Below are 57,671 nucleotides of genomic sequence, written 5' to 3'. Positions count from 1 at the left end.
ATCCACTTGATTGGTCATAGTATGGGAGGTCAAACGATTCGTTTAATGGAGCAATTTTTGAGAAATGGGAACCAAGAAGAAATTGCTTATCATAAGCAACATGGTGGAGAAATTTCACCATTGTTTCTTGGGGGTCAGGATAATATGATTGCCTCTATTACGACTTTGGGAACACCACATAATGGGTCACAAGCTGCTGATAAGATTGGTAATAAAGATATCGTAAGAAATATTATGTATGCCTTAAACAGGTTAGCTGGTAATAAAAATTCAACAGTAGACTTTGGTTTGAGGCAGTGGGGGTTTCAACAACAGCCGGGTGAAACACGTCTTGAATATATTAATCGTGTCAGTAATAGTCGCATTTGGACAACAACGGATAATGCTGCTTATGATTTAACCCTTGAAGGAGCGGCAAAGTTGAATGAAATGACCAGTCTAAATCCAAACATCACGTATACAACATATACAGGACTAGCTTCTCATACTGGTCCGCTAGGTAATGAAAACCCAAGCATTGGTCAATTTCCACTTATGGATTTAACAAGTAGAATTATTGGGCATGATGCTAATATCGCATGGCGTAAAAATGATGGTATTGTACCTGTGATTTCTTCTTTGCACCCATTTAACCAGGCATTTATAGATATTACAGCAGAAGATTCTGGTACAAGAAAAGGGATTTGGCAAGTGAGGCCTATCTTGCAAGGCTGGGATCATGTAGACTTTATTGGTATTGATGCGACTGATTTAAAACATACGGGTGCAGAATTGGCGAATTTCTATATGGGAATCGTAAATCATCTTTTAGGTGTTGAAGCATTAGAGACCCATGCATCGGAAAGGTATCAAAGTTAATCAGATGGATACCTATAGATTGTCTTCTTAAATATTAGATGCAGTGTGAAATTGACATCTCTATAAGAGGGAAGGTTGTCTCACTTCTCGATGAAAGTATGTAAGTCAAAGTGGACAGTTAAAGAGTAACGATAGGCGAGCTGTTTATTTATGGGTAACACAAAAAAGACAAAAATTTGGAGGCGAATTTCTATTTCAATAGAGGTCGCCTCCAATCTCGTTTGTTTGATTAAAATGAGGCGTTATTTAAATCTTCAAAATGCGTCTCGATAAAAGCTGTTTTTGATAGTTTATTTTGCCATTCATCGACTAAATAGCCTTCTAAATGACCACAAAATTGACCATCGACCTCGAGGTAAGCGCCATCTTCAGATTCTTGACCATATACACCTACATCATGATGGGCTTGTTCAAAATAATCAATAAGATAAGCTTTCATTTCTTCAAATGCGTTAATATAAGACTCTACCTCATCATTATCGATAACATATGCACCCACTCTCGTTTGTCCTGATACACGACCGTGGACATCTGATATGACTTCTATTGGGTTCCACACAGCTACAATGTCACCCTCATCGGATGTGAAAGTATATCGACTGAGAACATATTGACTTTCTTGCCAATACACTTCTTGATATTTAGGAAGGTCATTGTAGTCTAAATAGTAATTTTCAAAAGTGACATCATCTAAAACTTCTTTATCCACTTTGATACCTTCTACTGCATGAAGCCACGATTTAACATCCGCTTCAGTTTCAAACAATCCGACTACTTGCTTAGTATTAAATTGATGTAATTCTAATAAATACATAAACATGTCTCCTTTATCCATTATTGTCATCATACAGAAAAGAAATGAGTGTGTGCGATTTGTCTTATTTCAGAGAAATTTTTACATAAAAGTGGTTTATATATTGATGATATTTTATTTATTTTAAAGATACATGCCCTCGATACGATTGTCCAATAAAGTGATAAGAAGTATGTAGGGGGGAAAGGAAGTATGTACATAGAATAACGTGGTGACATTTTAAGAATACAATTAAAAATAGGGAGACTCATGCGTGTTTATAGGGTGTGTAAAGTGGCTTTCATATTGAAGGCGTATGGCTTTAGTCATAGACTTAAAGTAATGAAAGAAAAACAATTGAAGAAGGTATGAATATGTACAATGAAGTTCGTAGTCAATTACGCTTAAGTATCGCGTGGTTGACGCTCTTTTTAGTGGGTACAGATTTATTCGTGGTATCACCGCTACTCCCGAATATGATTCGTGAATTTAATATATCTGCACAACAAGCAAGTTGGATTGTTACCTCGTTCGCAGTCATGTATGCGGTTATGGCACCGCTGTTTGGTGTTTTAGCCGATCGATGGGGCAAAAAGAAAAATATTGTTATCGGGCTTATTTTATTCTCTTTTGCGAATGGGCTTACTTTTATCGCAAGCTCGTATTTTGTGCTCGTTTTAAGTCGTGTATGGGCAGGTGGGGCTGCAGCCATGATTACTTCTTCTGTTTTTGCACTTACAGGTGATTTAGCGCCTAAAAATAAAAATGGCTTATACCTTTCTATAGCGACTTCTGGTTTTCTAACAGCGATATGGGTGGGTGCACCTTTAGGGAATTTAATTGGCAACATTACGAACTGGCGAACGGTATTTATTATTTTAGCAATAGGGACATTGGCATTAAGTGCTTTAAATAGCTTTGTTTTACCAGAGCATATGCATTCGCAATCACATCGGTCACCAGATTTCGAGAAATTTAAAGGTATGATTCGTGATGTACTTGTTACTACGTTATGGGCTTTAGCTGTCTATGGTGTCTATACATTTCTTGGTGAAATTTTTAAAAGTGTGACAGGTTTATCTAGCCTCATGACGAGTGTTGCATTTACCTTTTACGGAATGGGTGCCCTAATTGGAAGTGTTTCTGGGGGATGGTTTTCAGATCATCTGGGTAATGATCGCGTTATCAAAATAGGTATGACCGGTTTAGCTGTACTACTCATTGTTGTGGGATTGACTGTTACACATCCTTTATTATTATTTCCATCTCTCACGTTATGGGCTTTCAGTGGTTATTTATTTTTCTCAGCGTATCAATCTTTCATTTCGAAACGGAATGCTACTTTTTCGGGGAGTATTATGGCGTGGAATCAGACTGCGATGTATGTAGGGATTACTATAGGGTCATGGCTTGGCGGAGGATTAATAGCTCATCATCTTATTCTCTTATTGTTTGTCTCTTGCGCAGCTTCTGCTTTAATCGGATTAATATGGTATCGCTTCAAAGTTGTGTCATAAGTACAAAAACCAATCTTGTAGAGGATAATCTCTAAGATTGGTTTTTATTTTTAAGAGTTTGGGGTGGATGATTGATCCAGTTTTGTAGAAGAATAGCATGATTATGCTCAGTATCTTTGGCTGCATAAAGTAAGACTACATGTTCATTTTGACCTACAATTTCCTGTAATTCTGCAAATGCGGCGCGTTGTTCATCCAGTGTTTGTAGTTCTTTTAAATATTGATTTTTAAATGCGGCAAAACGTTCAGGATCATGATGAAACCATTTTCTTAATTGAGAGGTCGGACCGATCTCTTTTAACCAATAATCTAAATTTGCCTCTGCTTTAGAAATGCCTCTTGGCCACACTCGGTCGACCAACACACGAACAACATTATTTTCTTGCGCTTTTGTATAGATACGTTCAATCTTAACAGTCACGAGAATCTCCCCTTTGAAATGTTGAATGGGCACGGGTAGAAAGCAAGACACATTCTTCCCGAAGCCCTTCTTGAGTACATTAGAATATTTGGCGAGTGTTATACAATAATTTCGTTTGTTTCATATGGTGTTTTGAGTAATACGAGGACACCTTCAATAAAACCAATTAGGCTGGGTATGCCTGTCCAAGAAAATAGAGCGTATAAGATGCCGAGTCCGATTTTATGCGAATAGAATTTGTGAACGCCTCCCCCCTAGAACAATCGCGAGTATAGCGGAAATCCATTTATTGACTTTCATTGTTTCATCATCTAATTGTAATTATACAACAAAATGTGAATAGATTTGAGAGATGACTATCTCGTACAATATAAAATGGCAATAGATAATGCATTATTTTAAATAGTTGATTTAAAGAATAAAATTGTTTTCCATTGCTATTATACATATTTAAGTTCTAGTTAATATTCAGTTAATATGATTTACCTCTTTAGTATATTAAAGTTAAGCAGTAATGATTTTTTCTAGTAGAGAGGTTAAAGATGTTAAAGGAAAATTATAAATTAAGAAAAATGAAGATCGGTTTAGTTTCTACAGCAGCGGCAGCAATTTTTGTGATTTCAAATGGTACAGCGGAAGCTTCAGAAGATACAACGGCTCAAGAAGCATCAGCCGTGTCTGTTGATGAGAAACAAGTGAATGAAAATCAACAAGTGGAAGACAATACGGCATCAGAACAAGCGGAAAATGAAAGTTTTATACATTTAGATGAAGTGCGCCCAGGCGATACACAAGTTTCAGGCTACACACAGCCTAACAAAGCTATTTCACTTAAAATTGATAATAAAGATGTCGTTAATCTTGAAGATGACTTTCAAGAAGTGGTGTCTGATGAGAACGGGAAATTTACGTATGATTTGAATGGGCGAAAAATCGTTTATAACCAAAAAGTAGATGTTGAAGCAACGGAACCTCTAGACTTAGATGCTTTAGAAGATGATGAAAAAGCGTTGGAAACTTCTGATGAAGAAACAACAGTGGCGCCACATGAAGTAGAGCAAGATACTGCGACGCATGCGGTAGATTCAGAAGAAAAAGAAGAAGTAACAGCAGGAGACCATGAAGAAAGTGATTTATCGTTAGAAGGATTACTACTAGACGCTGAAGGCGAAGGTCCTAAAGCTTCGTATACAACGCCTAGATATGAAAAAGCATACGAAATTCCAGAAACACGTATTCCTCAAATTAACGGTCGACACCAAGTATGGATTGAACCTATTTTAGAAGGTACAGGTGTGGTTAAAGGTCATACATCAGTTAAAGGCAAGGTTGCACTTGCGATTAACGGTAAGTTTATTAATTTAGGGGATTCAACTTCAACGCTTGAACAATTGAGTAAAGAAGCATATGAAACACGTTATGATGGCGTTTGGAAATTTATTGATCCTAAAGGCTTTTTTGAATTCGAATTCAACCGTCTTTTCGATAAATCTTATGCATTGAAAAAAGGGGACCTCGTGTCACTTTCTTTTAAATCAGACAATGAACAAGATACAATGCCTTCATTTGTATTTAATGTTTTAACAGAACCATTTGAAGCGGTTGAAAAAGCCCATACATTATTTGATCATAATGCGATTGAACCTGTAAAAGAATTAAAAGATGTAGATGAAGCGATTCAAATTAATGACATTTTTGGAGATGTTATTGAAACAGCGATTCGTGGTGAAGACAAGTTAATCTTAGAAGGTACAAAAGAGATGACAGGTCGTACGAAATATGCAAATGCACTTATTCGAATTGATTCAAACTTAGGCGAGTATAGACACTTCCCAACGCTTCAAGCAGATCAAGAGGGTAACTTTACTTTCAATATTAAAGAAGCTGGCTATCGTATGTACAATGGTGAAACGTTAACGTTAACTGTAGTAGATCCGACGACTCAAAAAGCGTTAGCGCAAATTCAAAAATATATTGAACCTGTTGATATTGATGAAATCATGGATGATGAAGTATTTGACGACTATTCAGATGAAGACGACGATTTATTTGAAATACGCAGTTTTAAACCTGCTAACGAAGTCGTAGCACCTAAAGTAGAAGAAGCAACAAAGCAGCACGACGAAGCACAACAAGAAGAAGTGAAACAAGATACGCAAGCTGCAGTGCAACATGAAACGGCAAAAGAAACTGATAAAAATGACGCAAGCCCAGCTGTCAAAGCGGAGCAAAAGCGTGATGCGTCTGAACATCATCAAGCAAGCGCTGAAACACCCAAAATGACGCAACCCACTTCAGTCACAAAAACAACAATGCCTGAACACGTGACACCTGCGTCTGTACCAAGTCAAGGTGAGAACGAACAAGCGGCAGATGCATCGGTATCTGTAGAGTCTGATTTTACGCAAGATATGGAAGACATGGTTCCATACAGACAGCATTTAGCAACATTAAAGTTAGTACATCATGAAAAAGGAAGTATAGGCCATGTGAACGGGTTTCAACTTCAATCTACAATGCCAACAACACCCGTTGATTATTTAGTTAAACCACATATAGCCAAGGCTGAGCCAAAATCTGTATCTGTATTACCAGAGACAGGTCAAGAGAAGGCATCAACGTTATGGTCTCTATTATTAATGGTTTCAGGCGTATCATTATTGGCATACAAACGACGCAAGCAACAAAAACAAACACGTTAATCACAGAATAACAATTTAATTGAAAGATAGAAGTCTTTATTAAAGCTTTGTGTATGAAAGCGGGACAATGGAATCAAATTGATTTCTGTCTCGCTTTCGTCGTTTTTTGGGGAGAAGCGTTAAAAAAGATAACAGCATATTGTATGTTTAATTTTATTTGATATATTTATAAGTGTATAGTGCAACGCTTATAAAGTGAGGTATCAGAATGAAAAAATTAATTACAACATGTATATCATTATTAGTCATTTTAACGGGATGCAGTGAGGACAATCATCAAAAGGAAGAAAAAGTAAACAAAGCCGAGCCTCAAACTTCTGAACCGGCTACTCAAGAAAAAGAAACGACAACAGATCAACAACAATCGAGTAAGAAAGCAGCACCAAAAGATAAGAAAGATGAAGCACAATCATCAAGCGAAAGTCACAAGGAACATCATGAAAAAGTTCAACAAGAAAAGAAAGGTGAAACGAAGCCCCAATCGGAGCCGAACCCGTCTGACATAGACCGGATTGATCTTAAAAAGAAAATTGCGCTCGCATTCTTTGTGGAAGATGCGGCCCATTATACAATCACAGCAACAGAAATCGATCAAGGAATGTATGAATATGTGGGAGCAGCTGGAACAGAATCAAGAACTGTAAATCATTTACAGGTGACGTCTGCCAGTCAAGTTCCCAATGCACCTGAAGGCATGCAGTTTTATATGGTGTCGCCACCTAAAGGGAATTTTGTGACGATTGTTGGTGTGAGTCCGAATACTTTATTTATTGGTGGCACACAAAGTGCACTGATTGATTATCAAATGTTATTAAGTTCAGGTAAAGAAATGCCGTTGCTTCCATTATATGAAGCGCATCACAATGACCCACGTTTACACAACATTACGGCAAAGATGTCAATCAGCCAGTGAGGGATTAGATGAGCCGTTTTGCGTTAAAAATCAAGACGTCTGCACGATGATGTGACGCCTTACTTCCTTATTATAATAAGTTCATCTTATTCGATGACGCATAAGTTAAATTTAATTTTAAAAAAATAAATTAAATATTATTAAGGGAAATCATAAAATGTCAAGCAATTGTCATTTTATGGTTCTTTTTTTATAAGCATTTAAATCGATAATGATTATCATTGTTGACAATTTAAAAAGAAGAGAGTAGGATATTTTTAAATCGTTATGATTACGATTTGTAACAAAGCATATTTATTTAAAAAGGAGATTGAATACATTTGGAAATCGTTCATTTTTCGAAATTTAATCCATCTGGAAATATGACAGTCTTAGTAGATTCTACTCATGATCCTTCAGAATATGCGGGTATAGCGCAGCAATTAATGCAAACATCACACGTGGGGTGTGAACAAGTTGGGTTTATTGTTGATGCCAAAGGTGATATTCCACATCAACTTGTTATGAGCGGACAAGAATTTTGTGGTAATGGCACTTTGTCATTTATTCATTATTTGAAAACGCGAGATCTATTACCTTCTTCTTCATTTGAACTTCAAGTTTCAGGTTTGAGCGAACCGACGCAGTGTGCTTTTTATGAAGAAACAGGAGAATATGAAGTTGCGTTACCTGGACCGACGGAAATACTTGAGAAACAATATACAATTGATGATGTTATTTTTGATGGTTTAGAAATTCAATATGATACATATCAACATTTTGTCTGTCCGATTTCAGTATGGTCAGATCGTTTGGCAATATCAGTTGAAAAATTCGTGCGTCAACATCAATGGCCGGAGCATTTCACTGCGATTGGTATCATGCTATATGAAGCACATCAACGACGTTTGCATCCACTGATATACATACCTCAAGTTGACAGTATCATTTGGGAGCAGAGCTGTGGTTCTGGAACAGGTTCAGTGGGCGTTTATGAAGCATATCGCCGACACAGTTCACATATTGAAGAGGAGATTTTGCAGCCAGGTGGCGCATTATCTGTTTCAACTCGTCGACAAGATGAGGGCTATGAAATTTCCATAAAGGGTCATGTTTCTACAGTTGCAACGGGATTAGCATACTTAGAATAAGGAGAGAACCATGATCGACATGCGACAAGAGATTAAACAATTTGAAGCGCAGTTAGAAAACTATGCGCAACAATTCGAGCAATTATACGAAAAAGCACAGGCAAGCGAACAGGCAGTACGCGATTTAGAACAATTGGTAGATGATTACAGTGCTTATATTCTTGATGAGCAACAAGCACAAGTATACCAACAGTGGTATACACATCCAGTATCTAATACACAGTTGATTCACGTATTAGCTGAGATTACTTCACGTTGCGTGAAATTAATGGAATCGACACGTGCACGTCGATTAATATCAGGAAATGCAGGTTCATCAGGTTATTTTGAAAATATAGAGCACTGCATTGTGGAAGAATTTGGCCAGTTTGAAATAACACCGGAAGATACGGTATTACTCGTAGGTTCTGGTGCGTATCCCATGACACTCGTTCAGATTGCACAAGAAACAGGTGCTCATGTGATTGGTATTGATATTGATGAAGATGCCGTAAACTATGGCCAAAAAGTGATTGAAATCTTAGCACCGAATGAAACCATTGAGATTCATCGTAAAAATGTGAATGAGTTAGAGGCGATTCGAGATGTGACGCATATCATTTTCAGCTCTACAGTTAAAATGAAATATGATATTCTCGCAGAGCTCTATGAGTTAACAAATCGAGACGTTGTTGTTTCTATGCGTTATGGAAATGACTTAAAATCTATCTTTAACTATCCAAAACAGGACACATATCCACATCATTGGACATGTGTGGCTGATATTACGCAACCCGATCAGATTTTTGATATTGCACTTTATCAAAAAGCAGATGAAAGGGGCGCATCGTAATGTCAAAGTCAGTATTGATAGCAGGAACAGGCCCTGTGGCCATTCAACTGGCGGTATTGTTTGATCAATACTCAGATAATCAGATTGCGATGGCAAGCCGAAGTTTACAATCAGAGAAATCACGCAAATTTATTGAGGCTTATCAACAAACGCAAAAAGTTGAAGTTTCTGTTCAAAATGAAGCACATCAACAATTAGCTGGAGAAGCAATGTTAGCCGAGGTCTATGAAAGTTATCATGACATTCAAAAGCAATATGATGTGCTCGTCCTTGCTTGTACAGCGGATGCGTATAGTGAAGTGTTATCTCAGATTTCGGAACGTGTTTTAACGCAATTGAAAAGCGTTGTGCTTATTTCACCAACATTTGGATCGCATATGATTGTGAAACAGCAATTGCAAGCGTACCAACCGAATATAGAAGTCATTTCATTTTCAACTTATTTAGGAGATACGGGTGTGATGGATGTAGATCAACCGCACCGTGTAATCACTAAAGGGGTGAAGAAACGTCTTTATATCGGCTCGACTCAATCAAATACTCAAACTTTCCAGGAAATGGTTGCATTAATGACTCAAATTGGCGTGCCAGTGACAGTGGTGGAACATCCACTTCAAGCGGAGTCACGCAATAGCTCGCTCTATGTCCACCCAGCATTATTTATGAATATGCACGCACTTAAAGCGGTGTTTCAAGGTACCGATGTGCCGTTTTTTGTTTACAAATTGTTCCCAGAAGGACCAATAACGATGAAATGTATCACGGAAATGCGCCTAATGTGGCAAGAAGTGATGCATATTTTGCAGGAAATGAATATTGAAACTTTGAATTTATTGAAATTTATGGTGAAAGAAAATTACCCACTCCGTGAAGAAACAATCGATGCTTCCAAAATCGAAGCATTTGAAACATTATCGCCAGTGGAGCAAGAGTATCTTTTATATGTACGTTATACAGGTATTCTGATTGATCCATTTTCAAAACCAGATGCGACGGGTAAATATTTTGATTTTTCTGCCGTTCCATTTAAGCATGTCTTTCAAAATGAATCAGGGGAATGGCAAATTCCACGTATGCCGAGTGAAGATTACTATCGAACACAGATTATGCGCGGAATTGCACGTGTGCTCAAAATTAACACACCTATGATGGACACCTTTATGCATCGATATGAAGCACAGTTAGAAGCATTTCAAGCCAGTCATCGGAATGATAGTTTTTCATCACAATTTAAAGTGCAAGATTTTGCGCATGATATTGCATGCATTGAATCGCAATTAATGTCGCACTAAAAAAGGCTTTCTTATTATGCGTCTCGAATGGTCACATAGAGAGATGTCTAAATTGAATCACTGCGTGCCTGTTTAATGATATGACTAAATATAAACTTCATATACCCCAAAAAAGGGTCAAGGAGAAAAGAGAGGAAAAAGATTATGAAAAAGACTTTGAAGTGGCTGACTTTATGTATGGCCTTGTTACTTGTTTTATCAGCTTGTGGGAGTTCAAAGGCATTAGATGAGAAAAAAGAAGAGAAAAATCTTACATATGCAACATCTAAAGACATTGGAGATATGAATCCACACGTCTATGGTGGTTCTATGTCCGCGCAAGGTATGGTTTATGAATCGTTAGTTGATCATACACAAAAGGGGATTGAACCTTTATTAGCCAAATCATGGGATGTCTCTAAAGATGGTAAAACTTATACATTCCATTTACGTGAAGGTGTAAAATTCCATGATGGGACAAAATTTGATGCAGAAGCCGTTAAAAAGAATTTTGATGCTGTTCAAGCCAATAAAAAGTTACACTCATGGATTAAAGTTTCTACTTTAATTGATAAAACAGAAGTCAAAGATGATTATACATTCGTATTGAAACTTAAAGAACCTTACAATGCAACTTTAGAAGAATTAGCGATGACACGCCCATTTGTATTTGTGTCACCAAAAGCTTTTAAAGATGGCGGTACGAAAGATGGTTTGAAATCTTATGTAGGTACAGGTCCTTATAAGTTGAAATCACATGAAAAAGACGAACAAGCTAAATTCGAACGTAATGATGATTATTGGGGTGGACAACCTAAATTAAAATCAATCGTTGCGAAAGTATTACCAGCAGGTGAAACATCATTCTTAGCCCTTCAAAAAGGTGAAGTTAACTTTGCATTTACAGATGACCGTGGAACTGACAACGTAGATAATGAAGCAATGAAAAAATTAGTTGACGAAGGCGACTACCAGTTGAAGCGTAGTAAACCAATGAACACTAAAATGATTGTTGCGAACTCTGGTAAAAAAGATAGTCCTGCGCAAGACAAAGCGGTTCGTGAAGCATTATGGCATAGTGTAGACCAAAAACGAATTTCAGAAAAAATCTTAGATAAAACTGAAAAACCTGCATCACAATTATTCTCAAAAAACGTGCCACATGCGAATATCGATTTACCAAAACGTGAATTTGATTTGAAAAAAGCTGAAAGTCTTTTAGACGATGCGGGTTGGAAACAATCTAAAAAAGGCGAAGTTCGTGAAAAAGATGGTAAAAAACTAGAAATGAAGTTATATTATGACAACCACTCAAATTCACAAAAACAAGAAGCTGAATTTATACAAGCGAAAGCAAAAGATATCGGTATGCAATTGAAAATTGTAGGCGAAACTTCTGATAAAGTTGCTGAACGCCGTACTTCAGGTGATTATGACTTATTATTCAACCAAACTTGGGGCTTACAATATGACCCACAAAGTACAATTTCTGCATTTAAAGCAGATACAGGATATAAATCAGCAGTTTCTGGTATTAAAGAAAAATCAAAATTATTCGATGATATTGATACAGCATTATCAACACAAGATGCTACAACTCAAAAAGAAAAATATAAAGATATTTTAACAACTGTTCATGACGAAGCGATTTTCATTCCGATTTCTCATGGTGGTATGACAGTTGTTGCACCTAAAGATTTAAAAGATATCTCATTCAAACAATCACAATATGAATTACCATTTGAGCAAATGGAATATAAATAAGGATGCCTAACGTATGGTATACAGTGTAATCAAACGTTTGTTACTGACCGTACCATTGTTAATTGTGATTAGCTTTCTCACATTTGCTTTAACACATTTGTCGAATGAAGATCCAGCTGTAGTTATTTTACATGCACAAGAAGTTCCAAATATTTCTCAAAGTTTGATTGAACAAACACGTGAAAAATATGGACTGAATGATCCCTTTATTGTTCAATACTGGGAGTGGTTCAAATCGGCAGTACAGTTAAAGTTTGGTCATAGTTTTGTGACTGGCGAAGATGTGAGTTTAAGATTATGGCCAGCATTTTTTAACACGCTTAAATTAACACTCGTATCAAGTGTAGTCATTATTTTATTGTCTATGTTACTTGGTATTGTGACTGCTTTATTTCGTGGGACATGGTTTGACCGTGTCACACGAAGTACAGCATTTGTTTTAACTGCAATCCCTTCATATTGGCTTGCAGCGATTTTAATTATTTTTGTTTCGGTCAAACTGAACCTGCTTCCAACATCAGGATTGACAGGACCAGAAAGTTATATCCTACCCGTACTTGTTATTACGTTAGGGTATACAGGGATATATTTTAGAAATGTGCGTAGTGCTGTTATTCAGCAATTGGATCAAGATTATGTCTTATATATGCGTGCAATGGGTGTCCCGACGTCTAAACTTTTGCTTTATGTTGCACGTAATGCGATGCAAGTCGTTGTCTCTATCTTTTGTATGTCTATACCATTGATTTTAGGTGGTTCGGTCGTGATAGAGAATGTCTTTGCATGGCCGGGTATGGGGCAGTTAAGCGTGAAAGCCGTACTTGAACAAGACTTTCCAATTATCCAAGCTTATGTGCTTGTTGTTTCTGTCTTATTTATACTTTTTAATACACTTGCAGATGTCATCAATATGTGGCTGAATCCAAGGTTAAGGGAGGAAGGCTAATATGATTGTCTTTCAAAGGTTATTAAAAGATACAGGCGCAAAATGGGCATTGGCAATTATCGCTATGTATTTATTGCTTGGCGTTTTTGCACCTTTTGTCACACCTTATCAGCCGAATGAAGTTGATATTGATCATAAATTTGCAGGAATGTCATTCGCACATTGGCTCGGTACAGATCATTTAGGTCGTGATATCTTAACGCGTATTATTTTTGCGATTCGACCGAGCTTTATTTTAGTTTTATTTGCGCTTATATGTTCAGTATTCATAGGCACGGTTTTAGGCTTCATTTCTGGTTACTTCGGTAAGTGGGTTGATGCGATCATTATGCGTGCTTGCGACATCATGTTATCGTTTCCCACTTATGTCATGACGTTAGCACTCATCGGCGTACTGGGCATCGGTTTGAAAAGTATTATCGTAGCGCTCATTATCACACGTTGGGCATGGTTTTGCCGTATCATTCGGACGAGTGTCATGCAATATAGAGACTCAGATGATGTGAAGTTTGCACGAACAATTGGTTTATCACACAGTCGTATTATTGCGACCCATATTTTGCCACGAACTTTAGCAGATATTGCGATTATTTCAACAAGTTCAATGGTATCCATGATATTACAAATTTCCGGATTTTCATTTTTAGGATTAGGTGTCAAGGCGCCTACTGCAGAATGGGGCATGATGATGAATGAAGCACGAAAAGTCATGTTCAGTCACCCAGAGCTTATGTTTGCGCCAGGCATTACGATTATTATTATCGTATTAGCTGTCAACTTTTTATCTGATGCATTACAAATTGCAATCGATCCTAAGTTGTCTAAACAACAAATGAAGCAACGGATTAAGAAAGGGTGGATATAATGCAAGATACTGTGATGCATGTAGAAGACTTAACATTAATTGATGGCAACACAAACGATGTCTTAGTCCACCACTGTAATTTTACGCTACATCGCGGCGAGGTCATCGCGATTATCGGTGAAAGCGGGAGTGGAAAATCGGTTACGTGTAAAGCCTTATTAGGTATCAATGATCGAAATATACGAATGAGCGGCCAAGTCACTTTCCAAGATCAAAATCTTCATCAAGCCTCAGAACAGGAACTTCGAAAAATAAGAGGGCGACGTATTGCGATGATTATGCAACAGGGCGGTACGGCATTTAATCCGACTTTCACGGTTGGGACACAAATGAAAATGATGTTGCAACAGCATCGAAAAATGTCTAAAAAAGAGCAGACAGCAACGTTAAAACATTATTTTGACATGTTGGGGTTAAGAGATTTTAACCGTATTTTAAAATCTTATCCCCATCAATTGTCTGGTGGGATGTTGCAACGGTTGATGATTATTCTTGCCCTTGCACTCAAACCGGATATGATTATTGCTGATGAGCCTACAACAGCTTTAGATGCAATTACGCAGTATGAAGTCATTGAAGAACTACGTGAAATTAAAGAAAAAATTGGCTGTGCCATGCTTTTTGTTTCGCATGACTTAGCAGTGGTTAAAAGTATTGCCGATACGGTTCTCGTTATGCGTCATGGAGATGTCGTTGAGTCTGGACCAGCGGAACAAATTTTTAATCAACCGCAGCATGAATATACGCAATTTTTAATTGCGGCACGTGATCGCGTTTCAAAGCATTTTAAGGCGCTAAGAGGTGATATGACATGTTAGAAGTTCAAAATGTAACGAAATCATATCGCAGTGGTGAAAGACGACGTAAGCGTCAAATTGTAAAATCTGTTAGCCTTAAATGCGATAAAGGCCAAAGTATTGCAATCATTGGTGAAAGTGGGAGTGGGAAATCCACTTTAGCACGTATGATTTTAGGCATTGAAAAACCAGATAGTGGAAAGGTATTACTCAATGGCCGTGATGTCTGTCATCGCCAAGTTAGATTGGGGAAAATGAGTGTCGTTTTCCAAGATTATAAATCTTCTTTACACCCATACTTCAATGTGAGGCAAATTTTAAGAGAAGCGTTACGGCAATGTGAATCACCTGTGAACGATAAAGAGGCGTATATGGTTGATTTATTAAAAAGTGTTGGTTTAGATGCGCAATATCTTGATAAATACCCACAAATGATGTCTGGAGGAGAGGCACAACGCGTTGCCATTGCGAGAGCGATTAGCACAAAGCCCGATTATATTGTTTTGGACGAAGCCATCAGTGCATTAGATATGTCAATTCAATCACAGATTTTAGATTTGTTGATTCATTTAAGGGATGTTCATCAATTGAGTTTTATTTTTATCACACATGATATACAAGCAGCTGTATATTTATGTGAAGATTTAGTGATTTTTAACGATGGACAGATTCAAGAGCGATTGAATCGTGATACATTAAACAATGTGCAACACGCGTATACACGCGAACTTTTTGCAAAACAATTTATGAACTAGGAGGCAATTGTATGAAAGGTGCATTGGCATGGCCTTTTCTAAGATTATATATACTCGCACTCTTCTTCTTTAGTGCGAATGCGATCCTTAACGTTATGATTCCTTTACGCGGTCATGACTTAGGCGCAACAAACGCAACAATTGGTATCGTGATGGGGGCTTACATGCTCACTGCGATGCTCTTTAGACCATGGGCGGGACAAGTAATAGCTAAAATTGGACCTATCAAAATATTGAGATGGATTTTAGTGATCAATGGATTTGCACTTATCCTGTATGGCTTCACAGGACTTGAAGGTTATTTCGTAGCACGTGTGATGCAAGGGGTATGTACAGCCTTTTTCTCAATGTCATTACAAATTGGTATTATTGATGCATTACCTGAAGAAGACCGTTCACAAGGGATTTCATTATATTCTCTATTCTCTTACATACCAGGAATTATTGGACCCATCATAGCGGTAGGTATTTGGAATTTAGATAACCTCAGTTACTTTGCACTCGCGATGATTATCATTGCAGTGACAACAGGTGTAGTCGGCTTCAGTGCAACGTTAAATCAAGATCACGAACCACAAGCCGAACAACCTGAGAAACCACCTTATGGACCTGTAACGGTATTTTTACAACTGTTTAAAAACCCATTTTTATTCAAATCAGGTATGATTATGCTCATTGCCTCTATTGGATTTGGTGCAGTTTCTACATTTATTGTATTGTATGTGAATACATATCAAGTTGGGCATGCCAGTGTCTTTTTAGCAATTCAAGCGATTACAGTCGTATTTTCGAGATTCTTTTTAAGAAAGTATATTCCTTCAGACGGGAAATGGCACGTTGGATTTATGCTGAAAGTACTCGGATTGCTCACGATTGCTTTATTCTTGATTGCGATGGGACCTTATCTAGGTGCACTGATTCTTTATGTGAGTGCAATCATGATAGGTATTACACAAGCGATGGTTTATCCAACGCTCACGTCTTTCTTGAGTTTCAAGTTACCGAAGCAAGGGCGTAACATGCTTCTCGGACTATTTATTGCAACTGCAGATTTAGGCGTATCATTAGGTGCTGCCTTAATGGGACCTATCGCCGATTTAACAGGTTATGCAAATATGTATCTCATATGCGGTATTTTAATGGCCATCATTACTGTGATGAGCATTGACCGTAGACCACAATTTATAGAACGTTAAAAAATGAGTAACGCTTCCTTCATTAAGCTGATTGATATACACTGCTTAATAAGGGAGCGTTTTTGTGATTCAATCATATGCATATATTTAATCCTAAACCCATATATAGCGTTATATGTGTGTTGTTGTAAGAATGACACCTTTTGCATACTGGCGTTAATAAATGTCGAATTTAATGAGGTATGAAGCATTTAAATCTATAACCTCTTGATCGAGACCTTTAAGTTGATGATGTTCTTTGTGTATACTTTCATAATGTGAAGACGTTTGCCACGCTTCAAAACTGTCGCGGTCATCCCATAAGGATAAAATAATGTAGTGATTTTGTGGGTCATAGGGTCTCAATACTCTCAAAGCGACGAACCCCGGCGTTTCATCTAAGTAGGACGTTCGATTAAGAAAACGTTCCTCAAAAATAGCTTCACTGTAGCGAGTAACTTTAATATAATTCATCACACAGAAATGGTCAGGTGAAAGCATACCAATGTTTTCAATGGCCGTATATGTTTTTGCATCATTATTTTTATAAATCGTGGTTTCTAAATCATTTTCTTCAATCTGATAAAGGTGATCTTTATGAGAGAGTATCATTTTTATACCTCCTCCTTATCCTTTATAACTTATACCCGTTATTACAAGTTTTAATTGCATAAATTAAATTTTGTAACTATAAATTTTGTTGTATTAAACTATAAATTCTCATTATAATAGTGAAACGTTAAAGTTGTTTTTAACAGATTTAAATAGACAGAGAATGAATAATAAAGGGGAGATAAAACAATGCTGCATCAATGTACAGATTTAACAAAGGATATTCAAACATTAATGCTTACGGCTGATCCAAATCTTGAAAAAGTGAAAGCAGTATTTGAAGCGGGGAAATGTTATGGATGGATTGAAAGGAAGACGTTGGTAGGTATTGCTGTGGTGCATGAAAGAGACACAAAAGCGGAGATTATGAATTTGAGTGTGTCCTCACAATTTGAAGGGCAAGGCTATGCGCGTAAAATCCTCGATACTTTGACAAAAATATACGCCGATGAAGGTTATCACTACTTAAGCATAGGTACAGGAAATTCAAGTTTAAGACAATTGAAAATCTATCAAAAAAATGGATTCCGAATTGTTGCTATACAACATGATTATTTTATCAGACAAGGTTATGCCCCTATTTATGAAGAAGGCATTCAATGCCGAGATATGCTAGTGTTAGAAAAAGAGCTTATACCATCGAGTAACATATCTTAAATATAAAAAGCATGTGGTTGGGTAGGACAGTGATGCTTCTAACATTAAGTTAGAACAATTGATAGAAGTATAGGCTATGTCCTGACCTCAGCCACAGTGGTTCTTGAATAGGATGAACAGAAGAGTTACTTTTTAGACGTATGAGTTTTTTGTTGTAACGATTGATTAATTTGTTGAATTTCTTTCTTAATTATTAAGTAGTTGATACCCCAAATGATGAAATATATAAAGCTATAAATAATGGCAAAAAATACAAAGGCAGTGATTTTCAAAGGGAACCATCCTGCTAAGCAAGCGAGCGGAAGAAAAAGTAAAAACATAAAGGAAAAGTGACATAATGTCCGTTTTCTTAATGAAGTATCGTCGTATTCGAATATTTTTGCACCCCATTGAAACAAGATGCCAATAATACCCCATAGAATCATCATAATGAGCATGATTTGCGCTTCAGTAAAAGTTTGATAATACCACTCGCCAATTGTAGAAATAGGATTTGTAGGATGGTATTCATGATTGCTAAAAATCATCGAAATGAAAATTGAAATTAACACACCGATTGTCACTCCGATACAAAAACTATTTTTAATTGTTTTCATAGACCTAACCTCTCTTTAATAGATTTCACATAACGGCGCGAGGAATAAGTTAAATAGTCGTGCTTGAAAATCAGTTTTAAACTACCACTAGATGTGATTTCAATGTGATTTAAATAGTTGAGATTAATCAACTCACTTTTAGAAATCTGAATAAATGATGCAGGCAATTTAACTTTAATTTTGTAGAGTCGTTCTACCATTGTAAATGTCCTAATTACTGTTATGATTTTAAGTTTTTGTTGCTCCGTATAAATAGCAATAATATCTGTTGTGTCTACAAAGTAAATGGCGTTATCTTCTGTTTTTACACTCAAATAGGGCGTATCTTCTTGAATTTCTGTAACTATTTTTTGTAAATCAGGAGTCATAGACTTTGTAGTGATATGGATGTGATCCTCTGCCATCGCTGGATCAAGCGTAATGCTAACTTTCATAGGCGCTAACCTCCTTGTATTAAGTAAACCAAAGAAAACCCAAAAATACTATCTGCTCTTGCTATATGGTAGTGGATTCTTGTTAAACGGCATCGTAAAGAAAATGAACGGTGGGGATAGAAAAGCGTCAATAATTTTTAATATATTCATCCATTATATTGTCCGCAAGGTGTAGTAAGGTTTAAAGTGGTCTCAAATGTGGAAATTACGAACCACTATTTTAAACTTTTGTCGAAAGGAGTATGTGATGATCAATTTAATCTCTGCAATTGGTTCCATTGGGACGTTTATTATGGCGTTATTTTATTTTGTATCTGTAAGTATCCAACTCTATCAAATGAAAATGAGTTTTTTACCTGCACTAGGATTCAATCAGATTTTGATGACACGAGATGGCGAGAGATTAAAATTAAAAAATACGGCTTCAACAACTTCTACAGATATAGGAGACGATTTTTTGAAGTTATTTAATCTTGGTGCGGGTGCAGCAAAACAAATTAAAATAGAAGTGTTTATCGACGAAGGCCAAGTTTTACAAAGAAAGTACGTTAGTATTTTGCCAAGTAAAGAGAGTTATTTATTACCTATTAATAAAGCTGTATTCGATGAGTTAAATCGCACTATTGAAAATAATGGGTATGAATCAAATTTACAAATTAAAATGACATATCAACATAATGTGAGTCGGAAAACGCAAACGTTATATTTAAAAGGGAATATCGATAGTTTTAATCGTTACGATGACCGTTCAGTTTATGAATTGCAGTTTATAGAGGTAGATGGATAATCAAAGTATATGCGGAAATCAATCGATACAAATTATATATTTTCTAAAACGAGTAATAGAGAGGACATACTTATCTGATAATAGAATAGGTATAATTAGGGTTATAAAACATAGAAGCCTATTAGTCATGTGTTAATCATTCTCAGCTATTAAATATGTAATGATTTGAGGTGATAACAGATGACAATAATAATCAACTTGGATATTTATTTAACAATATCTATAAGTATTATTGGTACTTTGTATGCAGTGACCTTATTGTTTAAAATTACAAAAAAATAGGCTCTCGTTATTGGGGTAACGAGAGCACCTATATAATAGGCTGTAATGATTAACATATTTGAGTCTGGAAGCTCACTAATATGTTGCTATGTTTTTTCACCTAGTTCACGGTTGGTAGCCTAGGCTAGGTGTTTTTCTTATCATTATAGTATCACTAAATGTTACCGAAGTCAAAAAGTGTTGCTGACGAAAGTTAACAACATACAACAAATTACAACCAATTCTTTTATATATTCTAACCTAAGTTCTATAGTGTAGATGAGATAATAGTGATGATTGATAAGAACTTAACGCAGAAATATTAAAATGAGCCAGATTACAGAAAAATCCTTAGAGAATATTTAAACCTTTAAAGATTATTGGCCTGTATTAGTATAAAAAATGAAAGAGGGTTGAGTTCGGCTTGCAAGTAAGCTGTAACGCAATCTTCTTAATTATATTTGTGATTAATATGCGACGGTTGTTACATTTGATTTCAGCGCAGTAATTTTACTCAATAATAAATAGAGTAGGAAATAATTCATCCTTACTTAGCGTTTTGATAAGCAAGTAGTGTATAAACGGTTTCAAGATGAGGAACGGCTATTTGATGTGCTTGAGCACGTTGATAAATATAACCTTGAATGGCGTCGACTTCTAAAGGTTGACCTTGCATGATGTCGTAATACATACTTGTTCCCATTTCATCAGGATACCCGGCATAAATCTTCATAATGGCGTCTACGATATTGTCATCCAACTGAATGCCTTCAGCTTGCGCAACGGCTGTGCCTTCTTCTAATAAGTGTCGACAAAGTTGAACCATCGCATCATCATGTAATACACGTGCGGTATCACGGCCTAGTGCGGTTATAGTATTAATTCCTAAATTTACGATGAGTTTATACCATATCGCATTTTCAATATGATCTTCGAGTACAAGTTCTAACGGGGCGTCTTTTAGTTGTTGAGCAAGTTGTTTTGTATGAGCATCTGCCTGGATATGAAGTTTATAGTCTCTAAAGTGTGTCACGCGTTGCTCTTGTTTTTGACCACTAATGTAAACAACAGCTTGATAAGCATGATGATCTGCTAATTGTTTGAGTTGACCATAGCCGTTTTGTGCCAAAATCACCAATGTGTTTGCATGTGTCAAATGGACGAGTTCTGGAATGACAGCGGATAATTGATGCGTTTTCACAGCAATAAAAATCACATCAAACGGTTCTTGTACCGCTTCAATAGCACGAACAGTCAGTTCCTGTTGGACTTGCGCATTCGATTCTTGAAAATGAATGGTTTGATTTTTACGGCCTATTAAAGTGACATCAAATGTGTGCGAAAGTGCAAAGGTAAGAGATGCGCCCACAGCGCCAGGCCCTATTACTGCAATTTTAGTCATGTTTGCCCTCTTTTCTTTATAAATATAGGATGATTTACTGATATGCTTTAATGTATTACGATTAAAATACATTGTAAAGGCCGTTTTGATAATAAACGAATGATTTATCACTTTCGAAAATATGTCTGTTCAAATATTTTTCAAAAATGTGGTTTGCATTCTTGTGATATATTAAATATAAATGGAAAAATAAGGCGATATGTTTTACGATTGATATATTAAAAATTAAAGGGTGAATGAATTGAAAACTTTAAATAATATCCAACAAATGAAGCGTGACGGTGAAAAAATTTCAATGGTAACTGCTTATGATTATCCGAGCGCCAAACAAGTGGAAGCTGCTCAAATCGATATGATTTTAGTCGGTGATTCATTAGGAATGACAGTCCTCGGATATGAAAGTACAGTAGATGTCACTTTAGAAGATATGCTACACCATAGTCGTGCTGTTCGTCGTGGTGCACCCAATACATTTGTTGTAGTAGATATGCCTTTTGGTTCAGTAGGTATTGATGCTTCAACAGATATTCAAAATGCCATTCGATTATACCAAGAAAGTCATGGAAATGCTTTGAAAGTAGAGGGTGCGCATCTAACACCTTTTATGAAACAAGCGACACAAATGGGTATTCCGATTGTGGCACATTTAGGCTTAACACCACAAAGTGTCGGTGTTTTAGGTTACAAAATGCAAGGGACAACAAAAGAAGCAGCACAGCAATTAATTGAAGATGCACAAGCTGTAGAACAAGCAGGAGCAGTCGCACTCGTATTAGAAGCGATTCCGAGTGATCTTGCAAAAGTGATTTCAGAAAAACTTACGATCCCAGTTATTGGTATAGGTGCAGGTAAAGATACAGATGGTCAAGTGCTGGTTTATCACGATATGCTTAATTATGGCGTAGAAAGACAAGCGAAATTTGTAAAACAATACGAAGATTTCTCGATTGGTATGGCTGCGCTTGAAAAATATAATGAAGAAGTGAAAACAGGTGTCTTTCCTTCTGAAGCATACACTTATAAAAAACAAATTATGGATGAGGTAGAAGCATGACACAGGTCATTACAACAGTTAAAGAAATGCAACAATTGATGAAACAACATCAATTAAAAGGTCAGAAAATTGGTTTTGTACCAACAATGGGCGCTTTACATGATGGACACTTAACAATGATGCGTCAATCCATAACGGAAAATGATGTGACAGCAATCAGTGTTTTTGTGAACCCTTTACAATTTGGACCTAATGAAGATTTTGATGCCTATCCTCGCCAAATTGATCAAGATGTGGCGATGGTAGAAGCAATTGGTGTGGACTATGTCTTTTATCCAACAGTCGAAGAAATGTATCCAGGAGAAATTGGTATCCATGTTACAGTGGGAAGACTGGCAGAAGTTCTAGAAGGGGCACAACGTCCAGGCCATTTTGATGGCGTTGTGACAGTTGTAAACAAGTTATTTAATATCGTCCATCCTGATGTAGCTTATTTTGGTAAAAAAGATGCGCAACAATTGGCGATCGTAGAACAAATGGTATTAGATTTTAACCATGATGTTCGAATCGTTGGTGTAGATATCGTGCGAGAGTCTGATGGATTGGCTAAAAGTTCAAGAAATGTTTATCTCACACTGGAAGAACGTGAAGAAGCGGTTCATTTACACAAAAGTTTAGAACGCGCGAAATCGCTATATCAGTCGGGTGAGCGCAATAGTAGCGTTATTATAGATAAAGTGACACAATATCTTCAGATGCATACGAGTGGTCGTGTTGAAGAAGTTGCAATTTATAGCTACCCAGAATTGCGTGAACAGGTTATGATAGAAGGACGTATTTTTATATCATTAGCTGTGAAGTTTACACAAGCACGGCTAATCGATAATATCATTATTGGAGATGAACAAGAGAAATGATTAGAACTATGATGAACGCAAAAATTCATCGTGCACGTGTTACAGAATCAAATTTAAACTATGTCGGTAGCATTACAATTGATGCTGATATTCTTGATGCTGTAGATATTTTACCGAATGAAAAAGTCGCGATTGTAAATAATAATAATGGTGCACGTTTTGAGACATATGTCATCGCAGGAGAACGTGGGAGTGGCAAAATATGCTTGAATGGTGCCGCATCTCGATTGGTCGAAGTAGATGATGTGGTCATTATTATGACGTATGCGCAACTTAACGAAACGGAATTACAAACACATGCACCAAAAGTTGCAGTGATGAATGAAAAAAATGAAATCGTGCAAATGATTCATGAAAAAGAAAATACAATTGTCATGTAAGGACTTTCTCCTTAGCACAACATGATGTTTTCAATAGAAAAAGTTGTTAATATGAACGGTTGGTGAAACATTCACTGACCGTTTTTAATTTTTGATAATAAAAAAACAGATAACTCTATGATTGTCAGAGCGAAGATAATTATAGAAGTATTGAACTGAATTTGAATATTTAAAAATGATTCAATGATTATTGTTGTATTCATAAAAAATGATTTTAATTATACAAAGTCATTTGATTTACAGGTGTATTTTTATTTGTGACTTGAAAAAAATCGACAGTTGTAATCGGTAATTTATAAAGTAATAACACTCCGTTTTCAGAATTGTGTTACAATTATCATTATCAATAGGGGGGTGAATGATTTTGGAAGGGTTATATAAAAATAGGTCTTTTTCTAATTTGATTGCGGGAAGAATTATGATAAATGCGGGCGACAGTCTTTATTTTGTAGCTACAACATGGGTGGTCTTACAATGGACGCATAACCCATTGTTAGTAGGTTTAACCAATACTTTGTTAATGATTCCTATATGTATGTCATTTTTATTTGGACCTCTAGTTGATGCGATGCCTTTAAAGAAAATGCTCAGGTTCACGCCGTTTATACAATGTATAATATTATCATTAATTGCATTTTTATACTTGATTGATTATTTGAACGTATATGGCTTGATGGCTTTAGTAACAATTGCAATGTTTTTTACACAACTAGGATATCCTGCGCAATCTAAAGCGATACCTTTGTTAGTGAAAAAAGAAAAGTTGATTAATGCTAATTCAGCTATGAGCGTTGCTTATCAAGGTACAGACGTGATTATGAATTCGATAAGTGGTATCGTTGTGGCAATGGTTGCTTTTGTTCCATTATACTTCACTAACGCGTTTATATTTTTAGTAGCTTGTTTTTTTATGTTTAATGTAAAAATACCTAAATTAAATAATGAAGTGAAAAGCAATTTTACATATTTACAAAATTTGAAAGAAGGACTCATAGAAATTAAGTCCTCTTTATTACTGATAGTAGCGTTAGTGAGTGGTGTTATCAATTTTGGACTCGGTCTTATCTATACATGGATTCCTTTCAAAGCAAATTATTTAGGGGGATCATATTATTACGGTTTATTAATGGCATTATTTTCAATTGGTTTAATTATAGGTTCTTTAGTTACACCAATTATAAAAAAATTGAATATTGGATATGGGAAGTTGCTCATACTTTTAAATGTTATATCTGGTTTATTGCTAGTTATTATAAATTATATGCCTAATATCGCTTTTATCATCTTGTTCCCAATAGTCTTTTTAACGATTAGCGTAAGCAATATATCTCTAGCTTCTATTCAACAAAAAGTTATTCCTGAATATATGCTTGCTAGATTAACTACGATTATAACAAGTATTTCAGCAATATCTTTACCAATCGGTAGTTTTATAGGCGGCTTACTTATAAAGAGTATAGGAACTAATTTTACATTAGTAATAGGTGGAGGATTGTTTATTATAGCAAGTTTAATTTTCTCTATGTCAAAATCGTATAGATTATTACCGCAAATCCAAAATATTGAATATAAACATATATTTAAAAATCAGAAAATTCAAAATTAAAACCGTTAAGGTATAAGGTCAAAGAAAGTATAACTAATCATGAAGATAAAAGATTGTTTTTAATAAAAAAACACAAACACCTCTATGATTGTCATAATGCAGACAATCGTAGAGGTGTTGGATTGAATTTGAATATTTTTCGTGATGTAATTGCCTTTGTGAATCAACATTTGCAAATAGCGAACATCTTTCAAGTAAAATTAGTTTTCATCCATGACCATGCCATCACGACAAGAAGGATAACGAAGTGCCCCTTGGTTTGCTTTATATTTTTGATTGCTTGCACCACGTTCGAAAGGTTGAGCAGGGGAGAATTCAATTTCTGATGAAACTTGAAGCTGTTGGGCATACCATTTTACCCATTCTTCCCCGCCAACGGGTTCATCATCAGTAATATTATAAACACCAGGCTCCAACGTAAGTGCGGCAACTGCTGCTTCTACAGTATCCTCAATATGTACAAAAGAGGTAATACCTTTTGAAACCTGAGCTTTCCCTGCTTTAAATTGATTATAAATCATACCGCCTTTTCCATAACAAGTCCCTTCACCATACATCATTCCGTATCTAAGAATGACCGCATGTGATAAACGCTGACTTTCTCTTTCTAAACCGATAACACCGTCGACGGTTATTTTTCTATCTCCTGAAGATTCGGTATCCAATGTAGTCTGCTCATCTGCTAATGAGGTGCCAGGTGCGTACATAGAGGCTAAACTTTGTGAAATGATATGCTGAATATTATATTTCAATGTCAGATCCACTAAATTTCGAGTGCCTTCAATGCGAACTTTTGTATTTACTGACATATCGACATTTTTTAAATCTGTAATTTGATGCATGATAACGTCAGGTTTGAAATCTCTCAATGCAGGTTCTATTGTTTTTGGCTCGAGACTATTACCTATCCAGGCTTTTGCGCCGAGTTGTTCCAAATGTGCTTTACCGTTTTGCGAAGTTGTAAAACCAGCAACCTCATACCCTTCTTAAATTAAGTGTTGGTATAACTTCATACCCATAAGGCTAGTTGCACCTGTGACGAATATCTTTTTCATTTCTTTACGCCTTTGTATTAAATGGAATCAGGTTAAAAATTTAATGATGGTTCCTTTTTAATTTGTTAATCATCCGTATTTATATTAAATGGCTGGTTTTGAAACGTTAAAACAAAGTTGATAGTGAATATTAGGTCTAGTAAAAATAATTATTTCTCGAATTTATGACAAAAAATAAAAATATCAAATGATTCTTATATTTTTGATTGTGTTTTTAGTTTTAATATGACATACTTTTATTAATTAGTATGACATATTAAACGTTAATGAGGTGGTAAAGTATGACAAAATACGTCTATGCTTTTGATGAAGGGCAAAAAGATATGAAAGATTTATTAGGTGGCAAAGGTGCGAATTTATCTGAAATGAAGCGCTTAGGATTGCCTGTTCCTGATGGTTTTACCATTACAACTGAAGCTTGTATTGAATACTTAAAAAATGGAGAAAAACTTGCTGATGAGGTTCAAAATCAATTAGAAACCCAACTCGCAGCTTTTTCAGAGAGAACGGGCAAGGCTTTTTCATCAAATGATCATTTGTTACTTGTTTCGGTTCGGAGTGGCGCGAAAATTTCAATGCCCGGTATGATGGATACAATTTTAAATTTAGGATTAAATGATGAAAATGTTGAAAAACTGGCAGCTAAAACTGGAGATGCCCGTTTTTCATACGATTGTTATAGACGTCTATTACAAATGTTTGGTGAAGTTGTATATCACATTCCGATGTCTGCTTTCGATACATATTTTAATGCGTATAAACAGTCACATGGCTACGAAAATGATGCAGATATCCCAGCAGAAGGTTTGAAAGAGATATGTGAGCATTATAAAACTGTTTATATTGAAGAAGTTTACAAACCATTCCCACAAGCCCCTATAGACCAACTACGAGAAGCAATTGAAGCTGTATTTAAATCATGGGATAACGATCGTGCCCGTGTGTATCGTGATTTGAATGAGATTCCACATGATATCGGTACGGCGGTTAATGTTCAAGAAATGGTTTTTGGTAATAGTGGTCCTAAAAGTGGAACAGGGGTGGCGTTTACACGTAATCCTGTGACAGGAGAGGCGCAATTATTTGGTGAATACTTATTAAATGCGCAAGGAGAAGATGTGGTAGCGGGGATACGGACGCCGAAAGATATTGCAACATTACAAGCGCAAATGCCACACGTACATCAAGCTTTCGTCGAAGTTTCAGAACAACTTGAAGCCCATTATAAAGATATGCAAGATATTGAATTTACAATAGAAAATGAAAAACTGTATATTTTACAAACGCGTAACGGTAAGCGCACAGCTAAAGCGGCAATTCAAATTGCAGTGGATCTTGTAGAAGAAGGCGTCATCTCAAAAGAAGAAGCAATGCATAAAGTAGATGTGAAATCGATTGATACATTGTTACATCCTACTTTTAAAGATGAAGCACTTGAAGTCGCTGAAGTGATATCTAAAGCGGGATTACCTGCAAGCCCGGGTGCTGCAACAGGTAAGATTGTTTTCTCAGCCGAAGCAGCGCAATTGCAAGCGGAGCAAGGAGAAAAAGTCATTTTAATGCGTCCCGAAACATCTCCTGAAGATATTGAAGGGATGATCGCAAGTGAAGCCATTGTTACAACACACGGAGGAATGACATCTCACGCCGCTGTTGTTGCGCGCGGTATGGGGAAATGTTGTGTGACAGGTTGTTCAGATCTTGAAATCAATACAAAAGAAAAAATCGTATCGTATGCGGGAAAAACACTGCAAGAAGGCGATATGGTATCTGTTGATGGTGCAAAAGGTGACCTTTATGTTGGTGAAATTGAAACAACAAGTGCTGAACATAGTGAAGCTTTTGAACAATTTATGCAATGGGCAGAAGACGTGGCCCGCCTCAATGTCCGTATGAATGCTGAAACAACGCCAGACATTGAAGCTGGTTATCAATTTAATGCTAAAGGAATTGGTTTAGTTCGCACTGAGCATATGTTTTTTGGTGCAGAGCGTCTTGTAGAAATGCGTCGCTTTATTTTATCTTCAGATGATGCAACAAGAAAGGCGGCTTTAAATAAAATACGTGCTTATCAAACAGAAGATTTCGAACAGATTTTCCGCTTATCAGGCGAGCGTCCTACGATTGTTCGCTTATTGGATCCACCTTTACATGAGTTTTTACCAAAATCAGAAGATGAAATTCAAAATGTAGCACAACAATTGGCGATTCCAGTAGAAAAATTAAACAAACGTATATTAGAGTTACATGAAACGAACCCTATGTTGGGGCATCGCGGTTGTCGATTAGCTATCACTTATCCAGAGCTTTATGTGATGCAAGCAAAAGCGATTATGAATAGTGTGGCACAATTACAGCAAGAGGGAATCCATTGCCAACCAGAAATTATGATTCCGCTTGTATCTACAGTAGAAGAATTTAAAATTTTACAGACACAAATTGTGGAAGCCATCCAACGTATTGAAACAACAACAGATCAGACATTGCACTTTTTAATGGGAACAATGATTGAAACACCGCGTGCATGTATGATTGCAAATGAACTTGCTGAAGTGTGTGATTTCTTTAGTTTTGGTACGAATGATTTAACACAGTTAACGTATGGTTTTTCTCGTGATGACGCTGGAAAATTCATCAATGAATACTTAAATCAACAAATTTTAGAAGTTGATCCATTCCAAACTTTAGATGTTAATGGGGTAGGTGCATTGATTAAAATGGCTGTTGAGCAAGCAAAACAGGTCAATGAATCAATCAAAATTGGCGTATGTGGAGAGTTAGGAGGCGATCCTAAATCAATTCATCACTTTAACAAAATGGCGATTGATTATGTATCATGTTCACCTTTCCGCGTACCAGGAGCCATTTTAGCTACCGCACAAAGTGTCGTTGAGAGCGAGCGATAAGGCTATGGAGAAAAGGCAATTGACGATTTTTATCGTATCTGATTCACTAGGTGAAACGGCACAACGTATGGTACATGCCGGTGTCAGTCAATTTCCAGATTTGACGCAAATTGAAATTAAAAAGTTTTCGTTTATCAAAAGCGAGGAAGAGTTAGTTCATGTGTTAAAGTTAGCAAAAGAAAGAGATGCGATTGTCGTTACGACGCTAGTGACAGAAGAATATAATGTCATGGGACAAGCGTATGCAAACCAATATCAAATTCCATATATTGACTATATGTCGTCGCTCCTTCACCATATTCAAGCGCAAACGGGTCATATTCCTACGAAAGAAACAGGGATGATTCGAAAATTAGATGATGACTACTTCAAGCGTATTGATGCGATTGAATATTCGGTTAAATATGATGATGGCAAGCATTTTACGGATATAGGTGAAGCGGACGCACTCATTGTAGGTGTTTCACGTACATCTAAGACGCCATTAAGCATGTACTTAGCAAATAAAGGCTATAAAATTGCGAATATACCACTAGTTCCAGAAGTGACAATCCCATACGAGACGATTAAAAAGAAACAAATTAAAGTATTTGGCTTAACAGCGAGCCCACAATATATTATGAACATTCGAACAGAGCGAATGAAAATATTAGGCATCGACGGCCAAGCCAATTATAACGATTTAAAACGGATCAAAGTTGAGTTGGCTTATGCGGAAGAAGTATTCAAAAAGTTGAATGCAACCGTGATTAACACAGAATATCGCTCGATTGAAGAGTCGGCATTCTATATCGAAAAATATTTACAGTCCTCTTTTTAAATATACTCAAAAAATAAAAAAACAAAGTCTAGGACGTAACCTAGCCAAAATAAAAAAACACCTCAAAATCGTTTGAATGAATTTTGGGGTGTTTTTTAGGAAATTGAAACCTTATCTCCCAGTCCTTCTGCATGCATAGCGGTTAAATTATTTTAAATTACGTGTATTTTGATTTTTAGTTGGTACAACAAAATACAATATTGCAAATATAATGATAGAAATAAAAGTGACTGCTGCAGTAATGGCAGGACTTAGGCTAAATAACACAGAAGAAATAACACATAAAGTACTAATAATAATCGCGATTAAATAAATGCGTTCTTTCAATTTTTCTGACATGATTTCTCACCCCTTTTATTCACTTTAATCATATCAAATTAAAGTGATGAATCAATCGCTATTTGAAATTTCATTGACCATTTCAATAAATAGTCGCAGAAGATTGTTCTTGAGCAATGAATATGTTATATTTTCAAAGTATGCTTAAACGATTCAACGCATTAAAGTGAAAGGGTGAAAGGTATTGTCACAAAAGTCACAGTGGAAATCGTCGACGGGATTTATTTTAGCGAGTGCAGGCTCCGCAATTGGTTTAGGCGCATTGTGGAAGTTTCCATATATGGCAGGGATGTATGGCGGCGGCGCTTTTTTATTCATGTTTGTTTTATTCACTATTTTAATAGGTCTCCCTTTTCTGATTATGGAATTTGCGGTGGGTAAATTAGGTAGAACCTATACAACACGATTATTTGGAAAGTTAACGGGCCAAAAATGGCTTAATAGTATCGGTTGGATTGGCAATCTAACAGTATTTTTGTTGTTCGGTTTTTACAGTGTAATTGGGGGTTGGATTGTAGTCTATATTGGAATCGTAGGACTTCAATGGATCCATCTTGGCCCCGCGCATTTGAGCGATATACGTTTTGAATCAATCATTAGCCAACCTGCTTATACATTGATAGGACAGCTTATATTTATAGGACTGACTTGTTTAATCGTGATGCTAGGCGTTGAAAAAGGTTTAGAAAAGGCATCTAAAGTGATGATGCCGCTGCTGTTTGTCTTTTTAATTGTCATTGTTGCCCAATCGCTTTCTTTAAAAGGTGCTATGGAAGGGGTGCGCTTTTTATTTGAACCACGCGTGACAGATATAACGATGGATTCTATTTTATTTGCGTTAGGCCAATCCTTTTTCGCACTATCATTAGGTACGACGGGTATGATGACATATGCAAGTTACGCACCTAAAGAAATGCCAATTAAGCGGTCTGCAATTACGATTGTTGCTATGAATATTGTTATCGCCATTTTAGCGGGGCTAGCTATATTTCCGGCATTACAGGCTTTTGGCTATCAGCCTAAAGAGGGTCCTGGTTTATTATTCAAAGTGTTACCCCTTGTTTTTGAAAAAATTCAATTTGGTACGTTATTTTATATTATTTTCCTTGTCCTCTTTTTGTTTGCAGCACTGACCTCTTCAATTTCATTGCTAGAGTTAAATATCTCTAATTTGACACGCAATGATAATCGAAAACGCCTCAAAATGACGACGCTTGTAGGTGCAGGTGTGGTCATGATAAGTATACCGGCAATGTTGTCATTCAGTAGCTTAAGCGGATTAACATTTGGTGCAGGTACACTTTTTGATAATATGGATTTTCTTGTTTCAAATATTTTGCTCCCTATTGGCGCACTTGCTTCAACATTAGCAATTGGTCATAAGGTTAAAAAAGAGACATTAAGAGAGGCATTTGGTGATTACCGTCTTAAACTATTTTATCCATGGTATATATTAGTAAAATGGATATTGCCATGTATTATTTTAGCAGTATTTATTTTACAATTCGTTTGAACAGATTAATTTCGACATTTTTGTCTTATAGCACATTTCTGATTAATAAGGTTCAATATAAAGAAGCGTGGTTGAACTTGCCTCAATGATGAGAGGCAGGCAATCACGCTTTTTAAATGAATGACAAGAAGAAATTTACATATAATATTGATGCTGTCTCAGTTCGCCATATTTTGCAAAATGGCATAAATCGTGAATCATGCGGTGGCTTAGTTGTTTTTCATGTGAAGTGAGGGTTAAACCATTTGCTTCTAAAATATCGAGTCGTCCCATCCAAAAAATTAAATCTAAGATATGATAAGCCGAAGCATAGCGTGGGTGATCAGGACGAAACCAATTAAACTCAGCTTTCCAAGTGGGTGCTGTTTTTGAAAGTGTGTGAAAAAGGTCGAGAAACGGCTGTTTAAAATAGAAATCTGTGATAAGTCGACGTTGTTGTTGTGCTGTCATCATCTCATGAAGGTCCGGTATTGGTAAACCAGCACGATTCAAAATCGCTTGAAATTGTAAAGGGTCTAATTTTTTTTGTTCATTTTTAATATAGATATCACCTTCTGATGATGTGATACCTAATAAAACAGGTATATCGACAAGGTCATAATGGGGTTCAATCTCCTTTGACGCAACAGGTTGATAAATTAATTCTAGCCCTTTTGAAGGACCATAATGTGACTGATGCGCATCCATCAACGTTAAAATAGCGTCGCTATCTAACGCTTGCCATGTTTGATTGGGGAAGTGTCGATGCTTTGATGTGTTGAATATTTGCGCTTTTTGTTGTGCGGCGTATGGCGTATCGAGTTGTAATATGCCGCTTAACAGTACCGCATGTCGGATCATTGGTCTGACACTTCGCATGCGTAACAGTGCCTCAATACTCATTGCGCCTGCGGATTGTCCCATCAGTGTGAGACGCTGCGGATCGCCACCAAAGCTGGAAATATGCGTATAGACCCACTTTAATGCACAGATTTGATCAGAAAGTCCATTGTTTGCTTGCCAGTCAGAATGAATTGCAGACCAGTCTAAAAAACCTAAAGCACCTAATCGGTAATTGAATGTGACAACGATGACGTCCTCTTGTTGGACAATCGCTTGGGGTTGATATATATCTTGGGCACTATGACCATTCACAAAGCTTCCACCGTAAATAAAAATAATGACAGGTAGAAGTTGATCGCGTTTAGATTGAGGACGCCAAATATTTAATGTGAGACAATCTTCACTTTGTTGAGGTGTTTCTTGAAAAGGAGAGAAAAAAGCTTCAAGTGAATTAAAGGGTTGTATCGGAGTATGACCAAATTCTGTCGCATAGAGGTCATTTTCGTAATGTGTAACGGGCTGTGCATGTTTAAAGCGTAAAGCGCCTGTTGGCGGTTGTGCGTAAGGAATACCTTTAAAAACGTCAAAACCTGCATATGATTTGCCATAAATTGTTCCTAATTTCGTATCAATACGCATTCCTCTCCCTCCTTCATTTGTACAAATAAGTTTCAGCTAAATTTTCTTTTTGATAAATTCCCATGCCCGTTTTTAATAATTTAAACCCACAAGATTCATAAAAATCAGTATGCCCGATAGTCGAAATGAGATGAATACAGGAAACTGAACGAAAGGTGTCGCAAAGTTGATGTAAAAGCTTTTTACCAATCCCTTGCCGTTGATCGCGTGGATGGACAATCACATCATATATAGCAGCATTGAAAACACCGTCAGAAAGGGCACGGGCACAGCCAACGATTTTTTGTTGGTGGACAGCTACAAAAATATGTGTGCTTGCATTGTAAATGACTCCAATATTTTCGGGCGTATGGCCAAACCAACCAATATCTTGATATAGCTTATAAAGTTGCTGAATGTCTTCCGATGTCAGCGTTGTTTTTGAGATGATTTCCACAATTTTAGCCTCCTTTATCTTTATTATATATTATAACGCAAAACCTCATTTAAATTATCAGAAAAATATGAATATAAAAATTGATTGCCTTTACATTGAATCTCATTATAATTTAACCTATAATTCATATTGAATAACTAAGAATTAAGTTAGTGAATGGATTGAGGAGGCGCAATTTTGAGGAATTTCGATTTAATTGGGCATACACCGCTTGTGCAATTAGAACATTATAGTAATGACGATGTTCAAATTTATGCGAAACTCGAGATGTATAATCCAGGGGGCAGTGTAAAAGATCGACTTGGAAAGTATTTAATTGAACATGCGATAGAAGAAGGACGAATTCAATCTGGAGATACGGTTGTTGAGGCCACTGCAGGTAATACAGGTATTGGACTTGCAATCGTCGCAAACCATTATCAAATCCAATGTGTCATTTTTGCGCCAGAGGGGTTTTCAGAGGAAAAAATTGATATTATGCGCGCATTAGGCGCACGTATTCATCGTACACCGAAAGAGGAAGGGATGTTAGGTGCGCGCCAAGCAGCAGAAAACTTTGCGAAGCGTACAGGTGCGTATTATACAAACCAATTCGAAACATCAGATAATCCAGACGCCTACAGAGAAACGCTTGCGGTAGAAATTATTGAAGCGATACCGAATTTGGATTACTTTGTGGCAGGGGCAGGTTCAGGAGGCACGTTTTCTGGTGTCGCTGAATCTTTACAACCTTATGGTGTTAAATCCGTTGTTGTTGAGCCAAAAGGATCTATTTTAAGTGGACAAGAAAAGGGAAGACACGATACTGAGGGCATCGGTGTAGAGGTATGGCCTCAATTTTTGAAAAAAGAATGGATTGATGCCGTTGAAGTGGTTTCTGATGAAGTGGCATTTGAGCATGTGAAACAACTCGCCAAATATGAAGGGATATTAGCGGGTAGTTCGTCGGGTGCAGCGTTAGAAGGCGCACTTCAAGTGGCGCAACGTATTCAAAAGGGTAAGATTGTCGTCATTTTTCCGGATGGAAGTGACCGTTATATGTCGAAAAAAATATTTCAATATGGAGGAGATTTAAATGAATAAAAAAACATTATTAGTACATGGTGGAAATACGACAGATCTATATACAGGTGCAGTAACCACACCGATATATCAAACAAGTACTTACGAACAAGATGCAATCGGCGCATTAAGACAAGGTTATGAATATTCACGTACCGCAAATCCAACGCGTTCAGCTCTAGAGTCGTTGATTGCTGATTTAGAACATGGTCAACATGGTTTTGCCTTTGGTTCAGGTATGGCCGCTATCAGTGCAGTCTTAATGCTTTTAGATCAAGGCGATCATATTATTGTCGGGTCAGATGTTTATGGAGGAACATATCGTGCCATGACAAAAGTCTTTACAAGATACGGTATCGAATTTGATTTTGTAAATACAACTGATGTTAAAAACATCGAAGCAAAAATTAACGATCAAACGAAAATGCTCTTTATTGAGACACCGTCTAACCCATTATTGAGAGTGACAGATATTCAAGCAGTGAGCGAATTAGCAAAACAGTATCAATTATTGACTGTGGTTGATAATACCTTTATGACACCTTATTATCAAACACCACTTACTTTAGGCGCTGATATAGTGGTACATTCAGCTACTAAATATTTAGGGGGACATAGTGATGTTGTTGCAGGTTTAGTCGCAGTTAATGACGATGACTTGGCAGAGCGTATTGGTTTTATTCAAAATTCTACGGGTGGTGTGCTTGGACCACAAGACAGCTATCTTCTTGTACGTGGTATTAAAACTTTAGGTTTGCGTATGGATCAAATTGAACGTAATGCCTTAGCTGTCGTAGAAATGCTGAATCAACATCAGAATGTTAAAGCTGTTTATCATCCAAGTCTAACAACACACTTAAATTATGAAATTCATCAAGCACAAGCGGACGGCACGACAGGTATTGTGTCGTTTGAAGTGTCTGATGTAGAAAAGGCGAAATATTTGGTTAAACAAACGCAATATTTCACATTAGCGGAAAGTTTAGGTGCAGTGGAAAGTTTAATTTCTGTACCAAGTCTTATGACACATGCATCTATACCAGCAGATGTGCGCGCTAAAGAGGGGATTGCTGATGGGTTAGTTAGATTATCTTTAGGTATTGAAGATACGAATGATATTGTAGCAGATTTAAAACAGGCATTAGATCAGCTGTAAAGTAGGCATTTGATTGAAATACAGTTTGTTAAAAGGCGACTGTATTCACCGTATAGGTAATCGAATCATGAATATTTAAGACATATACAATAAATTGATATTTAAGGGGTTATGGAAGCTAAGGTCATGTTCTACCTTGGCTTCTTTTTTGTAATGATAATGTCATATAACGGAAATATATTTTTTATAGTGTTGGGTGTATACTTTATCAATGTATAGGTGTGTTTATAATAACTATCTTAAATAAGGAGGGAAATCAATGCATAAAAAAATCATTGCGGCAGTGATAGGGACTTCAGCTGTTACTGCAATGGTAGCCGCGGATGCCAATGCTTCAACATACCGTGTTAAAGCAGGTGACTCGCTGTGGTCTATTGCAACAAAATACAACATTACGATTTCACAACTTAAATCTTATAATAACTTGAGTTCCAATTTAATCTTTCCGAACCAAGTATTAAAAGTATCAGGAAGTACTGCAGGTAGATCTAATCATGTGTCATCTTCGGGGAATTCATCAACATATACGGTGGTGAGTGGTGACTCATTATCAAGTATTGCTGCACGTTATGGAACAACATATCAAAACATCATGCGATTGAACGGGTTAAATAGCTTTATGATTTATCCAGGTCAAAAGCTGAAAGTAAGTGGAACTGTTTCTGCACCAAGTCGTCAAAAACCGTCAAAAACTTCTGGATCAACTACATATTATACGGTGCAACCAGGCGATTCATTATCACTTATTGCTTCAAAGTATGGGACTACTTATCAAAATATCATGAACTTAAACGGTTTGGATTCATTTTTAATTTTTCCAGGCCAAAAATTGAAAGTTAAAGGTACAGCATCTACACCTAACCATACAACACCATCTAAACCTTCAAGACCCGCAGCAAATGGTGCGACAACATATTATACAGTACAGCCAGGCGATTCATTATCATTAATCGCTTCAAAATATGGCACAACGTATCAAAACATTATGCAGTTAAATGGATTAAATTCATTTTTAATCTTCCCAGGTCAGAAATTAAAGGTTTCAGGTTCGGCGGCTTCTACAGGTACAACAACAGCACCTAACCGCCAATACCAAACACCCATCTTTAATCATGAAAATTACTATGACTGGGGTCAATGTACGTGGTATGTATTCAACAAACGTAAGGAAGCTGGTTTAGGCATCAGTACTTACTGGTGGAATGCTAATGCATGGGACGATAATGCAGCGCGTGACGGTTACACAATTGACCGCACCCCAACAGTAGGTTCAATTTTACAATCAGATTTAGGTTATTATGGTCATGTTTCATACGTTGAACGTGTGAATCCAGATGGTAGTATTTTAGTTTCTGAAATGAATTTTACTGCTGGACCAGGTGTGCTGACTTATCGTACAGTACCAAGTTACAATGTAGCGAACTTTAAATATATCCATTAATATATAAAAGGATTTTATTCATCAGTATGATGAGTGAAATCCTCTTTTTTGGCTCTATACTCAATAGGACTGGTGATTGATTGGATCACCAGTCCTATTTTTAATACAAAAGAACCGGCTCTTTATTTTACTTCAGTCAATTAACTTATTATCCCGAACGATTTCAGCTATTCGGGACAATGAATTAAATGTATTTTTGTTCCACGTGAAGTGATTGTCATAAAAAGGATACCCTCTAGCAATCTGGATGTGTTAGAGGGCATCCTTTAAATGTTAAATATTTTAATTTAAATCGTATTCACATAAGGAATGTGTTTTTTAGTGTAGTGACTGATTAACACTGAGATAATGCCAAATAGGATAAAACTGATTAATACAATAATTGTTGAATTCCATTCTAATGGTTGGTGTAGGTAAACTAAATTTTTAATCTCTGTTGTGTATAATTTGAAAGGATTCCACGGTAAAATATATTGTTGATAAAATTTAGGTACCATATGAATAGGTAATAAAATGGCTTGCATAGAAAAGAATACCAGTATTAAAAATAAAGGTGCTGCAAGTATACCAATCCAAACCATTAATCCTAATATAAGCAATGAGAAACCAGAGATAGCTAAACCAATAAAGCTTGCGGTTACGAATGGATTTTGAAAGTTGAAATTCATAACGTAACTTAGGAAATAGACATATGCAAAGCTTCCAGCAAAACTTGCGATGAGATCTATACCTATAGTCAACGCACCTGTTAAAGTTTGACGATGTCGAGATGACATTTGACTTCTGTTTTTGAAATTAAAGTATAAAACGACAGCTGTAATCATTGATGCAAGCCATACAGGCATAAAGAGTACCATAGCTGCATTACCGTTAGCTTGATGTGATGCAATTGGATGGAATGTATGCTGATCAACGTTGACAGGGTTAGAAAACTGTTCGAATTGTTTAGCTGAGATATCGACGTTACTTTGAGCAAGTGCTTGAACGTTTTGACGACTGACTTGTTGATTAATATTCGTGCTCATTTGTTTCAAGACTTGTTTTGTTACGTTTGCAAGTTGACCTTGACCCCCTTCATCAATGTAAGTACTGATTTGGGCTTGTTCTATTTTTGAAGGAGCTTTTTGTCCTTTTTTCTCCATTTGCGCTTTTATTTTTTGAATTTGTTGAGGAGGTATTTTACCTTCTTCAACTTGTTGTTGGAGTTCTTTTTGTTTAGATTTCATGATGGTTGTTTGAGCAGGGCTTAAAGCATGTTCTGAAAAATGATCTTCTAAAATAATTGCGCCAGCGTAAGTGCCTTTGCGTACTTCATCTTGCGCTTTTTTGGCATCTTTGACTTCATGCCATTGAATTTCTTCATTTTTGTTGTCTTTCAATTTTTCTGTTAATTTTTTACCAATATTGATTTCTTTATCTTGTATGTGTGTCCCTTTATCTAAATTAACAATCGCCATAGGAACGTTGTTAGGTTTTGGGTTATATGCAGGATAAAATGCAGTAGCTAAAATTAATAAAATGGTTACCGTAATGAGCGGTACAATCCATAATTTACGATTACTCATAAAATGACCTCCTTTATGCAACATTGTGTTGTTTATTGTTCGTGATGTTATTATAATAGATATTAAAATAGATACAATGTTCAATTGATGGCAAATTGCTGATTAACCAACATATAGTATGAAATTGTTGTGTAAAGGAGATTATTTTGATGGATAGAAGAGTTCGTAAAACGAAAGCGGCAATAAAAAATGCGATGATTACACTTTTGAAAACGGAAAAGTTAGATAAAATTACCGTGAATCAAATTGCAGATGTTGCAGATATCAATCGTGCTACATTTTATCAACATTTTTTAGATAAGTATGATTTACTCGATCAAATTGAACAAGAAATGATTGAGCAGATGCAAATCAATTTCAATGAGAAAATAGTGCGTCTTAAAGCAGTTGAGAATGATGAGGAAGCAGCAATCGTGTTCAAAGAGATACCACGAGCAGTTTTAACAATCATGCACGATGATCTTGATCGGTATCGTGTTTTATTAACCATGGGACGCAATTATGAAATTGAACAGAAGATTGGAGAAATGATTGCGCTTAATTTGAAAAGTTTCTTACCTAATGACAAGGAGATAGCAGGGATTCCATTTCGATATTTCCATGCTTTTGTTTTGGGGAGTATGTGGTCGTTAATGCGCGCTTGGGTGATGGATGAGGCACGGAGTACAATTGATGAACAAGTCGAAAATATTTATAAATTGATGTATCAAGGGCCATGGCGGATTATTTATAAAGCTTATCATTAAAACTAAAACATGAGACAGACGACATTTGGATTGCGCAGTTGTTAGTCACAAGTTGTGCCCAATCCAAGTCAGCTGCCTCATTCTCACAAATTATGAACGCGCTTGAATTTCTTTAAGTTTTTGCACAGAGCTATAGACTTGGCGTCCTATTGAAAACATAGACCATGCTTTTCCAGCTTTGCTTTTGGCACCGAATGACAAGTAAAAATCAAGCAGTACATCTGCTACACCGATGCCAATAGAAATATAGCTCAATTTTTTGTTTTTTGAACGATAGATATAAGTGTTGTAAGCATCGACAATGATGCTCGCGCCAGACAATGCGCCTGATAAGAGACTTAACGTTTTTTTAGGTTTTTTTGCCATAGAATAATAACCCCCATCTATATTGAATTATGCTACATAGTATACCATTTTTGGTAACTTTATATATACATTGTACGCTTATAACCTCTACACACTGCCAATTATCGCCATTTTTAAGCAAAAGGTAGAGGGCTACGCTTTATCAATCGATCCGCCTTTAGTATCTTTTATATAGTGTGAGTTAAACGACTTTTCGGAAACTTAAAATGGGTGTGGGCGATATCATTTTTCGTGTTCCAATAATCATTTAATATACTAAAATGGTTAAAATACCCAACTCAGGGCTGATGAAAAGGGATATTGCATAGCGTAAACTGTTGTAAGTGAAAGTATGACATGAATTTGTTATCATTTAATCAAGAAACAATTTAATATATCAATGATTGAATTGTAGGCAAATTGAGTAAATTTTTGAACTTGATTAATATGAGAATGATTGAGTCACCTTATTCAGTTTGGATTGTGTCGAGAAATATAGAGGAGTGATACAAAATGAATCAAATGACAAAAGTAGTCATTGCAACAAGTTTATCTGTGGGGACACTATTAGGTGCAACATCAGTAGGAGCACAACTGCCTACGGATGCGCATGCGGCAACAGCGCAAAAAGCCCCATACTACACTTACAAAGGTGTATTTAATTATAAGTCTAACAATGCTTTAGAAGATAAAAACTTTTATCAAGCACTAAAAGCAGATAACTTTAAATATGAAGGTTTAAAAGTAGGTCAATCCACACGTGCTGATGTGGAAAAAGCACTTGGAAAAGACTTGAAAAAATATTATGCGAAAAAAGGCATCACATATTACGAAAAAAATGATGTCATTATCGGCATTGATGACCATAATAAATTAGTTAATCTGACATTACTTGTCGATAAAGTAGAACATAGTGATAAAGCGATTCGCGATCATGTAAAATCTGGAGAAATTTTTGATGCTAAAACAACACAAGTTGCGTTTTACCCAGGTAATTCTATCGTGATTAAAGCAAAAGGTAGCATGGCCTAATTATTTATAATAATGTTATAAAAAAACATGGGTGTGAGCCAGAAATCAGTTTGATTTCGTAGTCTCATACCCATATTTTTATGTTAGAAAATAATACGTATGCTCGTAAATTAGATGAAGCTTTAAAACGACTGACGATGGATATAGTCGGCAAGATGTTGTGCTGTTGCGGAATGTGTCGTTTCAATCAATTGTTGAGGCGGGCCACTAAATAAAATCTGACCGCCTTGTGTACCAGCGCCCGGGCCAATATCAATTAACCAATCTGCTTGGGTCATCATTGTTAAATTATGTTCGATTAAAATCACAGTGTTTCCATCTTGAACAAGTTGTTCAAATCGTTGTTGTAAAATAGGAATATCATCTTCATGTAAGCCTGTTGTAGGCTCATCAAAAATAAAAATTTTTCCTGAAACATGTTCGGTCATATAGCGACTCAGTTTTAATCGCTGGATTTCACCGCCAGATAGTGTGTCTAATGATTGTCCTAAAGTCATATAGCTTAGTCCTGTTTTTTGGAGTGCAATCAAGGATTTTGAAATGGTTGTCTCATCTTTGAAAAGTGAGATGGCTTCTTCGACAGTAAGTGCTAATACATCTGCAATAGAATACCCCTCGACTTTTGCTTCTAATACCTCTGGACGGTAGCGCGTACCGTGACATACTTCGCATGTTTGAGAAAATGACGGCATAAAGGCAAGTTCTGTTTTGAGTACCCCTTTACCGTTGCAATTTGGACAAGCGCCATCAGAATTATAACTAAACATCGCCTTTTTCAAACCTGTGTTTTGGCTGAAAAAGGTACGAACTTCATCAAATACGCCCATATACGTTAATAAATTGGAGCGGCTAGATGCGTGAACCCCTTTTTGATTGATGAAAATTGCATTCGGGTTTTGTACAAAGCCACTTTTAATTAAGGAGCTTTTTCCTGAACCTGCCACACCGGTAATAACAGTCTGTGCGTTTTGAGGGATAGAGACAGACACATCTTGTAAATTATTATGACTGATATGATTGAGATGAAACCAATCTTGGTAATGAGCGACTGCAGGCTTAAGTTGATGTGTGCGCGTCAATGCACGTCCTGTATCTGTGTTTGATTTTTTGAGTTGCTCATAGGTCCCTTCAAAAGTAACTTGTCCACCGTTTTTACCTGCCCCCGGACCGATATCGATAATATGATCCGCAATTTTAATGACATCAGGATCGTGTTCGACAATAATCACTGTATTGCCTTTGTCACGTATATTCAGCATGATTTCATTGATTTTTTCAATATCTGCAGGATGTAATCCAACACTGGGCTCATCGATAATATAAACTAAATCTGTCAACGGTGTATTCAGGTGACGAATCAGTTTAATACGTTGTGATTCACCGCCAGATAATGTAGGCGTTTCACGGTTCAAGGTTAAATAATTGAGACCAATGTCATGTAAGGCCTGAAGCTGATTTTTTAATGGTGCAATAATGTAGGCGGCTTTGTCACTTTGAAGCTGTTCTAAAAAAGCGAGCGCTTCATCTATCGTTAATGCAGTAAAGTCTGCAATACTTAAGCCGTTGATTTTACAACTGAGCACTTTTGGATTGAGGCGTTGGCCGTGACAATCAGGACATGTATGTTGATGAACGACGCGCTGGACATCTTTTAGAAAGCGTTTTTTCTCAAAATTATCATTGATTAAAAACGAACGACGAAAACGATGAATTAATCCTTCAAATTTTGCAGTTTTAGGCCATTCTGGAGGGGGATTTTTCAAACGTGTTGGTTCTGTATATAGAAATGTATCAAACTCTTCAGGTGTATAATCTTTTAATTTTTTATCATTATCAAACAATCCAGAATAGCGATAACGCTTTCCTCGCCAACTGTCTGGCTTAAAAGAAGGAAAACGTATTGCACCTTCATTTAAAGAACGATTGAAATCAATCAATTCGTTCAAATCAATATCTTCAACATAGCCAAGTCCTTGGCATGTTTCACACATTCCGTTTGGGTGATTGAAAGAAAAAATATCAGAATATCCGACAAAAGGTTCACCGATACGGGACCATAATAAGCGTACAGAAGCGTAAATATCTGATATTGTACCCACTGTGGAGCGAGAATTGCCGCCGAGCCTTTTCTGGTTAATAACCATTGCGACAGGTAAGTTTTCAATTTGATCGACGGCTGGTTTTTCATATTGTGTGAGTTGATGTTGGATATAACTTGAATAAGTTTCGTTTAATAAGCGTTCGGATTCTGCTGCTATTGTATTAAAAACGAGTGACGACTTACCAGAACCAGATCTTCCTGTGACAACCGTCAACTGATGTTTAGGTATGTTGACGTGAATATCTTTTAGGTTGTTTTGTCGTGCACCGTGGATATGAATCGTTGTCATTATTTTTCACCTCGTCATAAGTTTTACCCGAAACGCGCTTCGATTAATAATTGAGCGGTTAAAAGGCATGAACCTGGGCATAAGTAGCATTCTAAACGCGCTTTTTTAGAGGGAGAAGGTTTAACTCAATATATACTCAAACAAGAAAAGGCGAGACCGGGAATGATGTCCCAGCCTCGAACCTGTTGCTTTACGCTTTTGAAATTGTATAAGGATGATTTAGTGGTGATATTGCTTCACTAACCATGCAGTAATAATAGAAGTGATTGGAATACAAACGGCTATGGCAATACCGCCTAATACGATAGTTACTAGTTCTTGTGCAAATAATTTCGCATTAATCAGATGACCGAAACTATAGTGTAAATTGAAAAACCAAAAGACGATTGTCATTGAGCCACCGAGTAATGCGAGATAAATCGTATTCGCTGAAGTGGCTAATATTTCACGTCCTACACGCATGCCTGATTGGAAGAGTTCACGCCTTGTCAATGAAGGGTTCGCTTCGTGTAACTCAAAAACAGGCGAGCTGATGGTAATGGCTAAGTCAATCACTGCAGCAATGACGGCGAGAATGACTGTAAAAATCATAAACTGCTCCATATCAATCCCAATATTCAATGAAAAGACATAGGTTTCGTCTTGCTCTTCTTGCGTAAAACCTTGTAAATGGCCCCAGTGAACGGAGAGATAAATCGCAGCAATCATTAATAAAGTCGTCACGATACTAGAAATGAACGCTGCAAGTGTCTTTATATTGAACTTGTTAAGTAGAAAAAGATTAATCACAGCGATGATGATACAAAAGACAAACGTGACTAAATAAATTGGCGCGCGAAATACGATAAATAATATCGCAATGAAAAGTACAATAAAATTTAAAAACAGTGTTAAAAACGAAACGATGCCACTGCGGCCTCCAAAAACGAGCATCAGTATGAGTAAAATTAAACTTAATATCACAATTGCGTTCATTGATGCTTGCCTCCTAACCATTTCAACCATACTTGCATGAGTAGGATTGTTAATGGAATTGTTAAGACGATACCTATACCGCCTGTAATGGCACGTGAAACTTCTAAAGACCAGTTCATAGAAATACTATAGGTGAGGGTATTCCCATTTTTTAAATAAAGTAAGAGCATTGGGAGGCTACCTGCGAGATAAGAAAATAATAAAATATTTGTCATTGTTCCCATGATATCCTGTCCGATATTACGGCCGGCCAAAACCCAACGCTCAGTTGAAATATGAGGCGCCCGTTGTAGCACTTCATACATACCACTAGATATTGTAATAGCCACGTCCATAACTGCGCCTAAAGTCCCTACCATAACAGAGGTTAAAAAGACTGTTTTAGGTTGAATTGTCAAAAAGCTCATGGTTTCATATTTAATCCCTTGGCTATTTGTGAGTGAAATAACAGACCATGCGATAAATATACAAATAAAGGTGCCTAACAATGTACTAAGAATGGTGACAACGGTACGCATAGACCAACCGATGACGAGCCAAAGCGTTAAGGTGGTTGCTATAACTATAGCTCCGGACATCAATAGAAACAAATTGAGATTCGTATTTGCGTGATACAGGCTAATGGCTAGTAAAATCGCAACAGAATTAATCAATAATGAAATAATCGATTGCAAGCCAATGCGGTGCCCCACAATGATTAGTGCAATGAGAAAGAAGCTTACAATTGTGACAATTACAGTATCGCGTTTCTTTTCGATAATAAAGTTATCTTTACCTGCTTTATCTATATGGAGTAGTACTTTATCGCCCACTTGGTAAGCCTGTGCTTCGGTTTGAGAAGCGTTATATAGGTGATCGACGTGTACAATTTGATCCTTTTTAGATGTATTTAAAACTTTAATTTTCAGGACATCATGATATTTAGTGTCTCGATTATGTTGATCATCAACAGATTTTTCGCTGTGATGTTGGTCGACATGAACGACTTCTCCAATCGGTATCCGATAAAAAGAGGTGTTCACTCGAGTGAAGAGAATTGCCAATAACGCGAGAATAATACAAATCGCGATAAAGTAATTCCATAAATGACGTTTTTGTTTCATAATAAGTCTCCTTAGTGATAAATCGAACGTTGTTGTGTATGGGTCATTATAATTTTAATGACCTCATTTAATAATGGTTTTTGTAAATCTCGTCGATATACAAGGTGAAATGTTTTTTTGATATCTGTATGTGACAATGAAATTTTTTTCCACTGTTGATTTTGACTATATAAGTTGATGAAAGCAGGTGCAAGTACAAAGCCTTTTTGATTTTGTAAAATAAATCGTGCAAATTGCGGATTATTAATGATATGTACGGGTGTCTCAGCATGTGTTGTTAAATATAATTTTAGGTCAGTAGGCAAAGGCTCGTGTATGTACAAAGATTGTTTGAGTATATAGCTGAGCGGTGGATTAGGAACGTTCATGATAGGAGCGTTTGTACCCCCATAAAGCACGTATGTTTCTTCAAAAAGGGGAAGGCTTTCTAGTGTATTATCATGAAAGGTTGCTGTTGTCAGGGCTAAGTCGATATCTTGTGATTGCAAGGAGGGTAAAGTTGTTTCTTCATCTAATAAGGTAGGTACAAGTGATAAAGCCAGTTCTGTTTCGATGGTTTGTAACACTTGTGGTAAAATTTGGCCAATTGAACCATTGACATAGCCAATTGTAAAAACGCTTTGCTTTTGTTGAACTTGTGTTTGAAATTGAGATAATGTGTGATCCACTTGCTCAAGTATCGATTGCGCATGTTTTAATAATTGTTTCCCCTCAGTCGTTAAGAAAATGTTGCGGCCACTACGATAAAAAAGCGAAGTTCCTAACTCGACTTCTAGGTTGTGCATATGTCGGCTAATTGCTGATTGTGCAACATTGAGTTCGAGTGCCGCTTCTGAAATATGTTCACGCTTAGCCACTTCTACAAAGTATTTCAACTGTTTAAGCTCCATAAATATTCCCCCTTCATTTTTATATTATCTCAAAATGAGATAGATTTCATCTCAAGTATATATTGATGTGATGAATAGGATTCCGCTATAGTTAGAATACTATTAAAGAGAGGTGTCAGAAATGTCTAATAATTCTAACTATACAAAAATTGGACTCTATGACAGTCGCGAAGAGCACGATGCATGTGGTATTGGGTTTTATGCCAACATGAATAATGAACGTTCACATGCTATTGTTGAAAAATCTTTAGAAATGTTACGCCGCTTAGATCATCGTGGAGGAATTAGCGCAGATGGTATTACTGGGGATGGCGCGGGCATTATGACTGAGATTCCATATCAATATTTTAACCAAGTGACATCATTTTCACTTCCTAAAGAGGGCGCCTATGCTGTTGGAATGATGTTTTCACGAGACTTGATTTCTGACACTCCACACGCGTCAGCACTTGCATCCATATTTGAAAGCGAAGGGTTGCAAGTGTTGGGCTATCGTGAAGTGCCTGTTGATATAACATGCTTGGCTACACGCGTAGCGGATACGATGCCAGCCATTCAGCAAATCTTTGTCTCAAACCAGAAGGCTCAAAATTTCGAGCGTGCCTTATATCTTTCTCGCAAACAGATTGAAAAATATAGTCATGAACAGGGATTGGGCCTTTATTTTACAAGCTTATCCCGTCGAACAATCGTTTATAAAGGATGGTTACGTTCAGATCAAATTAAACGTCTTTATATCGATTTACAACAACAAGACTATGTATCCAAGTTTGGTTCAGTACATTCCCGTTTCAGTACGAATACTTTTCCAAGTTGGGAACGCGCCCATCCGAATCGCTTGCTTATGCATAATGGTGAAATCAATACAATTAGAGGAAATGTGAATTGGATGCGTGCACGTCAACGTCGTTTAATCGAGACTATTTTTGGCGAAGAACATGAGAAAGTGGAAGAGATACTTGATGAAACAGGAAGCGACTCGGCAATTGTTGATAATGCGCTTGAATTTTTAAGTTTAGCGATGCCACCTGAGCAAGCAGCCATGCTACTCATTCCGGAACCTTGGCTATATAACAAAAGCAATGATCCGAAAGTTCGGGCCTTTTATGAATTTTATAGCTATTTAATGGAACCTTGGGATGGTCCAACTATGATTTCGTTTTGCGATGGCGACAAGCTAGGGGCACTTACAGATAGAAATGGTTTGCGTCCGGGTCGCTATACGATTACAAAGCAGAACGAAATTGTATTTTCTTCGGAAGTCGGTGTCGTTGATGTAGATGAAGCAGACGTAGCATTTAAAGGACAGTTGAACCCAGGAAAATTACTTTTAGTCGATTTTAATCAACATAAAGTGATTGAAAACTATGAACTGAAAACAACAATCGCACAACAATATCCGTACCAAGAATGGCTTGAAACACACCAACTTAACCTTAATTTGGAAACAATTCCTTATCAAGACGATAAATTATCAACAGACGAAGCTTTCGCGATGCAAAAGCGATATGGCTATACAAAAGAAGAACTAGATAAATATTTAACGGAATTAGTGTCAGGTGGTAAAGATCCTATCGGCGCGATGGGTTACGATGCCCCTTTAGCCGTGTTAAATCATCGGCCCGAGTCACTCTTCAATTACTTCAAACAGTTATTTGCGCAAGTGACAAATCCGCCGATAGATGCTTATAGAGAAAAAATTGTTACAAGTGAGCTCAGTTATTTAGGTGGAGAAGGAAACTTGTTGAATCCTAGTCCAGAGGCGTTACAACGCGTTCAGTTAAAGCATCCTGTGTTAACACATGCGCAATTGGATGAAGTTGCTAAAACACTAAAAACATCCTATCTTTCTACCGGATATACAGAGGGTCTAGAGACGGCATTAGAAGCGTTAGGGGATCATGTGGTTCAAGAAGTAAGACGCGGGGCGACAGTAATTGTATTAGATGACAGTGATGTTCGTCAAAGTGATACTTTTGCAATGCCTGCCTTATTGGCTTTAAGTGCTATACATCAACGCCTCATTCGTGAAAACTTACGAATGCAGACCAGCTTAGTGGTGAGTTCTGGGGAAACGCGTGAGGTACATCACCTCGCTTGTTTAGTTGGATATGGTGCGAATGCAGTAGTGCCTTATTTAGCACAACATACGGTTGCTGATTTAACGACCCAAGGACGTCTTGAGGGCACTGTTGCTGAAAATGTAGCACGTTATAATGCGGTACTGTCTGAAGGTCTGATTAAAGTGATGGCTAAAATGGGAATCTCAACGGTACAAAGTTACCAAGGGGCACAAATATTCGAGGCAGTAGGGTTATCTGAGAGACTGGTTGATCGATATTTTACGGGGACAACTTCGAAATTATCAGGTATTTCAATTGAAACTTTAGATGCAGAAAATAAAGCGCGTCAAACGGTGGAAGGTCAAACGCTTGACCCAGGAAGCACTTTCCAATGGCGCCAACAAGGACAACATCATACATTTAATCCGACAACAATACGATTGTTACAACATGCTTGTCGCGAGAATGACTATGCACAATTTAAAGCTTTTTCTAAAGTGGCGAATGAACAAACAAGTAGTCACATTCGTGATTTATTCACATTTAAAGCGCAACAATCAATTGATATTGAACAGGTGGAAGCGGTCGACGAAATTGTTAAACGCTTTAAAACAGGTGCAATGAGTTATGGTTCTATCTCTCAAGAAGCCCACCAAACGCTTGCAGAAGCCATGAATCAATTGGGCGGAAAAAGTAATAGTGGTGAAGGAGGAGAAGCACGCTCACGTTACGAAGAGAGAGAAGATGGCCGCGATTACAAAAGTGCGATTAAACAGGTTGCCTCAGGCCGTTTTGGGGTGACGAGCCATTATTTACAACATGCGAAAGAGATTCAAATTAAAGTTGCGCAAGGTGCTAAACCAGGGGAAGGGGGCCAGCTACCAGGCAGTAAAGTTTATCCGTGGATTGCAGAAGTTCGAGGTTCGACACCGGGAATCGGTTTGATATCACCACCCCCTCATCATGATATCTATTCTATAGAAGATCTTGCACAGTTAATTCATGATTTGAAAAATGTTAATCGTGATGCGGATATTACAGTTAAATTGGTTTCTAAATCTGGGGTCGGAACAATTGCGGCCGGTGTGGCAAAAGCATTTGCTGATAAAATTGTCATCAGTGGTTTTGATGGCGGAACAGGTGCTTCGCCGAAAACGAGTATTCAACACGCGGGATTGCCGTGGGAGCTAGGTCTTGCTGAAACACATCAAACCCTCATGTTGAATGATTTACGATCACGTGTCCGTTTAGAAACAGATGGAAAGTTATTAACAGGACGAGATGTCGCCTATGCTTGTATGCTTGGTGCTGAAGAGTTTGGATTTGCGACAGCGCCATTGGTCGTCCTAGGATGCATCATGATGCGTGTATGTCACAAAGATACTTGCCCAGTAGGTATTGCGACACAAAATGGTGATTTACGTAAGCTTTATACTGGTAAAGCGCAATATGTGGTTAATTATATGCGGTTTGTGGCCGAAGAATTAAGAGAAATCATGGCTGAATTAGGTGTTCGAACAGTGGATGAACTGGTTGGACGTACAGACTTACTCAAACGTTCTTCTGTCGCTTATCATCATCCTAAAGCAAGAGAGATGAAATTAGAAACTTTACTTCATCAAAATGAAGGTACACGTACAAAAGTGATTGAACAACAGCATGGATTAGAACATGGTTTTGACTTGAACCAGTTGTTGCCAGCCGCAAAACCATATATTGAAGCAGGAACACACTTTGTCGGACAATTTGAAATTGTAAATGAACAACGTAATGTGGGCGTGATCACAGGTAGTGAAATTACGCGGAATTACGGTTTGAAAGGTTTGCCAGAGGATGCCATTGTTGCAAAAACGACAGGACATGGTGGTCAAAGTTTAGGGGCATGGATGCCGAAAGGTTTGACACTTCAACATACTGGAGATGCAAATGACTATGTAGGTAAAGGGCTATCAGGTGGTAAGATTGTCATCGATGCACCGAATGTTGCACGTGAAAATGAAATTATTGTAGGTAACGTTTGTTTTTACGGTGCGACGCAAGGAGAAGCTTATATTAATGGTCGCGCGGGCGAACGTTTTTGCATTCGTAATAGTGGTGTCCACGTTGTCGTCGAAGGTGTAGGAGACCATGGTCTTGAATATATGACAGGAGGCCGTGTGGTCATTTTAGGTGATGTGGGTAAAAACTTTGGTCAAGGTATGAGTGGTGGCGTGAGTTACATTTTCCCATCAGATGTTGCTACTTTCAAAGCACAAAATCAATTGGATTCACTTGATTTTGATGAAGTTGTGGATGAGGAAGAGAAAGAAATGCTAAAAGCGATGATTCAACGTCACTTGAAATATACAGACAGTCAAAAAGCGGCTGCCATTTTATCTGATTTTGATGCGAAATTAAAAGCATGTGTAAAAGTAATTCCTAAAGATTATAAGAAAATGGTGCAAAAAATTCACTATCATCAGCAACGGACGACTTCACAGGATGAAGCGCTATTAGCTGCTTTCAATGATAATGGATCTATAGAAGAAACTACGCAAGAAGAACGTATTCCAGTGTACTAAAGGAGGCTAACTATGGGTGAATTTAAAGGTTTTATGAAATATCACAAACAAAAGCTCGCGGAAGTTCCTTTAACAACACGTATTGAAAACTATGAAGCATATCAATCACGTTTTACAAAAGGAGAGGCACAACAGCAAGGGGCGCGTTGCATGGATTGTGGTACGCCATTCTGTCAGGTCGGTGAACTCGTAGGACGTGAAACTGTTGGTTGTCCACTCGGGAACTATGTACCTGAGTGGAATGATCTCACATACCGCGGTGACTTTAAAAATGCTTATGCGCGTTTATCAGAAACAAATAATTTTCCTGACTTTACAGGGTACGTTTGCCCTGCACCTTGTGAAGCATCATGTGTAATGAAGATTAATCGCGAATCTGTCGCTATTAAAGGTATTGAAAGAACAATCATTGATGAAGCGTTTGAGCAAGGATGGGTCAAAGCACGTCAACCAGAACAACGACGAGATGAAAAAATTGCGATCATCGGAAGCGGCCCGGCTGGGTTAGCTGCCGCTGAAGAGCTCAACGCATTAGGATATACCGTAGTCGTTTATGAAAAAAATGCGAGACCCGGCGGCTTGCTGACTTATGGTATCCCTAATATGAAACTAGATAAAAAGGTCGTATTTCGACGCGTTCGTTTGTTAGAAGAAGCGGGTATCACATTTAAATGTAATGTGGAAGTTGGAAAAGACATTACTAAAAGTGAATTGGATCAACAATATGATGCCATTGTTGTTTGTACAGGTGCTGAAAAAGCACGTGACTTACCACTAGAAGGACGTATGGAACAAGGTATTCACTTCGCAATGGACTATTTAACTGAACAAACACAACTTTTATTAGGCGAGTTGGATACACAAACGATTACAGCAAAAGGGAAAAAGGTAGTCGTCATCGGTGATGGAGACACAGGTGCCGACTGTGTCGCAACTGCATTACGAGATGGCTGTGAATCTATTGTTCAATTTAACCGTAAAGCTCGAAAACCAGAACGTTTTGAAATGAATTACAGTTGGCCATTAGAGCAACCTGTATTGAAAAAAGATTATGCGCACCAAGAGTATGAAGCAAAATATGGTCAAGAACCCCGTGCATATGGTATTCAAACGATGCGCTTTGATTTGGATGGAAACGGAAATGTGCGCGGTATATACGCGCAAGTCCAACAAGATAGAGCTGACGGTACAATCGTAGGTGATGATCGAGAAATTTTTATCCCTGCGAATCTTGTGTTACTTGCGATTGGTTTTGAAGGTGTAGAACCTCGGCTTGCACATGCCTTAAATTTGAAAGTAGAACGACAAAAAATAGTGGCTGATACTAAGGATTATCAGACAAATCAAGCGAAATACTTTGCAGCTGGTGATGCACGAAGAGGTCAAAGTTTAGTCGTTTGGGCAATCAAAGAAGGGCGTGAAGTGGCTGCTTCAGTCCATCAATATATTAATGATATTAATGAAAAAAGTTTTGTATCATTTTTGTAAAATTCTTGTTGACAATGTGAACGAGCTATAATAATATATTTATGTGCTCGTTACACGGAGGAATACCCAAGTCTGGCTGAAGGGATCGGTCTTGAAAACCGACAGGGGCTTAACGGCTCGCGGGGGTTCGAATCCCTCTTCCTCCGCCATTATAAGTAAAATCCAAGACTAATAGATATAAAAGCCAAACACTCAATGCGGTTGAATGTTTGGCTTTTTTGTATTTAAAAATGAGGCGTATCATTGGTGCGCTTATGAGTAGAGATTTTCCATTATCTTTTGGATGACGCGCGGTTGCGCTTTGATTGCGTTATAAAGATATACAACTTGTATAGCATGGGCTTTTAAAACTGCTGGAGCAAATACGATTTTAAATATATGTAAAAAGTTTTTAAATCATCAACTGATGAGTGAGCAGAGACAACGTGTCACGTGAAACATATTTTTAAGCCTGTTGTTTTTTAGAAGGCAAACACCCATGTAACAATGCATCAATATATATGAATCAATTTTGATACATGAATCTAGATACTCTGCTTGCATTTTTATTAAAAGGTATAGTATTATTAAATATGCCGTGCTAAGCGGGGAGGTAGCGGTTCCCTATTCTCGAAATCCGCTTTATGCGAGGTCGAATTCCTTTGTCGCGGATATGTATTTGTGAAGTCTGCCCAGAGCACGAGGTGTTTGAAGATTTCGGTCCTATGCAATATGAACCCATGAACCATGTCAGGTCCTGACGGAAGCAGCATTAAGTGGATTCTCATATGTGCCGTAGGGTAGCCGAGATTTAGCTGTCGACTCTGGTAACGTTTGTGATGCGTATTCTACACAAAGGTGCACGGCATTATTATTTTTAAAATTGTATTTTCGATTAATAGATGTGTGAGTAACTTTTGAAGAGTTGCTCTTTTTTTATATATGAATAATGTAAGGAGGTTAACGGATGTCCGTATTTATTAGTACACCAACAGAAACTGACTATGAACCCTCTTATGAAATGATTGCTGAAGCTTTTAAGGATGTACCGCATTCAACGCATCGTGAGCATGAATGGGTGAAACGTTTACGTATGTCACCCAACTATCATTTTGAGTTGGAAGTTATCGCCAAAACAGAAGATGGCACATTGATTGGACATGCGATGTGTACAGAGGTCAAAATTCAAAACGAAGACAAGACCTATACTGCGCTTGCACTCGCACCGCTCGCAGTTGTAAAGGCATATCGTAATAAAGGATTGGGGAAAGCCCTCGTTCAAGCTTTGGAAGAACGTGCACTTTCTGAAGAATATACAACGATTCTCGTTTTAGGCGATGGGACTTACTATGAAAAATTAGGCTATGAAGTTGCTGGAAATTATGATATCTATTTGCCGCCTCAAATGGGTGAAACTGAGCTACATGTGAAATTTTTGTGGGATGCTTTAGCAGATTTACCCAATGGAACAGTGATCTATCCATCAGAATTTTTGAAGTAACTTTGCGCCATACAAACGAGATTGAACATGATATAATGAAGTCATTGTTAGTTCGGAGGTGCCAAAGTGGATTATCAAGCATTATACCGTATGTTTCGTCCGCAAAGTTTTGATGATGTAGTCGGGCAAGAACATGTGACCAAAACCTTAAAAAATGCAATTGCAAAAGGGAAACAATCCCACGCTTATATCTTTAGTGGTCCGCGTGGTACAGGAAAAACGAGTATTGCAAAAATTTTTGCTAAAGCCATCAATTGTGAAGTGAGAGAAGATGGAGAACCCTGTAATGAATGTGCGACATGCAAAGGCATCACACAAGGTTCTAATTCAGATGTCATCGAAATTGATGCCGCGAGTAATAATGGCGTAGATGAAATCCGTAATATTCGAGACAAAGTCAAATATGCACCGAGTGAATCAAAATATAAAGTGTACATTATTGACGAGGTCCATATGCTGACAACAGGCGCGTTCAATGCACTGTTGAAAACATTGGAAGAGCCTCCTGCACATGCAATCTTTATTTTGGCTACAACAGAACCGCATAAAATTCCACCTACAATTATTTCGAGGGCGCAACGTTTTGATTTTAAAGCCATTCATTCAGATCGAATTGTAGACCGTTTGAGATACGTTGCCGAACAACAGGCGCTCGATTACGATGGGGAAGCTCTTGAGTTTATCGCTAAAGTATCAGAAGGCGGTATGAGAGATGCTTTAAGTATTATGGATCAAGCGATTGCTTTCGGTGATGAGCGATTAACTTTGAAGGATGCTTTGGATGTTACAGGGAGTCTAGATGAGTCCGATCTAAATGCACTCTTTCAAGATGTTGTACAAGGTCATGTTCATGATGCGTTTGAACGTTATCATCAATTTGTTAGTGAAGGTAAAGAGGTTAATCGTTTAATCAATGACATGATTTATTTTGTAAGAGACACGATTATGGCTAAAACAACAAATCAGTCGATGACGTTAGATGCCTTGGCTGGATTTGACTTAGAAGTTTTATATAAAATGATTGATGTCATTAATGATACATTAGTGTCAATTCGATTTAGCGTGAATCAAAATGTACATTTAGAAGTATTGTTAGTTAAACTTTCCGAAATGATTAAAGAGGCTGGAGCAACAGGAGAAGTCGTTGTTAACCATGCGCCAACAGAGCAGCAAGATGCGATGATAAGACGGATGGAAGCACTAGAATCTGAATTACAAACGTTAAAATCTCAAAATATTGGTATGCCGACATCACAACCTAAGCCACAGCCCACAAAGCGTCGTAATTCAAGTTCGACCTATTCGGTGGAACAAATTGCTAAAGTTCTAGATAAAGCAAACAAAGAAGACATTGCTTTAATTAAAGAGCGTTGGGCTGATGTTATTCAATATGCGAAAGATCGTAATCAGAAATCACTCGTCAGTTTGTTACAAAATTCGGAACCTGTAGCAGCTAGCGAAGATAAAGTTTTAGTAAAGTTCGATGAAGAAATACACTGTGAAATTTTGAAAAAAGACGAAGAAAAGAAACAAAGTATTGAAAATGTCGTAAAAGATATTATAAACAAGCCTGTATCTGTGGTAGGTGTACCTGCTGATAAATGGATGCAAGTGCGGAGTGATTACATTACTAATCGTAAACGAAGTCATTCGAATGGCCAACAGGAGTCTGCAAAGCCGGAAAAACAAGCAAGTGTTGTTGAAGCGGCCAAGAACTTGTTCGGAGAAGACACAGTCCATGTTATAGATGAATAAACATGACAAGGCTTTGAAAGGTATGTATAATTGTAAACGAATCTAAGAAGAACTCACTCTTGGACGCGTATCATTACGTGAATATGTATATACTGTAAAACGATAGAGTATTGATTATTCTGTTGTTTTAATAAAATGAATATAGATGGACCATCTCGTCTTTGATAAGATTATTTAATTGATGATGGTTTTAATAATAAGGAGGATACATTTATGCGCGGTGGCGGAAATATGCAACAAATGATGAAACAAATGCAAAAAATGCAAAAGAAAATGGCTGAAGAGCAAGAAAAATTAAAAGAAGAGCAAGTTGAAGGAACAGCTGGTGGCGGCATGGTTAAAGTTGTCGTATCTGGTCATAAAGAAGTCGTTGATGTTGTTATCAATGAAGAAGTCGTAGATCCAGAAGATGTAGAAATGTTACAAGACTTAGTATTAGCTGCAACAAATGAAGCAATGAACAAAGCGGATGAATTAACAGCTGAGCGTTTAGGAAAACATACTAAAGGTCTTAACATCCCAGGAATGATGTAATATGCATTATCCTCAACCGATATCGAAACTCATCGATAGTTTCATGAAATTGCCAGGCATTGGTCCCAAGACGGCTCAACGTCTGGCTTTTCACGTGCTTGACATGAAAGAAGATGATGTTGTTCAATTCGCAAAAGCTTTAGTGGATGTCAAACGAGAACTTACCTATTGTAGTGTTTGTGGCCATATTACCGAACAAGATCCTTGTTATATTTGTGAAGATAAACAACGCGATCGTTCAACAATATGCGTAGTCGAAGATGATAAAGATGTGATTGCAATGGAGAAAATGAAAGAATATAAAGGTTTGTATCATGTATTGCATGGCACAATTTCTCCTATGGATGGTATTGGTCCTGAAGATATCAATATACCAAGCCTTATTGATCGTCTCAAAGATGAACAAGTTCAAGAGTTGATTCTTGCAATGAACCCTAATCTTGAAGGTGAATCAACAGCGATGTATATTTCTAGACTGGTTAAGCCACTAGGCATTCGTGTCACACGATTAGCGCAGGGGCTATCTGTCGGTGGCGATTTGGAATATGCAGATGAAGTGACGCTATCTAGAGCTATCTCTGGGCGTACAGAAATGTAGTAAGAAACAAATGATCATATAATGAATGAAGATAACAGGGGGGAGAGAGCAACCTAGTTGTATCGTCTCGTATCAAGAGAATGATATGTACATTAGAAAAGATGGCATTGAAGTACAGGTTTCATCCAATGATTTGCTAATGCTTTTCTTTTGTATATTGAGATATGATGTCGTCTCCTACCCTGTTGTCTTTATTTTTTAGTGTAGATTGCGTAGCGTTTTGTATAGAACAATAAAATAAAATGAGAATAATGCGTTTAAAATAACGAAAAGCATTAAAGAGTGTAATTTTTATTGTTGTTAAAAGGGTTGAAAGCCTGTATAGTTATATCTTGTTGAGCGGCACAATAAGTCGCAACAACAAAACGAAAAAATTAATTAAAAAAGTTGTTGACATTAGAAATCAACTTGTGTATAATTAATTCTTGTCGAGTCAAAAAATAAATGACATGAACATTGAAAACTGAATGACAATATGTCAACGTTAATTCCGATAATTTGAGTACTTCAACGTACTTTAAAGAGTGATTGACTTAATCAATCAACGAGCTATATCAAGCTTACTTCTTTTA

49 protein-coding genes, 1 tRNA gene, 1 other RNA gene and 1 pseudogene (1 of these 52 cut by a window edge) are annotated in these 57,671 nt (G+C 37.1%); 35 read left to right on the top strand and 17 right to left on the bottom strand.

Annotated features, from left to right (window positions below; all coding sequences use genetic code 11):
• On the top strand, positions 1 to 858 hold the end of the coding sequence (gene lip, locus KM149_RS11740) for a YSIRK-targeted triacylglycerol lipase (RefSeq protein ID WP_241415423.1). Its footprint begins 1,194 nt before the window's first position; 858 of the gene's 2,052 nt are visible here — the last part of the coding sequence; its start codon lies beyond the left edge, outside the window; it ends in the stop codon at positions 856 to 858.
• Positions 859 to 1,087: 229 nt separating this feature from the next.
• Here lip and KM149_RS11735 read toward each other — a convergent pair whose 3' ends face one another.
• Positions 1,088 to 1,672, bottom strand: a complete 585-nt coding sequence (locus KM149_RS11735) for a hypothetical protein (protein ID WP_241415422.1) — start codon at positions 1,670 to 1,672, stop codon at positions 1,088 to 1,090.
• Positions 1,673 to 2,025: 353 nt separating this feature from the next.
• Here KM149_RS11735 and KM149_RS11730 point away from each other — a divergent pair, with 353 nt between their 5' ends.
• On the top strand, positions 2,026 to 3,168 hold the full coding sequence (locus KM149_RS11730; RefSeq protein WP_241415421.1) for an MFS transporter: 1,143 nt from the start codon (positions 2,026 to 2,028) through the stop codon (positions 3,166 to 3,168).
• Between the two features lie 31 nt (positions 3,169 to 3,199).
• Here KM149_RS11730 and KM149_RS11725 read toward each other — a convergent pair whose 3' ends face one another.
• Positions 3,200 to 3,589 (bottom strand): DUF488 domain-containing protein, encoded by a 390-nt coding sequence (locus KM149_RS11725; protein WP_060830431.1) that lies wholly within the window; start codon positions 3,587 to 3,589, stop codon positions 3,200 to 3,202.
• A gap of 98 nt (positions 3,590 to 3,687) precedes the next feature.
• Complete coding sequence (locus tag KM149_RS11985) at positions 3,688 to 3,798, bottom strand: TM2 domain-containing protein (protein WP_342588987.1); 111 nt, start codon at positions 3,796 to 3,798, stop codon at positions 3,688 to 3,690.
• Between the two features lie 333 nt (positions 3,799 to 4,131).
• Here KM149_RS11985 and KM149_RS11715 point away from each other — a divergent pair, with 333 nt between their 5' ends.
• The 11 genes from KM149_RS11715 to cntE all read left to right on the top strand — a co-directional run bounded on the left by KM149_RS11715 (position 4,132) and on the right by cntE (position 16,760).
• Positions 4,132 to 6,291, top strand: a complete 2,160-nt coding sequence (locus tag KM149_RS11715) for an LPXTG cell wall anchor domain-containing protein (protein ID WP_241415420.1) — start codon at positions 4,132 to 4,134, stop codon at positions 6,289 to 6,291.
• A 208-nt stretch (positions 6,292 to 6,499) separates the two neighbouring features.
• Entirely contained in the window at positions 6,500 to 7,204 is a 705-nt protein-coding gene (locus tag KM149_RS11710; protein WP_165545940.1) for a hypothetical protein, read from the top strand.
• A 320-nt stretch (positions 7,205 to 7,524) separates the two neighbouring features.
• The gene (gene cntK / locus KM149_RS11705) at positions 7,525 to 8,334 is read left to right on the top strand and encodes a histidine racemase CntK (RefSeq protein ID WP_050331847.1); all 810 of its coding nucleotides are present in this window, start codon (positions 7,525 to 7,527) and stop codon (positions 8,332 to 8,334) included.
• Positions 8,335 to 8,344: 10 nt separating this feature from the next.
• Positions 8,345 to 9,166 (top strand): staphylopine biosynthesis enzyme CntL, encoded by an 822-nt coding sequence (cntL, locus tag KM149_RS11700; protein ID WP_182317877.1) that lies wholly within the window; start codon positions 8,345 to 8,347, stop codon positions 9,164 to 9,166.
• Positions 9,166 to 10,458, top strand: a complete 1,293-nt coding sequence (cntM, locus tag KM149_RS11695) for a staphylopine biosynthesis dehydrogenase (protein ID WP_060830427.1) — start codon at positions 9,166 to 9,168, stop codon at positions 10,456 to 10,458. The genes cntL and cntM overlap by 1 nt, the downstream gene beginning before the upstream one ends.
• A gap of 144 nt (positions 10,459 to 10,602) precedes the next feature.
• Positions 10,603 to 12,201, top strand: coding sequence for a staphylopine-dependent metal ABC transporter substrate-binding lipoprotein (cntA, locus tag KM149_RS11690; protein ID WP_165545938.1), 1,599 nt, complete (start codon positions 10,603 to 10,605; stop codon positions 12,199 to 12,201).
• A 13-nt stretch (positions 12,202 to 12,214) separates the two neighbouring features.
• A complete protein-coding gene (gene opp1B / locus KM149_RS11685; RefSeq protein ID WP_214971969.1) occupies positions 12,215 to 13,147 on the top strand; it encodes a nickel/cobalt ABC transporter permease in 933 nt (310 codons plus the stop codon).
• 1 nt (position 13,148) lies between these two features.
• Complete coding sequence (gene cntC, locus KM149_RS11680) at positions 13,149 to 14,012, top strand: staphylopine uptake ABC transporter permease subunit CntC (RefSeq protein ID WP_050331842.1); 864 nt, start codon at positions 13,149 to 13,151, stop codon at positions 14,010 to 14,012.
• The gene (gene cntD / locus KM149_RS11675) at positions 14,012 to 14,830 is read left to right on the top strand and encodes a staphylopine uptake ABC transporter ATP-binding protein CntD (RefSeq protein WP_050346127.1); all 819 of its coding nucleotides are present in this window, start codon (positions 14,012 to 14,014) and stop codon (positions 14,828 to 14,830) included. Before cntC ends, cntD begins: the two co-directional genes overlap by 1 nt.
• Complete coding sequence (locus tag KM149_RS11670; protein ID WP_060830423.1) at positions 14,824 to 15,564, top strand: ABC transporter ATP-binding protein; 741 nt, start codon at positions 14,824 to 14,826, stop codon at positions 15,562 to 15,564. Before cntD ends, KM149_RS11670 begins: the two co-directional genes overlap by 7 nt.
• An 11-nt stretch (positions 15,565 to 15,575) precedes the next feature.
• A complete protein-coding gene (cntE, locus tag KM149_RS11665; RefSeq protein WP_050331839.1) occupies positions 15,576 to 16,760 on the top strand; it encodes a staphylopine family metallophore export MFS transporter CntE in 1,185 nt (394 codons plus the stop codon).
• 156 nt (positions 16,761 to 16,916) lie between these two features.
• Here cntE and KM149_RS11660 read toward each other — a convergent pair whose 3' ends face one another.
• A complete protein-coding gene (locus tag KM149_RS11660; RefSeq protein WP_165545934.1) occupies positions 16,917 to 17,351 on the bottom strand; it encodes an antibiotic biosynthesis monooxygenase family protein in 435 nt (144 codons plus the stop codon).
• Between the two features lie 189 nt (positions 17,352 to 17,540).
• Between KM149_RS11660 and KM149_RS11655 the strand changes: the two genes are divergently transcribed.
• A complete protein-coding gene (locus KM149_RS11655; protein ID WP_182280673.1) occupies positions 17,541 to 18,008 on the top strand; it encodes a GNAT family N-acetyltransferase in 468 nt (155 codons plus the stop codon).
• A 125-nt stretch (positions 18,009 to 18,133) separates the two neighbouring features.
• Here the strand turns inward: KM149_RS11655 and KM149_RS11650 are convergent, their stop codons facing one another.
• Together KM149_RS11650 and KM149_RS11645 are read right to left on the bottom strand one after the other, a co-directional pair.
• Positions 18,134 to 18,604, bottom strand: a complete 471-nt coding sequence (locus KM149_RS11650) for a DUF3021 domain-containing protein (RefSeq protein ID WP_214971979.1) — start codon at positions 18,602 to 18,604, stop codon at positions 18,134 to 18,136.
• Complete coding sequence (locus KM149_RS11645) at positions 18,601 to 19,038, bottom strand: LytTR family DNA-binding domain-containing protein (RefSeq protein WP_050346123.1); 438 nt, start codon at positions 19,036 to 19,038, stop codon at positions 18,601 to 18,603. The genes KM149_RS11650 and KM149_RS11645 overlap by 4 nt, the downstream gene beginning before the upstream one ends.
• A gap of 247 nt (positions 19,039 to 19,285) precedes the next feature.
• Here KM149_RS11645 and KM149_RS11640 point away from each other — a divergent pair, with 247 nt between their 5' ends.
• Positions 19,286 to 19,825 (top strand): hypothetical protein, encoded by a 540-nt coding sequence (locus tag KM149_RS11640; protein WP_050331837.1) that lies wholly within the window; start codon positions 19,286 to 19,288, stop codon positions 19,823 to 19,825.
• A gap of 808 nt (positions 19,826 to 20,633) precedes the next feature.
• Here KM149_RS11640 and KM149_RS11635 read toward each other — a convergent pair.
• Positions 20,634 to 21,488: an oxidoreductase gene (locus tag KM149_RS11635; RefSeq protein WP_241415419.1), complete on the bottom strand. Its 855-nt coding sequence runs from the start codon at positions 21,486 to 21,488 to the stop codon at positions 20,634 to 20,636.
• 241 nt (positions 21,489 to 21,729) lie between these two features.
• Between KM149_RS11635 and panB the strand changes: the two genes are divergently transcribed.
• The 4 genes from panB to KM149_RS11615 all read left to right on the top strand — a co-directional run bounded on the left by panB (position 21,730) and on the right by KM149_RS11615 (position 25,385).
• Complete coding sequence (gene panB / locus KM149_RS11630; RefSeq protein ID WP_165545929.1) at positions 21,730 to 22,542, top strand: 3-methyl-2-oxobutanoate hydroxymethyltransferase; 813 nt, start codon at positions 21,730 to 21,732, stop codon at positions 22,540 to 22,542.
• Positions 22,539 to 23,399, top strand: a complete 861-nt coding sequence (panC, locus tag KM149_RS11625) for a pantoate--beta-alanine ligase (RefSeq protein ID WP_241415418.1) — start codon at positions 22,539 to 22,541, stop codon at positions 23,397 to 23,399. The genes panB and panC overlap by 4 nt, the downstream gene beginning before the upstream one ends.
• Positions 23,396 to 23,779, top strand: a complete 384-nt coding sequence (gene panD / locus KM149_RS11620; protein ID WP_016425624.1) for an aspartate 1-decarboxylase — start codon at positions 23,396 to 23,398, stop codon at positions 23,777 to 23,779. Before panC ends, panD begins: the two co-directional genes overlap by 4 nt.
• Before the next feature lie 358 nt (positions 23,780 to 24,137).
• Complete coding sequence (locus KM149_RS11615; RefSeq protein WP_241415417.1) at positions 24,138 to 25,385, top strand: MFS transporter; 1,248 nt, start codon at positions 24,138 to 24,140, stop codon at positions 25,383 to 25,385.
• Between the two features lie 200 nt (positions 25,386 to 25,585).
• Here the strand turns inward: KM149_RS11615 and KM149_RS11610 are convergent.
• Positions 25,586 to 26,440: pseudogene (locus KM149_RS11610) on the bottom strand (NAD-dependent epimerase/dehydratase family protein).
• Between the two features lie 281 nt (positions 26,441 to 26,721).
• Between KM149_RS11610 and ppdK the strand changes: the two are divergent.
• Both ppdK and KM149_RS11600 read left to right on the top strand, forming a co-directional pair.
• Complete coding sequence (gene ppdK / locus KM149_RS11605; RefSeq protein ID WP_241415416.1) at positions 26,722 to 29,346, top strand: pyruvate, phosphate dikinase; 2,625 nt, start codon at positions 26,722 to 26,724, stop codon at positions 29,344 to 29,346.
• Positions 29,347 to 29,350: 4 nt separating this feature from the next.
• Positions 29,351 to 30,166 carry a pyruvate, water dikinase regulatory protein gene (locus KM149_RS11600; RefSeq protein WP_060830537.1) on the top strand — a complete coding sequence of 272 codons (816 nt, stop codon included), beginning with the start codon at positions 29,351 to 29,353 and terminating at the stop codon, positions 30,164 to 30,166.
• Positions 30,167 to 30,313: 147 nt separating this feature from the next.
• Here the strand turns inward: KM149_RS11600 and KM149_RS11595 are convergent, their stop codons facing one another.
• Entirely contained in the window at positions 30,314 to 30,505 is a 192-nt protein-coding gene (locus KM149_RS11595) for a hypothetical protein (RefSeq protein ID WP_050331831.1), read from the bottom strand.
• Positions 30,506 to 30,689: 184 nt separating this feature from the next.
• On the opposite strand from KM149_RS11595, the gene KM149_RS11590 reads away from it, so the two are divergent.
• Positions 30,690 to 32,018 carry a sodium-dependent transporter gene (locus KM149_RS11590; RefSeq protein ID WP_214972006.1) on the top strand — a complete coding sequence of 443 codons (1,329 nt, stop codon included), beginning with the start codon at positions 30,690 to 30,692 and terminating at the stop codon, positions 32,016 to 32,018.
• A gap of 135 nt (positions 32,019 to 32,153) precedes the next feature.
• Here the strand turns inward: KM149_RS11590 and KM149_RS11585 are convergent, their stop codons facing one another.
• Entirely contained in the window at positions 32,154 to 33,479 is a 1,326-nt protein-coding gene (locus tag KM149_RS11585; protein WP_182280656.1) for a carboxylesterase family protein, read from the bottom strand.
• A 13-nt stretch (positions 33,480 to 33,492) separates the two neighbouring features.
• Positions 33,493 to 33,915, bottom strand: coding sequence for a GNAT family N-acetyltransferase (locus KM149_RS11580; RefSeq protein ID WP_241415415.1), 423 nt, complete (start codon positions 33,913 to 33,915; stop codon positions 33,493 to 33,495).
• A gap of 177 nt (positions 33,916 to 34,092) precedes the next feature.
• On the opposite strand from KM149_RS11580, the gene KM149_RS11575 reads away from it, so the two are divergent.
• The 3 genes from KM149_RS11575 (at position 34,093) to KM149_RS11565 (ending at position 37,574) form a co-directional block, all read left to right on the top strand.
• Positions 34,093 to 34,998 carry a PLP-dependent cysteine synthase family protein gene (locus KM149_RS11575; RefSeq protein WP_182280655.1) on the top strand — a complete coding sequence of 302 codons (906 nt, stop codon included), beginning with the start codon at positions 34,093 to 34,095 and terminating at the stop codon, positions 34,996 to 34,998.
• Entirely contained in the window at positions 34,991 to 36,133 is a 1,143-nt protein-coding gene (locus tag KM149_RS11570; RefSeq protein ID WP_182280653.1) for a bifunctional cystathionine gamma-lyase/homocysteine desulfhydrase, read from the top strand. Before KM149_RS11575 ends, KM149_RS11570 begins: the two co-directional genes overlap by 8 nt.
• A 259-nt stretch (positions 36,134 to 36,392) precedes the next feature.
• Positions 36,393 to 37,574: a LysM peptidoglycan-binding domain-containing protein gene (locus KM149_RS11565; RefSeq protein WP_182280651.1), complete on the top strand. Its 1,182-nt coding sequence runs from the start codon at positions 36,393 to 36,395 to the stop codon at positions 37,572 to 37,574.
• Positions 37,575 to 37,861: 287 nt separating this feature from the next.
• On the opposite strand, the gene KM149_RS11560 is transcribed toward KM149_RS11565, so the two are convergent.
• Positions 37,862 to 39,139: a YhgE/Pip domain-containing protein gene (locus KM149_RS11560; protein WP_241415414.1), complete on the bottom strand. Its 1,278-nt coding sequence runs from the start codon at positions 39,137 to 39,139 to the stop codon at positions 37,862 to 37,864.
• A 149-nt stretch (positions 39,140 to 39,288) separates the two neighbouring features.
• On the opposite strand from KM149_RS11560, the gene KM149_RS11555 reads away from it, so the two are divergent.
• Positions 39,289 to 39,885 (top strand): TetR/AcrR family transcriptional regulator, encoded by a 597-nt coding sequence (locus KM149_RS11555; RefSeq protein WP_165545918.1) that lies wholly within the window; start codon positions 39,289 to 39,291, stop codon positions 39,883 to 39,885.
• 90 nt (positions 39,886 to 39,975) lie between these two features.
• Here the strand turns inward: KM149_RS11555 and KM149_RS11550 are convergent, their stop codons facing one another.
• Positions 39,976 to 40,251: a hypothetical protein gene (locus tag KM149_RS11550; RefSeq protein WP_016425611.1), complete on the bottom strand. Its 276-nt coding sequence runs from the start codon at positions 40,249 to 40,251 to the stop codon at positions 39,976 to 39,978.
• Between the two features lie 492 nt (positions 40,252 to 40,743).
• On the opposite strand from KM149_RS11550, the gene isaB reads away from it, so the two are divergent.
• Positions 40,744 to 41,262 carry an immunodominant staphylococcal antigen IsaB family protein gene (gene isaB, locus KM149_RS11545; protein WP_050331823.1) on the top strand — a complete coding sequence of 173 codons (519 nt, stop codon included), beginning with the start codon at positions 40,744 to 40,746 and terminating at the stop codon, positions 41,260 to 41,262.
• Between the two features lie 122 nt (positions 41,263 to 41,384).
• On the opposite strand, the gene KM149_RS11540 is transcribed toward isaB, so the two are convergent.
• The 4 genes from KM149_RS11540 to gltC form a co-directional block, all read right to left on the bottom strand.
• Entirely contained in the window at positions 41,385 to 43,652 is a 2,268-nt protein-coding gene (locus KM149_RS11540) for an ATP-binding cassette domain-containing protein (RefSeq protein ID WP_165545916.1), read from the bottom strand.
• Positions 43,653 to 43,871: 219 nt separating this feature from the next.
• A complete protein-coding gene (locus KM149_RS11535) occupies positions 43,872 to 44,627 on the bottom strand; it encodes a YibE/F family protein (protein WP_241415413.1) in 756 nt (251 codons plus the stop codon).
• On the bottom strand, positions 44,624 to 45,730 hold the full coding sequence (locus tag KM149_RS11530) for a YibE/F family protein (RefSeq protein WP_165545915.1): 1,107 nt from the start codon (positions 45,728 to 45,730) through the stop codon (positions 44,624 to 44,626). The genes KM149_RS11535 and KM149_RS11530 overlap by 4 nt, the downstream gene beginning before the upstream one ends.
• 11 nt (positions 45,731 to 45,741) lie before the next feature.
• Positions 45,742 to 46,620 carry a glutamate biosynthesis transcriptional regulator GltC gene (gene gltC / locus KM149_RS11525; protein ID WP_241415412.1) on the bottom strand — a complete coding sequence of 293 codons (879 nt, stop codon included), beginning with the start codon at positions 46,618 to 46,620 and terminating at the stop codon, positions 45,742 to 45,744.
• Positions 46,621 to 46,741: 121 nt separating this feature from the next.
• Between gltC and gltB the strand changes: the two genes are divergently transcribed.
• The 8 genes from gltB to recR all read left to right on the top strand — a co-directional run bounded on the left by gltB (position 46,742) and on the right by recR (position 57,099).
• The gene (gltB, locus tag KM149_RS11520) at positions 46,742 to 51,244 is read left to right on the top strand and encodes a glutamate synthase large subunit (protein ID WP_241415411.1); all 4,503 of its coding nucleotides are present in this window, start codon (positions 46,742 to 46,744) and stop codon (positions 51,242 to 51,244) included.
• Between the two features lie 12 nt (positions 51,245 to 51,256).
• Complete coding sequence (locus KM149_RS11515; protein WP_241415410.1) at positions 51,257 to 52,732, top strand: glutamate synthase subunit beta; 1,476 nt, start codon at positions 51,257 to 51,259, stop codon at positions 52,730 to 52,732.
• A 56-nt stretch (positions 52,733 to 52,788) separates the two neighbouring features.
• Positions 52,789 to 52,881: transfer RNA gene (locus KM149_RS11510), tRNA-Ser, on the top strand.
• A 426-nt stretch (positions 52,882 to 53,307) separates the two neighbouring features.
• Positions 53,308 to 53,577, top strand: an RNA gene (gene ffs / locus KM149_RS11505) — signal recognition particle sRNA large type.
• 101 nt (positions 53,578 to 53,678) lie between these two features.
• Positions 53,679 to 54,212: a GNAT family N-acetyltransferase gene (locus KM149_RS11500; RefSeq protein WP_060830399.1), complete on the top strand. Its 534-nt coding sequence runs from the start codon at positions 53,679 to 53,681 to the stop codon at positions 54,210 to 54,212.
• A 66-nt stretch (positions 54,213 to 54,278) separates the two neighbouring features.
• A complete protein-coding gene (dnaX, locus tag KM149_RS11495; protein ID WP_165546090.1) occupies positions 54,279 to 55,967 on the top strand; it encodes a DNA polymerase III subunit gamma/tau in 1,689 nt (562 codons plus the stop codon).
• Between the two features lie 213 nt (positions 55,968 to 56,180).
• Positions 56,181 to 56,501 carry a YbaB/EbfC family nucleoid-associated protein gene (locus tag KM149_RS11490; RefSeq protein ID WP_016425597.1) on the top strand — a complete coding sequence of 107 codons (321 nt, stop codon included), beginning with the start codon at positions 56,181 to 56,183 and terminating at the stop codon, positions 56,499 to 56,501.
• A 1-nt stretch (position 56,502) separates the two neighbouring features.
• Positions 56,503 to 57,099, top strand: a complete 597-nt coding sequence (gene recR / locus KM149_RS11485; protein WP_016425596.1) for a recombination mediator RecR — start codon at positions 56,503 to 56,505, stop codon at positions 57,097 to 57,099.
• The last annotated feature ends 572 nt before the right edge of the window (positions 57,100 to 57,671 follow it).

The sequence above is a fragment of the Staphylococcus coagulans genome, from assembly GCF_022557135.1.
GTDB classification, from domain to species: domain Bacteria; phylum Bacillota; class Bacilli; order Staphylococcales; family Staphylococcaceae; genus Staphylococcus; species Staphylococcus coagulans.
Note: the sequence above shows the minus strand (reverse complement) of the source record. Positions and strands in the feature narration are given on the sequence as shown.

Bases quoted from the DNA above. Each gene is read 5' to 3' on its own strand.
- KM149_RS11735 (WP_241415422.1), bottom strand. From the start codon at position 1,672: ATGTATTTATTAGAATTACATCAATTTAATACTAAGCAAGTAGTCGGA.
- KM149_RS11730 (WP_241415421.1), top strand. From the start codon at position 2,026: ATGTACAATGAAGTTCGTAGTCAATTACGCTTAAGTATCGCGTGGTTG.
- KM149_RS11715 (WP_241415420.1), top strand. From the start codon at position 4,132: ATGTTAAAGGAAAATTATAAATTAAGAAAAATGAAGATCGGTTTAGTT.
- KM149_RS11710 (WP_165545940.1), top strand. From the start codon at position 6,500: ATGAAAAAATTAATTACAACATGTATATCATTATTAGTCATTTTAACG.
- cntL (WP_182317877.1), top strand. From the start codon at position 8,345: ATGATCGACATGCGACAAGAGATTAAACAATTTGAAGCGCAGTTAGAA.
- cntM (WP_060830427.1), top strand. From the start codon at position 9,166: ATGTCAAAGTCAGTATTGATAGCAGGAACAGGCCCTGTGGCCATTCAA.
- cntA (WP_165545938.1), top strand. From the start codon at position 10,603: ATGAAAAAGACTTTGAAGTGGCTGACTTTATGTATGGCCTTGTTACTT.
- opp1B (WP_214971969.1), top strand. From the start codon at position 12,215: ATGGTATACAGTGTAATCAAACGTTTGTTACTGACCGTACCATTGTTA.
- cntC (WP_050331842.1), top strand. From the start codon at position 13,149: ATGATTGTCTTTCAAAGGTTATTAAAAGATACAGGCGCAAAATGGGCA.
- cntD (WP_050346127.1), top strand. From the start codon at position 14,012: ATGCAAGATACTGTGATGCATGTAGAAGACTTAACATTAATTGATGGC.
- KM149_RS11670 (WP_060830423.1), top strand. From the start codon at position 14,824: ATGTTAGAAGTTCAAAATGTAACGAAATCATATCGCAGTGGTGAAAGA.
- cntE (WP_050331839.1), top strand. From the start codon at position 15,576: ATGAAAGGTGCATTGGCATGGCCTTTTCTAAGATTATATATACTCGCA.
- KM149_RS11660 (WP_165545934.1), bottom strand. From the start codon at position 17,351: ATGATACTCTCTCATAAAGATCACCTTTATCAGATTGAAGAAAATGAT.
- KM149_RS11655 (WP_182280673.1), top strand. From the start codon at position 17,541: ATGCTGCATCAATGTACAGATTTAACAAAGGATATTCAAACATTAATG.
- KM149_RS11650 (WP_214971979.1), bottom strand. From the start codon at position 18,604: ATGAAAACAATTAAAAATAGTTTTTGTATCGGAGTGACAATCGGTGTG.
- KM149_RS11645 (WP_050346123.1), bottom strand. From the start codon at position 19,038: ATGAAAGTTAGCATTACGCTTGATCCAGCGATGGCAGAGGATCACATC.
- KM149_RS11640 (WP_050331837.1), top strand. From the start codon at position 19,286: ATGATCAATTTAATCTCTGCAATTGGTTCCATTGGGACGTTTATTATG.
- KM149_RS11635 (WP_241415419.1), bottom strand. From the start codon at position 21,488: ATGACTAAAATTGCAGTAATAGGGCCTGGCGCTGTGGGCGCATCTCTT.
- panC (WP_241415418.1), top strand. From the start codon at position 22,539: ATGACACAGGTCATTACAACAGTTAAAGAAATGCAACAATTGATGAAA.
- panD (WP_016425624.1), top strand. From the start codon at position 23,396: ATGATTAGAACTATGATGAACGCAAAAATTCATCGTGCACGTGTTACA.
- KM149_RS11615 (WP_241415417.1), top strand. From the start codon at position 24,138: ATGATTTTGGAAGGGTTATATAAAAATAGGTCTTTTTCTAATTTGATT.
- ppdK (WP_241415416.1), top strand. From the start codon at position 26,722: ATGACAAAATACGTCTATGCTTTTGATGAAGGGCAAAAAGATATGAAA.
- KM149_RS11600 (WP_060830537.1), top strand. From the start codon at position 29,351: ATGGAGAAAAGGCAATTGACGATTTTTATCGTATCTGATTCACTAGGT.
- KM149_RS11595 (WP_050331831.1), bottom strand. From the start codon at position 30,505: ATGTCAGAAAAATTGAAAGAACGCATTTATTTAATCGCGATTATTATT.
- KM149_RS11585 (WP_182280656.1), bottom strand. From the start codon at position 33,479: ATGCGTATTGATACGAAATTAGGAACAATTTATGGCAAATCATATGCA.
- KM149_RS11570 (WP_182280653.1), top strand. From the start codon at position 34,991: ATGAATAAAAAAACATTATTAGTACATGGTGGAAATACGACAGATCTA.
- KM149_RS11565 (WP_182280651.1), top strand. From the start codon at position 36,393: ATGCATAAAAAAATCATTGCGGCAGTGATAGGGACTTCAGCTGTTACT.
- KM149_RS11560 (WP_241415414.1), bottom strand. From the start codon at position 39,139: ATGAGTAATCGTAAATTATGGATTGTACCGCTCATTACGGTAACCATT.
- KM149_RS11555 (WP_165545918.1), top strand. From the start codon at position 39,289: ATGGATAGAAGAGTTCGTAAAACGAAAGCGGCAATAAAAAATGCGATG.
- KM149_RS11550 (WP_016425611.1), bottom strand. From the start codon at position 40,251: ATGGCAAAAAAACCTAAAAAAACGTTAAGTCTCTTATCAGGCGCATTG.
- isaB (WP_050331823.1), top strand. From the start codon at position 40,744: ATGAATCAAATGACAAAAGTAGTCATTGCAACAAGTTTATCTGTGGGG.
- KM149_RS11540 (WP_165545916.1), bottom strand. From the start codon at position 43,652: ATGACAACGATTCATATCCACGGTGCACGACAAAACAACCTAAAAGAT.
- KM149_RS11535 (WP_241415413.1), bottom strand. From the start codon at position 44,627: ATGAACGCAATTGTGATATTAAGTTTAATTTTACTCATACTGATGCTC.
- KM149_RS11530 (WP_165545915.1), bottom strand. From the start codon at position 45,730: ATGAAACAAAAACGTCATTTATGGAATTACTTTATCGCGATTTGTATT.
- gltC (WP_241415412.1), bottom strand. From the start codon at position 46,620: ATGGAGCTTAAACAGTTGAAATACTTTGTAGAAGTGGCTAAGCGTGAA.
- gltB (WP_241415411.1), top strand. From the start codon at position 46,742: ATGTCTAATAATTCTAACTATACAAAAATTGGACTCTATGACAGTCGC.
- KM149_RS11515 (WP_241415410.1), top strand. From the start codon at position 51,257: ATGGGTGAATTTAAAGGTTTTATGAAATATCACAAACAAAAGCTCGCG.
- KM149_RS11500 (WP_060830399.1), top strand. From the start codon at position 53,679: ATGTCCGTATTTATTAGTACACCAACAGAAACTGACTATGAACCCTCT.
- KM149_RS11490 (WP_016425597.1), top strand. From the start codon at position 56,181: ATGCGCGGTGGCGGAAATATGCAACAAATGATGAAACAAATGCAAAAA.
- recR (WP_016425596.1), top strand. From the start codon at position 56,503: ATGCATTATCCTCAACCGATATCGAAACTCATCGATAGTTTCATGAAA.